We start from the raw sequence: 57,107 nt of genomic DNA on the forward strand, positions 1-57,107 counted from the left end.
ATGATGTTCGGATCGTTCCTGTTGGGTTCCCTCAGCGAGTAACCAGGCACCTCTTCTCTCGCGACGTTCCCCTCGAATACTGAAGGCGCGTTGTTTCTGCTGTCCTTACTCGAGCGCCAGGAGGTATCGCTCGACGTACGGGTGGAGATTTCCGTACGGCGGTTCGAAGACCTCCAGTTTGCTGTGTTGGGCGTCCATCTCGAGGTTGTCGTCGTCAAGTGTCACCTCGAACACAGTCGCAAGGTAGTGTTTCGAATCAACGCCATCGACCTCCGAAGTGTCGTAAAAGTGTTCGAACGTACCAAGCCGTGACTGGATAGTCACGTCAACGCCTAACTCCTTGTCGGCGACGCGGTGGACCGCATCCGTCAGCGTCTCATTTTTGAACACGGTCCCACCAGGAACGAACCACTCGCCGCGTGCGGGGTCATTTTCACGGAGGCCGAGGACGACGCCACCCTCATGGCGGATCACGAGGTCGACAGAGACGAGCGGGACATTCGCGACGATTGTCTCCCACTCGTCGTCGGGAATCCATGCGTCCGGGTCATCCGCCTGGTTGCGCTGGTCAGCCATCTATTCCTCGTCGCGGAGGTAGTAGTCGACGCAGGCGTCGAGGCCGTCTTCGAAGCACCACGTGGGTTCCCAGCCGAGAGCCTTCGTCTTCGTCGCGTCGATGGCGTAGCGCTGGTCATGCCCCGCGCGGTCTTCGACGAACTCGATTTGGTCTTCAGACCCGCCAACGGCTTCGAGAATCTTCTCCGTCGTTTCGAGGTTCGACAGTTCGACGCCGCTTCCGATGTTGTATACCTCTCCGATATCGCCCTCTCGGAGGACGACATCGAGTGCGGCGCAGTTGTCTTCGACGTAAATCCACTCGCGAACGTTCGAGCCGTCGCCGTAGACCGGAAGCGTCTCGCCGTTCGCGGCGCGCTGGATGAACTTCGGAATGAGTTTCTCCGGGTGCTGGCGCGGACCGAAGTTGTTGCAAGTCCGCGTGATGAGCGTCGGTAGGTCGTGGGTCTCCCGGTAGCTCTGGACGAGCAGGTCCGCACCGGCTTTCGTCGCCGAGTAGGGATTTCGAGGAGTAAGCGGGTCGTCCTCTGTGAACTTCCCCTCGTGGATCTCGCCGTACACCTCGTCGGTCGAAATCTGGAGGAAGCGGTCGATATCCGCGTCGAGGGCGGCGTCGAGGAGCGTCTGGGTTCCCTGAACGTTCGTCGAGACGAACGGCTCGGCCCCGCCGATGGAACGGTCGACGTGCGACTCCGCCGCAAAGTTCACGATGACGTCGACATCGGCGACGAGGTCAGCGATGAGATCGCGGTCGCGAATGTCGCCTTCGACGAATCGATGCTTCGGATGGTCGAGATAGCCAGCAAGATTGTCACGCGACCCGGCATAAGTGAGCGCGTCAAGCGTCGTGACGGAATCATCGCCGCGTTCGAGGAGATATCGGACGAAGTTAGACCCGATAAATCCGGCACCACCAGTAACGAGTACGTCCATATGTCACCCACAGAGGCGGCATATATTTACATTTTCATCGACACAACGAGCATATGTACGCATTCGTCACCGGCGCTAACGGCTTGCTCGGGAGTGTCGTCGTTCGGACGCTCCGCGAGCAGGGCCACGAGGTCGTCGGTGGGTATCATTCTGAAAGACCTGTGTTTGACTGTCCCCTCCACCAGGTCGATATCACAGATACCGAACGGGTCGTAGCGTTGCTCGATAGGTACGACGACGTTGATGTCGTCATCAACTGCGCCGCCTACACTGACGTGGACGGCTGTGAGTCGAATCCCGAGTTGGCGACTGCCGTGAACGGGACCGCGCCGGGTGACCTCGCCGCCGTGTGTGACGACCGCGAGATTCCGTTCGTTCACTACTCCACGGACTACGTCTTCGACGGCGAGACAGACGGGTTCTACGAGGAGGATGCCGAGACAGCGCCGATTCAGGAGTATGGCCGTTCGAAGCTCGCCGGCGAGCACGCGGTTCGCGACGTGAATACCGATGCGCTCGTTCTCCGCCTGTCGTTCGTCTACGGCGCACGTGGTGACACGGGCAACCTTGTCGGCTTCCCCCAGTGGGTCGCCTCGACGCTCGCCGCTGGTGACACGGTCCCGCTGTTTACCGACCAGACGATGACCCCCAGTCGGGCCGGCAACGTCGCCGCGACGACGCTGGAACTACTCGATGCCGGTGTGTCGGGAACGTACCACGTCGCCAGTCAGTCGGCCGTCACGCCCTACGAGTTCGGTGAGGAGATCTGTGAGGTAATTGGTGGCGACGCGACGCTCATCGAGTCGTCGGTCATGTCCGACCTCGAGCGCCCGGCGGCGAGGCCGCAGCGCTCGTGTCTCGATGTGGCGAAACTCGAACGAGAACTCGGTCGACCCCAGCCGACGTTGGACGCCGACCTCGCGGCGCTCGAGGCCGCGTTCAGCGACTACAACTACAGTTCGTAGCTGGCTTTGTTGTCGAGGAAGTGCTCCTGGTCGGCCTGGTCGAGGTCCGTGAAGCGGAGGACGTTCTCACAGCCCAGTCCGGGGCACTTCATCACGCGGTTCGATTCGAGTTCGTTCGCGGAGACGACGGTTCCGCACTGCGTGCAGGCGTGGGTGATGATGTGCATGGTTAGAGTTTCAGCTGGGAGTTTTCGCCAACGACGAGGCGACGACCCTCCGGGAGGAAGTCGTCCGCGCTCCCGATGTTTGCGCCCTTGCCGAGAAGGCTATCGACGATGCGGCCGGAGGTGTTGATGCTCGACTCACCGATGACGACCGAGTTCTCGATGTGGACGCCTTCGAGTGTCGAGTTCGGACCGACGGACGTGTACGGACCGACGTAGGTTCCTTCCTTGATGACCGCGCCATCCGCGATGGAGACCGGGCCACGGACGACTGCGCCGTCTTCGATGGTCGCCGACTCCGCGAGTTCGATACGGCCGTCGACGGTCGCATCGTCGCTGACGGTGCCCCGCTTTTTGAGCGACTTGTCTTCGAGGACGAGTTGGTTCGCCTCGAGGATGTCTTCGGGCTTACCGGTATCTTTCCACCAGCCCTCGACGACGTGCGAGTCGATGGCGTAGCCGTCTTCGAGAAGTGACTGAATCGCGTCCGTGATTTCGAGTTCGCCCCGCCACGAGGGTTCGAGTTGCTCGATGGCGTCGAAGACCGCGGGCGAAAAGACGTACATCCCGATGAGGGCCAGATTCGTCGGTGGCTCGTCCGGCTTCTCGATGAGTTGGGTGACGTTGCCCTGGTCGTCGACGTCCGCAATCCCGAACTGCTGTGGGTTCTCGACTTCCTGGAGCGCGATGCCGGCACCGAAGTCGCCCGACTCGAAGCTCTCGACGAGGTCGACGACGCCCTCTTTGAGGATGTTGTCGCCGAGGTACATCACGAAGTCGTCGTCGCCGACGAAGTCCTTCGCACAGCCTGCCGCGTGGGCGAGGCCGAGGGGGTTACCCTGGACGATGTAGGTAATTTCGACGCCGTAGTCCGAACCATCGCCAAGGAGGTCCTGGATTTCTTCGCGGCCCTTGTGGCCGAGAATGACGCCGATTTCGGTGATTCCCGCTTCTTTGAGGTCCTCGACCGCGTATTCGAGGACGGGTTTATTCGCGACCGGGACAAGTTGCTTCGGCCCGGTGTGGGTAATGGGTCGGAGACGGGAGCCCGTGCCTCCTGAGAGAAGTACGCCTTTCATGATTGTGTCTGTGATGTTATCATACTGACTCAAGTATGGTTCGCTTGCTCGAACTAATTGGTAAAATTAGCTGTAGCAAAATCTTATAAATCTTCCCCAGAAACGGGCTCTCAATGATTAAAGAGATTGGGAGCGTTGGTCTCGAAAAAGTTCGACAGTTACGAAGTCGAATGGCGTACGAGTTGCGAGGCGGTGGCAGTTCTTCGATGGTTGACGTGGATGATAAAAAGAACATCCTCGTCATCACGATTGACTGTCTTCGGGATGATAGACTCTCAGTGTCTGGATACCATCGCAAAACAACTCCATTTCTGGACTCACTAACATCCTACACACCAGCAATTGCTGCAGCACCGTGGACATTCAGCTCTGTTCCCTCTATTCTTACAGGACTTCACCCACACAACCATGGTGCAGCATACCCAGATGACTCCTCCAGAAACCAGGACCTGAGTAATCCACCGAACGGTATTCAAGATGATGTTCCTACACTTGCAGAGTTGCTTGATTCGGTGGGATACGAAACTCGATTTATTACTGCGGTCGGCACCGCAGCAATCCCCATGGAGGGTCGGTTTAAATCTGTAAAACGACGCCATGATGCAGATGCTGAAGATGTTCTTTCAGACATTCAGCAATGGTGGAATACCACATCTGGCCCAAAGTTTGGCTATGCACAATTGGGAGATCTCCATGAGCCCTTACACGACCCCCCAACCGAGTATTTCGAGGAGATACCGGAGGTTGACGGGATCGACCGTTGGCGCTTCACTTCTGGAGATATTCAGAACGATGAATTCGAACGCTACCGTTCAGCAAGAGGACTACTGTACGATACGCTTCTTCGCTACGTCGACGAAGAGGTTGAGCGTGTTCTTGATGAACTAGCTGAACTTGAGGATACAATTCTTGTCGTGACAAGCGACCACGGCGAAGAGTTCTGGGAATACAAATCATTCGAAGAAGAACATTTCGAGGACTCTCGTGGAATTAGCGGTGTAGGTCATGGTCATGCGCTTGTCCCTCCAGTTCTCGAAGTTCCAATCATAACCAACCTTGAATCGATTTCTGGATCTACGACACGTCGGAGTTCAACAGACATCGTCCCGACAATTCTCTCGGAGATGGATGCCACGGTAAACGTTGAGTTTGACGGAGAACCGTTGCAAGAATCTTCAACTGGAGAGACTGCGTTACTTTCTCAAGAGATCGCCTACGGACCAAACCAAATTAGCGTTACTGAGGGGACTGAGCATCTCATCTATGTCCCAACAACAGATAGCTCGGTTCTCATTGACTTTGAAACTGGTGAGCAAATTGATGACCCAGAGATTAAATCTCGTCTGATGAACTACGTCCCACGAGAACGCGCTACCGGTTCGTCTGTTGAGCTATCTGACGACGTGCAAAAGCAGTTGTCTGATCTTGGATACGCTGAGTAGCGTCAGCCGTGGATTTCCGCGTTCCAGTCGTATGGGATGCGGTCGTCGTCATAAGGAATTCGCTCTTCGTCAGGGTCTTCGTAGTCGTAGAGGTTCGTCGGGTAGTTGATGAGCAACGACGGCTCGTCGCCGATGGCCTTGAATCCGTGCCAGCAGTCACCGGGAATGCGGATGACTTGCTGGTTGTGTTCGCCGATGACGAACGTGTCGAGTTCGCCCTGCGTGGGCGAGTCCTCGCGGTCGTCGTAGATGCCCACCGTGATTCGACCCTTCGGACAGACGAAGTGGTCGATCTGGCCCTCAAGATGGCGATGCCAAGCTCGCACGACTCCGGGGTACGTCATCGAGTAGTAGGACATCTCCGGGTCGATTTCGTATTCGTCCCAGTCGCTACGGAACACTTCGACCAAATGGCCGCGCTGGTCGGCGTTGACTTGGAGGTCGCGAACTTCGACGTCGTGGATGTGAGCCATTTATTTTCAGATCTTCCCTTGTAGTCTTATCTCTGGCGGCTGATGTTCGGCACATGAGACTGCAAAGCTTCTATGCGTGACGGAAATCTCGATCATCACTAATAAATTCCGGCACCTAATCAATTTGCTTATAACGTTGAAAGGTAAATCCAGAAAGAGATGAAGAAATATGAATTTATTACGTTCAAGTCTTAAGATATTCTCGGGAAGTATTACTGGGTCAGCGCTACAATTCCTTGGAATTGCTTATTTCGCTCGAGTTCTAGGCCCGTCTTCAATGGGTGTGTTTTTTCTTTTTCAGGCTTTACTCGGGATGGTCGCGATTCCTGCTGACTTTGGTCTCCGTGGTGCAGTTGAAAAACGAATTAGTGAAGGTGAGTCACAAGGTAGGTATTTATCAAGCGCAATTCTTCTGAAGATACCCCCAGTTATGATCATTGTAGCTGGTATATTTGTATTTCGACCATGGATTAACAATTATCTTGGTGCTGAAGTTGCTGCTCTCCTTGCAATCGCTCTTATCCTCCAGGAAGCATCACAACTTACTATTGTTGTGTTAAAAGGTGAGCTTCGAGTCGGTGAAACAGCGGTTCTAGAAGTAGTACGTCAGGCAACTTGGTTGGGTGTCGGTGGAATGCTAGTCTCTCAAGGACTCGGGGCGCGAGCATTAATTTATGGATTATTAGCGGGGTTATTTTTAGTATTTTCTTGGGGATGTTTTAAAATCTCTGTCATACCTCAATACCCCTCCCGTGGTCATGCTAGCTCGCTGTTTAATTATGGTAAATACAATGCTATTTCGTCAGTAGGCGGGTATTTTTACAGTTGGATGGATGTAGCAATCATTGGGCTATTCCTCACACAAGCGCATGTCGGTGCTTATGAAGTTGCATGGCGGATTACAACCGTTGTGATCCTTCTGAGTCGTTCGATCGCAACTGCAGTTTTCCCTCAGTTTAGTGAATGGAGTGGTGAAGGTGCGAAGAACCGAATTAAGGATGTTATCCCACAAGTTCTCACTCCATCACTAATATTGGTGATCCCTTCATTTTTTGGAACTGTGTTGTTCTCGAAGGAGATTCTAGGTCTAGTCTTCGGAGTTGAATATGAGATAGCATGGCTCGCACTCATTATCTTAATGTTTGACCAAGTTACGGAAGCCGCACAAGTTGTCTTTGGGAGGTCACTCCAGGCGCTTGATAGACCAGACCTCGCAGCTCGTGCGACCGCATTTGGTGTGATTCTAAACCTCATCCTAAATATAATATTAGTTTCAAGCTTTGGAATTACTGGTGCTGCTATTGCAACTATGGTGGCCTCCCTTTTTAGTGGTCTAATACTTCACTTTCTGTATTTGTCAAAAATCATCTCGATAAAGATACCCTACGCGGAATTACTTTGGTGCGTTCTCGCTGCACTGTGCATGACATTTTTATTGGTTCCAATCCGATGGTTGGTTACTGTGAATTCAATTATTGAACTCCTGGTGGTTATTGCTCTTGGAACAGTTCTTTATATGGCGACTATTCTACTATCTCCGTCACTCCGATCGTCAATTTTCAAACATTATAATAATGTCGTTGGGGAGAATTGATGAAGATCAATTTTGTATTACCTGGGATAGGATTATCTGGTGGCAATAGAGTCGTCTTCGAATACGCAAACAGACTTACCAGCCGCGGGCACACAGTAACGATATTATATCCCACAGTCCCGTCAGCTATGTCTGAAACGTGGACGTCAGTACGTGCACGAATAAACCAGGCGTCCAAAACACTTCGACGGTGGTTAACGCCCAATGGCGTTGATTGGTTCGATATTGAGGCTGATGTACGGCAAATTCCGACATTATCCCCCGATATAATTAGATTTTTCCAACATAGAGTGCCAGATGCAGATATAACGATCGCGACGGCATGGCAAACGGCCTATACTGTCGCTGCCTTTGATGATTGTAAGGGCACAAAAATGCATTTTATTCAGCATTACGAGATATGGGATACCTGGAATAGCGACCAAACGTGGGAGGTCGTATCTTCGTTGACAGATGATGCATCATCTTATCCGATTGAGATGTACGAAGTTACGCCCCTAAATTCAAAGGCAAAAAAACAAAAAGAGTTAGTAGATCGTTCTTATCAACTCCCGTTAAGGAAGATAACGATATCCTCTTGGCTAGAAGAACTAATAGAAACAAAATTTGATCAGAACACAGCGGGAGTTATTACTAATAGCGTGAATCATTCGTTGTTTTATCCAGATAGTACTGGCGAAAGCTCAAAAACATCTATACTAATCCCATCAAGAAATATTCCTTGGAAAGGCGAGAGGGAGGCAAAAGAACTCATACAGGCCATTGGGGACTCGTATGACGTTGAAATTCACACGTATGGTGAAAAGATGAAAAATGAATCCTATTCGGAGCATGTTAACCAGCATCCAAACATTTCAGATGATGAGTTGCGGCATCTATACTCTAATTCGGATATCTTTGTGATTCCAAGTTGGGTTGAGGGTTGTCAACTGCCACCTTTGGAAGCGATGGCTTGTAAATGTGCGGTTGTAGCTACAAACGTCGGTGGAGTACCAGACTATGCTGAAGATGGAGTAACTGCATCTGTAGTCCCTCCTCGAGACAGTAGTGCGTTGATTAATGCAGTCTCTGAGTTAATAGAAAATGAGGAACAACGGAAAAGACTACAACAAGAGGGGCACAAAAAAGTGAAGAGCTACACGTGGGAGGACGCGACAGATGAGTTCGAACAAACACTAAAAAGAAACCTGACCTGACCTATACAACCCCCATGATGGGTCTATTCCAATAGTGGGACTCTCTAGTTACGCCGGTTTGAGAAGCGAGCTGGTCGTTGAGTTAATTGGAATGACGCTCGCAGACCTGCCCAGCGAGTGCTTTGGGGTGGATTTATTAGAAACTCGGTGTGAGCGGACGCGACACCCGTCATGGTGTTCGCCGTCCAGCCCCACGCAACCGGCTGTTCACTTAGAGAAACAAAACAGATTCTTCGCTTTCTCGGCGTTGAATGCTCTCATCAAACTCTGTTTGGAACTGGGTACGGCGGGGCTGACAGCGGCCTGCAACCTGCCTGAAGCGAAGCCGAAGCAGGTTGCAGGTCGATGGACTGCTGTCAAAACCATGGCGAGTGGTCTTGGTTGTACGCCGCAATGGGCTTTGAGACAAAATTGATTCTCGATATCGAGTTGTTTGGACAACATTAGGTTTGAGCGCCCGGTTTAACTACGTTGAGCGAAATCTTATCGAAAGGTGTTTCATACTCTCAAAATGGGGGTCGACCACTTCCATGATTTGTGGATGGGCAGTCACGGAAGTATCTGCGAATAGCTCATACAATTTGCGCAATACTATTATATCTACCGACCACATCAATCGCGTGATGGACAAACACCAGTTGAGGACACTAACTAGACCGAACCAATATAAAGATCTATCAAAAAACCCATGCGGAGAGTACTCTCTCCATCGTTGACGGATTCCAACAGATCAATATAGACAGAATTTATTAGACGTGCAGAATACTACATGGCTATGACTAGAGATGATATCGTTCTTATTACAGTAGATTGCTGGCGCCCGGATACATTAACACGGATGGACTCAGTACAGTCATCAACATTATCTCAAGACTTTGCGATTGCACAGGGGGCAGCGACTAATGGTGTTTTCCCTGCCATCTTTGCAAGTCAATACTATCCAGAAGTGTATGATGAGACTGGTGCAGTTAAAGGCAGTTGCCGCACACTCCCGTCCGTGCTAAGTGAACTAGGATATAATACAGGAGGATTTGTTGCATCTAATCCCTACCTCTCGAAGTGGAGAGATGAGTTTGATACCTTCTGGAATGATGGATTGTCTCCTACAGATGAGTTTAAGAGCGGAAATATAGTTGAGAATATAGTTCGGTTGTTTAGCATGAAAAGTCGGGTCCCTGCTCCAGATCTCCTAAACAGAGCGGGAACTTGGTGGAGAAATTCAGACTCTCCACGGTTCTTGTGGTTGCATTTTATGGATCTTCATTCTCCATACTTACCAGGTTTGAAGCGTGTCCTTCAAACAGGACCTATTAAAAGCTTACAAACGCTAAATCATGAGTGGTCTGATTCGCGTAAACCAGATGAAAAATACCAAGATTCGTACAAAGATCTATATTACCACTGTGTTGACTACTTTGACAACTTTTTGGAAAGTTTATTTGATTTTATTCCAAATGATGCGCATACAATTATGACGGGAGATCATGGTGAAGGGTTTGATCATGATGTCTGGGGACATGCTCAGCTCTATGATGAAGTGGTAAAGGTTCCATTTCTGTATCGTGGACCCACTAGAAGTGATCAGAAAAAGCTGATTCGACATGTAGATATTCCGATCATGTTTTTGGACGCAATCGATTCTGAACCACCAACACAGTGGAGAGGTTCGTTTGAGGACGATGAGCCGTTTATTATTAATCACGCTCCACGGATAGGTGAAACATATGTCGGATATAGAAACGAACGGTGGAAGTTCATCCGCCGGTATGGTTCTCATGGTAAATACGAAACGGAGTTATATGATCTCAAAGAGGATCCAGATGAGGTCGTTAATATATCTAACTCAGATCTGATTGAGGAGTTGGACGCGGCCGTAAATTCATTTATCTCGTCCGATTCGATAGATCAAGAAAGAATTGGTGAGCATTTGGTAGGGTTTAATCAAGATAATAGCGTCACGTCACGTCTTCAAGATTTGGGGTACGTTGAGTAGTATCGCATGGTTTCCTCAATTGGTTACTGCATTTGCGTTTGAAACTAACACAGAATCAGTTACTTTCAAAATAGATTTCTTTAACGACCTTCAGTTATAATATCCATCTGGGTTCGATGGTACTGTCTAGTTAACCTCCTGAGCTGGCGTTCGACCGTTGAGCGATTGATGCGGTCATTAAAAATCATAATATTGAACAAACTCTGCAAGTCATTGGTGGACGCTCAACCGACTGCCTACCCATGAATTGTGGAAACGGTCGACTCTCGTTTTGAACGTGTGAAACCACTTCGCAATTAGGTTTCGGTCTGTGTAGTCGACTCGGTCGTTCAGCCTTAATCGAGAGAAAGCAGTCCGATATCCGAAGGCATCTGCCAGAAACACTATCTCTGAACAGTCGTGTTTCTCACAGACTCCGTGAGAGATGCAGCGGCCGGATTAGTTCCATGACACTTGAACAGTACGACGTCGAGAATCACTTTTGTGTCGGGGTCTATTGCAGCGTACAGCCAAGACCGCTCGCAGTTGATTTGACAGCAATCTCGTCGACCGCGACCCGCCTCGGCTGCGCCTTCGGCGGGTCTGAGACGCTGTCAGCCAGTCGGTGTACCTACTGAAAGATTGCCTGGAACGAACGTTCTACGCCGAGGAGCCGGAGAATCGCTTCTGTCTCTGAGCGAAAGACCGACAGCATTGGAGTCGGACGGTGAACGCCCTAACGGGTGTCGCCGCCCGCTCCCGCTGCCACCATTCAAGCGCAGTGTCTAAACTCTCTGTGAGCCGGTCTGAGAGTAGCATAGGAAACTAGCTCTTCGACCTGTTCATGCCTTAACTAGACGGTGCCGGTTCAACCTTTCATTCAATTTGATATCGAATTGTTATACCTGTTCTGTAGTACTCCCACACCTCCTGATGCGTATATTTTGTCACTTTTTAGTTTGAGACTGTCCAAATATTCTTGAGAAATGACAAATCTGCTAAATAGTTTTGTGTTTGATTCTCTGTACGACACACGGTAATCTGACCAACTGTTTCGATATACGAGCGAACCTGACGCAAATGACACATTGCTTTCACTAACATTTATTCCACTATAGTCAAAGTCGTCTTGACGAAAGTGGTTCATTGTAACGCCAGTGAGCCAATCAGTATGAACATTTGAGTCAGCAACAAATTCTGTCGTGGCCTCTATTTGGCTGTACTCTGTAGCACTAAATTGGGACTGTGATTGAACTGGTCCCATCAAGGTAACAGTACTACTTGCCAGTGGTGCTGCCACAATTAGACAGACAATCAGTAGTGTGCCGGGAATGCGCAGCGAGCGACTCTTCGAACGGCTGAGTTGAATAAGCCCGAACAGGCCACATCCTATAAAAAATATTAGTGAAAGTATGAGAACCAGCCTTAATCGATCGATCGATTTGAGTGAAAGAGGTGTTGGAAGGATAAATGGGGATATAATGATTCCAGTCAGTATATATGGGAGGGAATCGGAAAAATCCCTGTATTTTATTAATAATACAACCCCCGATAGTGTTAATATGCTAACGAGTACAACAAAATAGACAAACGGAGGATAGACCGTTGTTGCGACAATACCTGATGAGAGTGTTGCTGAACCTACTTCTGTTAGGGCGCTACCTGCGGAACCACCATCAGAAAAGAATAATGACGCACCGCCAATCCCGAGTAGTAGGAAAGCGTAGTCAGATAGTGGAAACAAAAACCCTGACCCGGTAGTTGTCCACCTTGACAGCCCCATAATCAATAGCAAGGCTGCGTAACCCCATCCTAGAACTGTAGCACTTCGGTAGGTAGCTGCTGACCAAGCTGTAAGCAGATCTGTGATGAGGAGGAACGCTAAAAGAACGAGACTAACAAGAACACCAAGGTGGTGAATGTACATCACAGAGAGCAAAATGGCTACTAGCATAGAGCCAAATAGCTTAGACTGTATTTGGGAGTTAGACTGAAGAGCCAATTCTTTCTGGATTCTCGCAGCAGTAAAGAATAGTAGTATTAAAATTACAGCATATGCCTGGGGGAAGTGATAGTTTGCATACCAATAGAACTGTCGGATAGATAAAAACGCAAGCGCAACTGAAATTCCAAATAGTCGGTTTTGAGATAATCTAGTTGCTAATACATATGCAAGTAAAACACCAATACCATAAATAGTGGAACCCGTTAGTTGAAGAGCTGAATATCCAGTCACGCCCAGAATATGACCGACAGATGCCATCTCGAAGAAGTAACCAGGATACTGCTGATATAACACTAAATAAGGCCCTGTTGTTCCTGTTTGCATGACTCTCTGAATGTTTGGTGTATGAACCAGGAGATCTCCATTCCCGAAGAAGTATCCTGTGCTTAGGAATCGTGAAAGGGGGTTCACGATAAAGAAGAATACAATTTGTAGGAGAGACCAACTGATAGAGTTACCATTTCTAATCTGGAGAACAATAAGGAAGGAACTGAGTGGAAGTAATGTAAGTAAAAGAACGTCGCGAGAAACTCCAACTGTACTTCCAACAACAATCCCTGAGAGGAGTATGCCAGTAAGTTTTGGAAGTCTACTTGAGCTATTATCTTCAAAGGTGTCAATAGATATCGGGCTTTGCATTGAATAGCCTATTGAGAATATGAGTCCAACCAATAACCCGATAACGGTATATGAGCCATTGATTGCCAAGTTTGGTGAACTGCGACCAATAATGTATAGACTGATTGTTCCAATAACAAATATTAAAAAAACAAATGAAAGAAAAATACCTATACGTCGATTCCAGATTCTCCGCCATATGAAATCATCGACTGTTTTAGTCCAGTTTCGTTTCATAGAATCATTATCCGAATATTGTTGTCAGCAATTTGTCCCACTGTATATATAAATGAATGGGGTTCCCACATTTGTACATTCCACTTGGATTGACACGCCTGCCACACACTCACAAAAAGTCTGACTCATTATAAATCATCCAGAGATTCAAGTAGTAAGCTAGATAATTTTTTCCAGGTATACTCCTCTCGGACTTTTTTGCGACCGTTTTTACTAATTTTCTGAAGCTGCTTCTCTTCAAGAGAAAGAATTGTTTCATAAAACTGATCAAGATTCCTAATGAATACTTCATTACCATCACTCAATTCGAATCCTCTCGATCCAAATGGGGTAGTAACGGTTGGTACAGAGTTTGATAGATATTCAATCAGCTTAATATTAGATCCTGCCCCCTCTGTAATTGGGTTCAAAGCTATATCCCCTGCCGTATACAGTTCATCAATATCCTCAACAAATCCAGCCAATGTCAGATTCGAATGCTGTTCATCAAAGTGACTACAGACATTTCCTGCAACTAAAAAATGAAGAGGGTCGTTTTCATTTTTAGCCTTTTCCGAAAGTTGAATTATGAATTCAACCGCGCTAATATTCGGTCCGTAATCACTTCCAACAAAAACTACTAGACGATCATCCGAGTCAATTCCATAGTAATCTCGAAAGCGCTCAGTACCCTTCTGAATAAAATCACTATGTACATTTTCACTTGATGTTCCATTAGGTATTACGATGATTGGAGATGAAGGTGAGAAAAGTTCGTTGTAACGTTGCTTGTCTGCTTCAGACACACAAATAATTGCATCACAATTTTCAACCGCATCTCGCTCATTTTTCACAAGTCTCTCAAAGAAGTATTCACCCACAGACGAATCTGAGACGTCTCTCCATCGATCTATCTCGACATTGTGGCTTGAATATATTACAGGAGAGTCGCTAGTCAAATGGCTGATAGCTGATGAGAGATGTGGCCCCTCGGCAAGTATTATGTCTGACCATTTAATCAATGATTTTAATTCTGGAGCCTGATAAAACAGAAGAACCTGTTTAGCCAATGTTCCTGGAACATCGAATAAAGTTGCAGGGATACTCGGCAAGTCATATATCGGGTTTAGTGGGCGTATCTCTGTATACCTCTTATTGATATCCAATTCTCGCGTGACCCCCGACATTGAGTGGTTACTCAATAGGCCACCAACGCAGTATCGAATTGTTTGATGGTTTTCCTGCTGGAATGCGAGAGTCAAGCCGTGTGAGCGGTGTTCACCACCTTGTTCGGGTGGGTAGATCGTTGTTTGTGTGAGTTGTAATAAGTTCATTTTGGATACGGTCCGCGACCTTCTGAATTTTTAACTCCATCCGTTACTCCGAGAAACAATGGCGCGGCTGATTTAAACTCCCTGTTGTACAGTCTTCGTGTGATACCATATAGTATACTGACTAGATAATAAAGCCAAAACGCGGAACTCACTTTATCAGAGTATTTTCTAGCTAAGAGGATTCTATTTCGAAAGTTGTAGTACGTTGGTAGAGGACTAAGATCTCCATCTGAACTAGCAGACCCAATATGTGTGATTTTGGTGTTTGTTGAGGTATATAATTCATAACCTGCTTCTTTCACCTCTGTACAGAATTCCACATCCTCAAAGTACATGAAATATTCTTCTGGCAAAAGACCAACATCCTCAAAAACTTCAGATCTGATCAAAGAAGCACACATTGGAATGTATTGATTTGGAAGAAGGTCCGGTAAGGAATTAATTGCTCTATCAGGTCGGGAATGGTCAACACGACACAGGCCCCAGTCAACTACACCCTGTAAGAACCAAAGATCTGCCGAGTCTGTTTGAATTGTTGGTGATAATATTCCAATATTTGAATCTGATTCAAGTAATGGTATTAGGTTTTTTAGTGTATTTCTTGGGAGGTGGACGTCATTATTCAGCAACCATATATAGTCGGCTGAATCACTGATTGCAGTTTGAATACCGAAATTCATACCCCCGGCAAAACCCTGATTACTGTCAGAATATTTAATGGTTACATTCTCAAACTCACGTTCTAGACGTTCTCCTGAGTTATCCGTTGATGAATTATCGACGAGAATGACATCTAGATTCGAATAATTCTGTCCCAGCAAGGATTCTAAGCATCGGCGAGTATCTTCATAGTTATTCCAGTTTAATACCACCGCGACAACATGAGGGGCAGTTATCCTTGAGTTCATGTCTGTAGTCATTGTAGTAGCCTAATAAAGAAACAGGCAGCAATATAATCAACGATATTTGAGTAACTAAACCCACTCAGTATAACGGTTTTCAAAATAGAGGCTAATGTCCGGAAGCCTCTTTATAGTAGACAATGACTGCAATAGGTATGCATGTGTTGTTGATACACCTATCTGGTACGCCGCTATATGCAGCTGAAATCGCAAATTCACTACTCAAATTGGGAAATGAAGTTGATGCATTAGTAGCTGAGCGAAACGTTGACGAGAACTACTTTAACGAGGATATTAGTATCTCAACTGTAGGAATATCTTCTAACAAAGAAACATTATTAAGAAGTCTGAGTCCATTAACGTATTATAGATTATTAAAAGAAATTAAGACTATTGACCCCGACGTGATTCACATCACGCAGGGTTTCTTTTGGCTAAATCCTGTTCTTCCGTTTTTGACATCCTATTCACTAGTTTTCACAGACCATGAACCAGAAGAAACAAACGATGTTACATTTTATGATCGCACTCAGCTGTACACTTGGTCAAAACACCATATGCGATCAGTGGCCGACTCCATCATTGTGCACGGTGAATATCTAAAGTCTGTACTAATGTCAAAAAAGGTTCCTGAGGATAAACTCAAGGCTCTTGACCATGGGACATACCGATATTATAGACAATTTGACAGTAGACAAGATAAAGACAAAAATGAATTAAATATTTTGTTCTTTGGACTCATTGCAGACTATAAGGGAATTGATGTCTTTGGGGAAGCAATCCCAGCTATCATGGAGAATTGTCCACGAGCTACCGTAACAATCGCTGGAGGTGGTGACATTGAAAAATACCTCTCAGATGAGGTCGTTTCTTTAGACTCTGTTAGAATCTACGACGAATTTATCCCAGACAACCAAGTCGGACAGTTATTCCGTCAAGCTGATGTTGTGGTTTTGCCTTATAAGAGTGGATCTCAGAGTGGGGTTTTAACAATTGCTTACGAGTACAGAACTCCTGTTGTTGTGACAGATGTAGGAGGGCTCCCAGAAGTAGTAGATAACGGTGAGACAGGATATGTGGTTCCGCCAAATGATTCCGATGCACTAGCAAGTTCAATACTAGATGTGATTAAATACCCAGAGAAAAAACAACAAATGGAGCGGAAAATCAACGAAAAGGTAGAATCAGAGCTTTCATGGGACATTATTTGCGAAGAATTGGTGGAACACTATAATTCATTATTGCGAGGTTGATTTATACATAGATAAGTACTTCTCTGAAACAGACTCCCAACTGAATTTTTCTACTGCGAATGACCTGCTGACACTTCCCATTTCTTCTCGGAGGTCTGGATCATCAATTAACACCTGTAATTTCTCTGCGAGCTGTTCGCTATTATCTGGTTCAATAAGAAAGCCGTTTTCCCCATCGACTACCTGTTCAGGTATTCCAGAGACATTAGTGGCGATAATAGGAGACTCGGATGACATGGCCTCTGTGATCACCATTCCCCAACCCTCTTCATGTGAGGGTAACGCAAACAATTCGCAGTTAGCGTATAGCGCCTTTAATTCCTCTAACTCAATGAAACCTGGAAAGTGAACAGTTACATCTTGCGCTTCTGCTTGCTCCTTCAACTGAGCTGAGAAGTCCTCTTCGATATTTGGGTTCCCAGCGATGACAATGCTGAACTGATTGACGTTATATTTCTGATCAAGGATTGAAACAGCGTCAAGTAGAACGTCCGGTCCTTTGCGAGGTGTAAGAGTCCCAACAAAGAGGGCAAATGGTGATTCAATCCCAAATCGGTCATTCAAATCAACAAGGTCAGAATTCTCTGGAGAGTATTCTGAAATATCAACGCCATTGGGGATCGTTTCAATTTGCTCTAGAGGAAGCTGAGCTGCTAATCGTTTATTTAACACACTTGAGGCGGCGGTTCGTCTCATAAGATGAAGATCTGGCGAAAACATTGCAAGAGCTCGTGAAATGAGTCCTTGTTTAGAGAGTCCGAATCTAACATCTTCCTCACCAACGTGTGCTGTATAAACTATCTTATCTCGAAGTTGTGGACAAATATGAACAAGGATATTTGCTGTGAATGGAACGTGGAAATGAATTACATCATAATCTGTTCTCCCAAAGTGGCTTCTGAGTTTTAGAGCAAGTTCAAACCGATCCACCACTAATTTTGAAACGCCAATTGCGCTTTTTATTTGGTTATATGGAATCTCTTCACCCTCAGTATCTGATCCAATGGAAAGAGAGAACCTTTTAAATTTAACTCCTTCTCTTTGTTCATTCTTGGGAAGACCCGACCACTTCCGTTCAATTACAGTAACGTCATGACCAAGCTGAGACTGCGTAGTCGCTAAGTTGTAGATGACTTTTGCGACAGACCCTTTCTCTGGACTAACACGGTAGTGTTCATCGTAAACATGTACGATTTTCATACATTAACACCACTCGTTGAGTAGATGGAACATTGTAACCGTGGAGTCAATATTCGACTATTCATTACCAGATACCAGATCGTATACATTCATCACTCTTTTTGTCCGTTGTTCCCAGGTGAGGTTCTCTGAAACATACTTACGAGCAGTTTTCGAGAGACGTTCTCGACGTTTTGGACAGTTAAATAAGTCATTGATATTCTGTTCAATAGCCTTCGGTTCGCCTGGGTTTAAGAGAACACCTGTTTTGTTGTCTTCAACAACTTCTGGCACTCCTGCAATTCCCGTAACAACAGGAGGTACGCCAGATGCCATTGACTCGAGCATAGTCAATGGAAGACCTTCGGAATACGAAGGTCTACAGAACACGCTCGCACGATTATACATCTCAGAGATGTCCTCGACATAACCGTGGATGGTAACCGAATCAGAGATTCCATTCGACTCAATAAATTCGCGAACGTCTTCCTCTAGTGGGCCACTACCAACTATATGCACGACAGCGTCTGGGTGTGCATCAAGAATTCCTGGGAGAGCAGTCAGCAAGTCTTGAATACCATTGTTCCGTACCAGACGTCCAATATACAACAAAGACTTTTCGTTGGTGGGTGTTGGCGAAAAGTCCTCAACATCAACAGAATTACGAACGACTGCTGTCTGCTTTGCTCCCAACGACTGCGCAATTGACTCTGCAGCAGCGCTAACGCCGATTACCTGGTCGCTTTGCGAGATGACGAACCGACTAATTGTTTGCTCAAAGGTTTTTGCTGCAGCGCCACCAACACCAGAGATCATTCCAATATCACCGAGGTGGAGCGTGGTTACTAACTTGTAGTCTGAATATAGTGAGTGGAGAGCGGCTAGAACTGACGTGTAGAAGAACCGATTGTGTGCATGCACAACATCTGGCTGAAACTCCTGAATAACACGTCTAAACTTAGCCAATGCAGGAACCGAGAACATACTTTGAAGTCCAATGATATCCGTCAAATCGATGGCTGAGGATGTATAGAACGAGATTTCAGGACGACTCTGTAGATCGAATTCTCGGCTACCATCATCTAGCGTGAATATCCCTACCTCAAATCCTTCGTCAACGAGATGAGCTGCTAGTTTCTGTACTACTTGTTCGACACCACCATCACTTGGTGGAACATAATCTGAACAGAGAAGTATCCGTCTTCCCGACCGTTGCGTCATACCATTTGGTCTACTGTCGTCGTCAAAAGAGTATCCTATTGTAGAAGATTCGAACTGATGTTTGATTTACTCTCGCGGATCTTCTACCAACTCATACAACCCTCCTCGATTCAATTGCGTAATCCAGCCGGCACTCGTCAGATTTCGAAGCGCGTACTCGACCTGCCCTTTCTCCAAGTTAGAGTGCTCACGCAGATAGAGCGGATTAACACGACCCCACGGCGAACCGGAACGCCGACCCTGCTTGAATAACTCGAGGACGACTTCCTCCCGTTCGTTCGGTTCGTAGCGTTCGTTGACCATGTATGACGCGCAGTTCTGACTCCGGACGCATAATACTCAGCAATTCACCAAGCACGCAACCCAACTGTTTGCCAAGCATTTTGCTGAGCAAAACTCCTAAATAGCCGCCGTCCGTAGTATCTATCGAGAAGCACGGGTCGCCTCAACGGAGAGGACGGTGCTGGAGACACCGCCCCGTGCTTCGCCCAAGACGAAGCATGAGCAATTCAGATAGAGATCGACAAGAGTCTGTTGAACAGAATTACGACTACCAAACGTCTCCGGTGGAGGCCTGACGGATGCGGTACGAGTGGCTCGACGAGCGAGTTGACGAACTCATTGAGCGCTATGAAGCGGGACAGTCGCTCCGTGAGATTGCGGAGGTCTTCGATGTCTCTGCACCGACGATTCACCGCCGTCTACAGGACCACGATGTCACAATGCGAAATGGTGGTCCGGCGTACACGCAGTTAGCGAACCGAAGAGAGGAACTGGTCGAAGCGTACGAGCGTCGGAGTTCCCTCCAGACGCTTGCGGACCGATACGACACCTCCCCAGTCGCAATTCAATTCCACCTTGAAAAAGCGGGTGCCGGTCCCATCTCACTCCCGAAAACTACTGATATCGGACTGAGTCCATCTCAGGTGTCGGTTATCCAGGGGGAATTACTCGGTGACGGGTGCTTACACTCTCGATACGATGGTGCGTGTTTCTTCCAACTCTCGACGACCACGGAAGGGCACGCACGTCGGCTGATTGAGAAGCTTCCCGATGGATTCTTCCCAGAGTCACAGCCGAACTCGTTCACTCGGCTGAATCAGTTTACCGACGAAGACTACACTTCGTGGATAGTCACGTCACGACCGCAACCACGTCTCCAACGAATGTACGAGGAGTGGTACGAAGTCAGGGACGAAAAGAACAACCGAAAGATCGTCCCGGAGGACTTCCACCTCGACAAGACAGCACTCCTGCATTGGTACTGGGGTGACGGGAACTGCTCAATCCGTGACAGCGGCGCACCGCGCGTTTCCTTTGCGACCCACGGCTTTCCCGAATCGTGCGTCGAACACCTCCAGTCGGAGGTCGACCGACTGGGCTACGACAACTACGCAGTCAGACAGAAAGGCATCGAGGACGGTTCTGGTCTGTATATTCGTCTTCGTGACTACGATGCACGGACGTTCCTCGACGACCTCCGACGCTCGAATACGCTCATGGCGTACGACTACAAATTCCCCGTCCCCGTGGAAGACGAATAAGTACGGTACTTCGAGAGTAGTGTGTGACAACTACTGAGAGGCGATTCAGATGGCGTGGAAGCACCGCGAGTCCACAAAGACGCCGACCGCCTCGCCGATATCGGCCGCGACAGAGACACCATCGAGGTCGTCCCGAACGGCATCGACGTCGACCAGGTTCGGAACGCTCCACTCCCCGATGACGGCGACTCGTTCGACGTGCTGTTCGCCGGGCGACTCATCGCCGACAAGAACGTCTCCGTCCTCCTCGATGCGTTCGACCGCGTGGCCGACGACTACGACGACGTGACGCTCGGCGTCGTCGGTGACGGCCCGGAGTCCGACCGTCTCAAGCAACAGGCGAGTGAGTTGGACCACGCCGACCGCGTGAGCCTGCTGGGCTTCCTCGACGAGTACGAGGACGTGTTGGGCCAGATGCGCGCCGCGGACGTGTTCGCTTCGCCGTCCACACGAGAAGGGTTCGGCATCACCTACGCCGAAGCGATGGCCGCTGACTGTACGGTTATCGGCGTCCAGCATCCCGAATCCGCGGCGAGTGAAGTCATCGGCGACGCGGGCTATCTCGCCGAACCGACTGTGGATTCAGTCGCCGAGTCGTTAGACCGAGCACTCGCGGGAGAGACGCCACCGACTGAGCCGACGAAACGCGCCGAAAAATACGATTGGGATAGCGTCGCCGACCAAGCTGAGGCGGCGTACGAGCGCGCCATCGACGACCGGTGGTAACTGTTCTACTGCATGTTGTTTTGCGTCTGCTGACGCTCTTTTCGCTCCAGTATCGACATTTCGGTACGTAGACCTCACACGACACCGTCGAGTGTGAGAGTACATTTCGTATGCTTTCGTTCGTAGTTGGAAGCGCAAGACAGCATAGAGGAGAGCATACGAAATGTACTCTCTCACTCAGCCGTCGGTCAACTTATTACTCTTCGGGGGGCGGCGCAACACGGTCGCGGTTGTGCCTACCGGAGATACTGATGCAAGCGGAGATACAGATACATCCCGCCGAAGATGAGGCCGACGAGCACCACGAGTCCAGTCACGTCCGTTTCGGGTACACCAATACGGAAGGGAGGTGTTTGGAGGGCCACCCCAGACCACAGGAGAGAGATCGCGGACACGGCTAGCAGTATCGAGCGTCAATTGAGTTAGTGGTTGTGTCCATCGTATCGTCGCGCTCGGGTCGTCGAACGGACCACGCCGAGCAGTACGAGCGGGGCCGCGTCGCTAACTAGCCAGTGAACACCGCAGTCGAGAACTACAGTAGCGTTTGCAAGTCAATGCACACTCAATCGCATGCTGTCGTGCGATTGGATGTGTAACCAGTTGCAAACGCTACTATAATCGAGGAGGCCGAGCCCCCTCCCCCCATGACTTCATCTGTTCTTTCAATGTCGGCATGGGGTGACTCGTCGACCAATCGAAGCCAATGCAGTCAGGGAAAAACACACAAAGTACTGTCTTTCAGAGCAGATGGAACCCGCTGAGAGACCTGAGTCGAGCTGATACACAGTCGTGTGCTTCCGAGTCATAAACGTCCGTGGGACAGCTCACTCGGTGGGCTATGGGAGTCAGGCGTCGATCGCAGAAGCAGACGAGACGAACAAACACCGGTTTCGGGTATGAAGGCAGACGTCGCGTGAGACGGCAGTTGAGGACCGGGGCACGCCACCACTTCATCTGTTTTTTCGAGAGACAGAACAGAGCCATGACCACCCACACCCCGTCACTTCATCTGTTCTGTGGGTTACTGCTCCGAGCAGTTCTTGGCGAACGATTGAATCGAGCGGTGGACGCCGATTTCATCGATCGTGTCGGCGAGGGTTTCCGTAATTAACCCAAGGTCGTAGTTGAGTCCGTACAGCACCTTCTTTCCGCCGCGACGACCCAGATTCCGCTCTTTGCCCGTAATGACACCCATCATCTTCAGCTCGGAGAGATGACTTTGCATCTGCCGATGTGAAAGCGGGTCGATGCCACTCGAACTGCAGAGTGCGAGGTAGCGTTCGCGGATTGTCGGTGAAGTGACTGGAGTCTCACCGTCTGCGGCGAACGTCGTAAGTGCGTACAGCGTCAGTCGGGCGTGCTCTGTGAGCTTCGACACCCCAGTCGTGATTTGGTCGGATTCGAGCTTTCGTTTGGCTTGGTCGACGTGCGGTTTCGTTACCTGTGGTGCGTTCTCGTTCCGTGCGATATCCCCCGCCTCCAACAGGAGATTAATCGCCTGTCGAGCGTCACCCGAATCCTTCGCACCATAGGCGGCACAAAGCGGGATGACGTCCTCCGAGAGAGCGTCCTCACGGAAGGCGACTTGGGTTCGTTGTTCGAGCACTTTACGGAGTTCTCCCGCATCGTACGGTGGGAAATAGACCTCTTTTTCGCACAGACTCGATTGGACCTTTGCCGAAAGCCCTTCTCGGTACGACAGATCGTTCGAAATACCGATCAGCCCAATCTTCGCTGACGTGACGTAACCGTTGTCTCGTGCGCGCGGAATCTGATACAGAAGTGAGTCGTCGTTGACGTGGTCGACCTCGTCGAGGATGATGAGTATGGTCCCGTACTGATCGAGTTCTTCCCACAGGAACTGGTACACCTTCGACTGTGGATAGCCGGTCATGGGAATCTGATTTTCCGGACTACGCAGACGGTTAATGATCGTTACGGCGACTTGATAGCTCGTGTTGAGTCCGTCACAGTTGATCCGTACCGCGTGCAAGTCGAGGTCGTGAATCGATCGAGCGGCGTCTTGGAGCCGATCCAGTAAGAATCGTGTTGCGGCTGTTTTCCCGACACCAGACTTGCCGTACAGAAAGATGTTCGACGGGAGTTCGTTGTTGATTACCGGCTGGAGAGCGGAGTGATACTCACTCAGTTCTTCATCCCGGCCAACGAGTTCTTCGGGGGTATAATCCTCACGTAGCACATCCCGATTTTTGAAGATCTGATTTGATTGTGAGAACTCGAAGGATCCCATACGTGTTGCAGACCTGTATACCACATATATCCACCGGTTCATCTGTTTCATCTGTTCTCCGAATATATAAGTGATGAACCCCGTGGCTTCATCTGTTCTATGCTGTGTGATCTGTCTACGACTGACAATGATGGTTAAGAGCCAGCGACCACCCGAACTATTGAGCCCCAAACCACACAGAAACAGTGCAGATAATCAGAACAGATGAAGTGGTGGGGTGGGAGAGTCTCCAACATTGTTGGTCATGGCTGTTCAGGTAGCCGAGAGGAGTTGGTAATCGTTCTACCCCCACCACTTCATCTGTTTAGCAGCCATACAGGGGTTCAAGATGCCAATATCTTCGAGTCGAAGCCAGTTCGAGACGGAGATCCCGGTGGTAGTGCAGCGCTGCTGTGGATAGAGACGAACCACAAGAACACATGAAGCGATGGGGGGGGTGACAACCAAACTGTAAACTGAACCAGTTCGTATACCGGAGACGAAGGAAATAGACTGCAAAGAAATCGTTCTGAGAATCCGGGACGAAAATCTGACCCCCACGACTTCATCTGTTTAGATGCGTCTCAGGAAGTGGTACACACGAAATCGGCAACAGAGACTCCGAGGCCGATGCGAAGGACACGAGATCAGATACACTCGAAGTCGTGGAGATACACTCGAAACGGTACTCCCCGAGGAACCGTCATGTCGTCATCGCATCTGCGGTGACCTGTACAACGCGATACATTCAAAACTCCACACCCACCCCTCGTAGAACACTTCATATTGAGGAAAGCATACGAAATGTACTCTCTAACGTAGAACGCGATGGCCTAATCAGGACGGGATAGAGTGCATTTCGCATGCTTTCTTTCTTGGTTGAAACCGCAAGACGGTGCAGACGATAGCATACGAAATACACTCTCTTACTCGGGTTCCAGTTCGGCGACGGACAATATCTATACATAGTCGTCATCACGAGAAGAACGGAGTCCATTTCGTATGCTCACATCTGTGTCCAAAATCGGCAGACGCCGACGTGGAAAGCATACGAAATGTACTCTCTCACTCAGAACGCGATGGCCGAAGTGGGACCGGATAGAGTGCATTTCGCATGCTTTCGTTCGCCGTTGAAAGCGCAAGACAGCAGAGAGGAGAGCGTACGAACTGTACTCTCTGACTCGGCCGTCGGCTCAACGTGAGTATTGTTCGTCGAGAGGGTGCAACGCAGTCCGTGGCTGTGTCTACCGAAGAAACTGACGCCAGCGAGTGTACAGATACATCCCGCCGAAGATGAGGCCGACGAGCACCACGAGCCCGGTCACATGCGTTTCGCGCACACCGACGGGAAAGGGAGGTGTTTGGAGGGATACGCCGAACCACAGTGGAGGGACTGAGAACACAATTAGTGTCGAACGTCCATTTAGTTAGAGATTGTGTCCGTCGCATCGGTGTGACCGCGTCGTCGAACGGGTTACGCCGAACAGTAACGAGACAGCGTGGACAACAGCGGGGCCGAGAGGTATAACATCCATATGTCCGGTACACCACGAGTCGGACATAACCCAAGGTGCGCTTGTTCAAACGTCACCACCTACAGCGTCGCTTGTGGAACACTGGTGGCCACAATAACGTGTTGTGTGGATTTTCCGTGAGGACCAAAAGTGAGTGATTGCTGTCTAAAAATAGGAATGGTCAGATACAATACTAGTATATTTGTTGACTAAATATACGATTTGGGGTTTGAGTTGGAAGGATACAGATAGTGGTTTGGTGTGTCTTTCGACTCATTCGGCCGCTGTTCAGTGTCGGAGCCGGTTTTATCGTGACCCAGTCAAGCCAGTACTGAGCGTGAGCGTACTCACTAGCATCTGTTCTACCCTCTACCATTTACTTCGAGACGCTCGTTCGTGCGTCTATGAGCTTTGTCGATCTCAGCCATTCGTTCGAAGATGGGATGCCGGGCTTCCGTATGGAAGCCGAAGACGGAACAGTCACTGAGTATACCGCAGAGATAGAGCCGTTTTTACCCACGACGAATCCGAATCATTCTACAATGGAGAGTCTGCATTCGAGATCACAGAGATCAGGTTTCAAACCTCGATTGGCACGTACTTGGACTCGCCGTATCATCGCTACCCAAGCGGTCGTGACATTGGTGATCTGGATATTGACGAACTCGTGTTACCCGGCGTCGTCGTCGATGCCAGGGGACTGGAACCGTATGATGAACTCGGTGTTGAGGTGGTACCCAGCGATCGAGAGCTCACAAACCGAGCAGTCTTGTTCAATTTCGGGTGGGATGAGCATTGGGATACAGAGCAGTATCGGTCGTATCCGTATATTTCAGATGCACTGATCGACAGACTCATCGACGAAAACGTGGGTCTAGTCGGTGTTGATACGATCAATGTCGATGACCACCGCAATCCGTCACGGCCTGCTCATTCGCGCTTGCTCGACGAGGAGATCTTCATCGTAGAGAATCTGACCGGATTGGACGCACTCCACGGAGAGTCCTTCCGGTTGTTTGCGGTCCCAATTAAGGCATCACAGACGGCTGCAATGCCGATTCGTGCATTCGCAGAACTCGACTGATTGGCTGTTGATACGAGAGTCCGTCTGAAGAATATAGTAATCTCCAGAAGTATTTGCTCATCTTCCTTGACGCAAGGGTGAAAAGCGATGGATAGCAGCAGGTTACGTCGTCGTAGGGTGCAAAGACTTCCAGATTCTACTATAGGATTCCAACAGGTCCAACCAAACCATCATATTCAAAGAATAATCAAGAATATGGTAGCTTCGCGTTAAAATATAGGTTTGCTCTGATAACGTTTGAGACTCGATTTATCCACGTCGACAGTCGTGTATTTCAATCCGTTCTGGCAGCCCCACCGTGCCACACGCAGGACACGCCACGAGCGTCGTCGGCAACTCCTGACAGGACTCCAACGCGGCGTGCAGATGCGCTTGCACGTCGGGCTCGGTCGTCCGCGTCAGCGCCTGAGTGAGATGCATCTGTAGCTCTTCGTGGACACTCATGCGCGGGGAGTCTCCTTGCGCTCGGTATCTACTCGGAGCCCGAGGTGTGCAAGTTGGCCCATCGAATCCCACCCACGCTTCTGGGAGACGAATGCCTTCCACTCGCGAAGCGGCCGGCCATCAAGTGGTTCGTAGTGATCGAGGGTCCGACCATCGAAGACGACGACGGCGTCGGCAGGACGGAAGTAGTGGTGTGTGAATCCCTCGGTGTCGATACCAAGGGTGAACGAGCGTGCGAGGGCGTTGATGAGTTGGCCGGCTAGCGATACGGTATGCTCTTGTGTCGCGGTGTGCGTAGTTGACATTGGCTTTCTCTGACCTGAGAAGCCACCGGTCACGTGTTCTAGCACGTGGCCTTTCTGCGAAAGGCGAACCCGGTACTTCTCAGTTACAACTATGATCTTCACCGACTTAATACTATGCATAATGCCCAGTCAAATTGCATATTTGTAATGCCATGCTTTATAGCATATGCTGGTCGAGTAGAGACTATGAGTGGCTCAAATCTCACTGGGACAGACAAAGCAATTCTCGACGTGCTCAAGCAAGGACGCGATGGCGAGAGTCCGTGGGGAATCGCGACAAAGGGGTATCTTGTCGACGAGACTGGCTACTCACGCAACAGTGTGTATAATCGCCTCGAAGTGCTTGAGGCTCGCGGCTACGTGAAACTGGTCCACGAACCGACTCGGCTCTTTGAATTCGTGAGTGATCCGCGAGAAGAGTGAGCGGAGGTCCTGATTTTGAGACGAGACACACCTCACACCGAGTGACTAATACACGAACAGGATGATGTGAGCAACCAGCCAGACACACCTCGTAACGAGTGAGGATATAATTCGTTTAGGGAGACACACCTCACACCGAGTGACTAATACACGAACAAGGTGATATGAGCAATTAGCCAGACACACCTCGCAACGAGTGACCAACAGTGGTGTTACATAGCTATTGGAGAATCCTACTCAGACACACCTCACAACGAGTGAATCAGAAAAGAGGAGGCCAGGGGGTTACTCACTCAGCGCTTCAACAACCACTTCCGGATCTCCAAGCAGACGATGTTCAAGATAGCTTCCTTCGCCAGGTCCTCCGCCCGTGTGGTTTGACTCTGTAATTCCAAGGAAGGCTTGTTCTTTAAGCAGTCTGTATACTCGATCTTCAGAAAGCGGCGAACTTCCCTCTGTTGAAGCAAGCGAACAATAAGCATCGTAGATGTCATGTGTCCGGAATGCGCCCTTTCCAGGGTTCTTGGCGGTGAGCAGTGCCAACGCCCGAAGTATATGTTGTACATGAGGTGTCGATCCAGTAATCAGGCGTTCAAATCGGTTTACCTCTGCTTTGTGGACGGCCTCATCAACGTGAGCTGCCGTCACAGTCTCAAGATTTTGTTTCTCTGCGAGCCGACCTGCCTCGTATAGTGTGTCAACTGCCTTTCTCGCATCCCCGTGTTCTTTTGCTGCGATTGCTGCGACTTTTGGAACCACACCATCAGCCAATACACCGTCACCAAATGCGTCAATACGGTGTTCGAGTATCGCACGAATCTGTGTGGCGTCATACGGGTCGAAAACTAACTCGTTATCTTGGAGACTCGAATCAAGGCGCTCGTTCAGTCGGTCGCGATATTCGATCTTGTTACTGATACAGACTGCACCGATGTGAGACGCTGCCTTCCCACTCTCACGTGCACGTGTGAGGCTGCGAAGTAGTTCATCATCGTCGAGTTTGTCAATCTCATCGAGAATGACAACGAATGCGTCGACATCGTAGTCGTTCAAAATCTCCCACGTAATGTCCCGGTAGTCAGACGCAGAGATACCGATTCGTGGGACGTTGCGGTCAACTCCCAGCGTATCAACCAACTGTCGAGCCATCTCTCTACTTGCCTTCGTCTCTGACTGATAATCTGAACAGTCGACATACGCATACGCAAGTGTCGTGTCGTGCGACTTGGCTTCGATGCGTGCTTCTCGAGTAACGCACCGTGACACGAGTGACTTACCGGTTCCAGTCTTTCCGTAGATGATTGTTGTCTCTGGTGGGCCGCCACGTGTTGCTGGTGCAAGTGCCCCCCCGACAGCAGCAATCTCTTGATCTCGACCAACTACCCGGTCAAGCTCAGGAACGTGGCCAACCCGGAGAAGTTCACGATTTGAGAATATATCTCCGGTCTCAAAAAGCGACGACCGGTCATCAGTATCAACCATGCTTAGTTTCACCAATGCGGTAATGTCTCTTAATACTGCCGGGGCTCAAACCGAGTGAGTACCTTTAAATACCGATATTCAGACGTTAACGACGATTTCAAGAGTATTTAAGTATTAAATATTGTTCATGGACACACTACACACCGAGTGAGTGAGTGCGTCCGGATAGATGTAGGCCAAACCCAGATGTATCAGCCTCAGATGCAGCATAACAGGATATTCTTCAGGTGGTTTGTCACTCGGTGTGAGGTGTGTCTCCCCTCAGTAAGTGACGATGCCATCTACCCGCAGTTAGACATTGATGACACTGAATCGCGGGAAGCAAGAACCAAACTGACGAGGGACATCCTTTCCTACCACTACTCACTCGGTGTGAGGTGTGTCTCTGGTGTGTTTCACAGAGTACGCCACGAACGTCCCTGCAGGCTTCGCACTCGACGCAAGTACCATTCGCACGGTCCTCCACGCAAAGGAAGGCCGAACGCCCCACACCCAAACCGTCAGTCGTGTCATGGACTTTCTGGATGACCTCGGCAAAGAGGGCGTGAAGATCGTGAAACGCCGCGGGACCAAACGCGTCATCTTCACCGAGCACGCTGTCTCGGAACTCGCGGAGACGGCACCGAAGTCCGCGGGTGGAAGTGGGATCACGGACGTTGTGATGGGGTGGCGCTAGCGACCGTGTGATCACCGGTCGATAGTCGGACGCACGCCACAGGTCGTCGACACCCACCGCGGGTACAGACGCTCGTTCTAGCAGCGGCACTGAAGAAAGCTCCTCTGTGGACAACGGTAGTGTGAGTGAATAAAACGAGTTTGTGGTGGTGAGTCCATCGAGACAAATCACAACAGGTGTGATTAGTAGGCACTGTTGAATGCCGTAGAACCTGATAGAACCTGTGTGACACAGACAGAGGGTGAGTTCAGCAGACGGATGTCAGTCTTGATGTGACTGGTGGAACGAGTTCTCAGACAGAGAAAGCGATTTACACGCACGTCTGCAATTACCGATAATGGGTAGCTACGCAACACCACCGAATTGGACTGATGAGTCGTCGGACGACGACCAACCTCGGCCACGACTCGGAGATCTGCTTTCGGGCCGACTTGCGGACGTAGACGTTGACTCGGTCGAAGCAGTACGTGATGAACGAAAGAGAGAATGAAGGTCTTCGTCGATACAAACGTCTTCATCGCTAGTTTGACTGATGAACCTGGTCGCGGTGAGATTGCGACACAGTTACTCAACGAAGACCACGAGTTCTGTACCTCTATTCTAAATCTCATGGAGATTCGGTCAGTGATGACGAAGAAAAAGCGCGTTGAGCAAGACCGAGTCGAGGCGGTGTTATCGGATATCTACAGTAGCGTAGATATTTACGCGCCCGAAATCAGCGACCAAATTGCAGCATACGAATTACAGCGAGACAATCTCCTCTATACAATGGATTGTGTGCTGCTCGCATTAGCGAACGACGTTGATGCGACCATGGTTACCTTCGACGGAGAGCTGCTTGATCACGGTGGTGTTGCACCCGAAGAACTAATCGATTGAGCTGTACGGACGAATTCCTATTTCTACCTCTATCACTGTTGTCAGATATCGCGTGCTGAACTTAGAGGATGAGTTCAGCAAACGGTATCGTTTATTTGACTCCCTCAGTGGTGGAACAACCCTTGGGTAGGAACGCTGAACGGGACAGTCTGATCAATGTCTGTACAATGATTGGTCAATTCAGAAGAATTATTACCACTACCTCGGCCGAAGGTTATCTCAGGGGGTACTCATCAAAATGCTCGACTACTTACCGCACGTTGTTGACGTTGCGCTCAGTTCTGAGCTAGGCGCTATGACCTTAGAACTAGCCAGCGTTGGTGTCGTCTTCACTATACATACCATCGAGACCAGCAAGGTCAAGTGACCGACTCGCGCGCTGTATTCAGCACGGCCGCTGCAAGCTGTTAGTAGCTGAGGATTTCAACAGAGCCGAGTAGTATTGATTGGCCATTCTCTGGCAACGACGACTGCCTGCCGTAATAGCCAACTACGAGCCGCGAGTGGACCCGCTCACGATGTCGGTCGAATCGTACGGTCCCACTCATCCAGACCCGCTGACTCGATTCATGGCCGCCTGCCAGGGTGCTGGGATTGCCTCCATCGCATCTCCAACGGTCGGAAGTGCGTCAATCCTCGTCGTGAGTGCCGTCACCCACTGGACGCCGAGTGAACTCCTGCATTGGAGTGGACAAACGCTGTTGTTACTGTTCGTGTGTGCAATCGCCGTCGGCTTTGTCGCAGGGTCGTACTGGCCGGTGGTCGATGGCCTCCCACAGAAACGCGAACACGAACTGTACTGGGTTCGAAAGCGATTCACGATGTGTCTCTTTGGCGGGCTGGCGTGTTACGGCGTGTTCTCGCTCATGTTCGTCGTGACGGTCACAGACCTGCTGCAGAATATGGTCGGCCTTGGCGCGGCGATTCTCGTGTGTACCTATTTGTATGCATACTCCACGGACCGACGCGGGGTCAGAAAGTAGGCCGTGTGCGTAGCCAAAGTCACGCGTCAAGACGCCATAGTGAAGTACCACAGGGACAAGCCCGAGGCACTCTGCGTTGATACATAGTGCGATCGCATACCCGCGTGTTTTCTGTAGACGTATTGCTTAGGGATGAACGAGGTCGACTGACCAAATCGGATATACTTATTCCCACTCTTTGTAGGAGTATAGCCATGGTTGACTCGGAAGACGACCCCAAAGAAATTCTCGCCCGCATGGAGCAACTTATTGAGGAAACGTCTTCAAAGCGAGAAGAGACGACGCCGCGTATCGAAAAGGCCGACCCAATTGCCCAGAAGCACAGAGATGCGGTTCGAAAGGGTGCGGAGAAACACTGCGATAAGTGACGCTGGTGGACCCTATGCTCGGGTAGCGATTGACCAAGGTGTCATCAACCCACGACTGAAGTCGTGGGCTTGTCCGTGGACTCCCGGTCTGCCTCCGACGTGGAGTAGGCGGTGTACTCGCCGTTCCCGTTCAGCGTCCCAGACTTGAGGGCGAGATGACCGTCGCCCAACCCATCGGGACGTTTGCCCGATGGTAAAGTTAGCAACTTGAAACCGATGTTCTTGCTCGCGTTGTAGTCACCGTCAACCGAGTACCCACAGTCGTTACACTCGAACCAACCGTCCGAGTTACGGTTCGTGCTGGACTGATGCCCGCACCGAGAACAGGTTTGACTCGTAAACGCGGGCGGTATATCCTCAACGCGGATACCGTACTCGGCGGCCTTGTACGCGAGCATCTCTTGGAGTTCGCGGAACGCCCAGTTGTGCATCTGACGCTTCACTTGGTCGTCCCAATTACTCATCCGCTCGCGGATATGGGTCAGGCGTTCGACGGCGATGTACGAGCAGCCGTGGGCGTCTGCCTCCTCCACGATGCGTCGAGAAATCGTGTGCAGGCGATTCAGCACGAAGCGGTTTTCTCGCCCCGACAGTCGCCGGAGTTCCTGCTTGTCGGAGCGAGTGCCTTTGTGCTGAAGGCTACGACGCACGCGGAAGTAGTGGTTCTGACCCCACAACAGTTCGCCACCATCGTAGAACGACCCCGTGCTGGTCACGGCGACGTTCTTCAGGTTCAAGTCCACGCCCAGTATCTTGTCACCGTCACGTTCTTCTACCTCTTTCTTGATGACGATATGGAGGTAGAACGCGTCGTCGTCTTCGCGGTAGTGGAGCGTCCCCATCCGCCTCTCGTAGTCGTCATCATCGAGGTAGGACTTCTGGTAGTCCCCGAGTACATACTCAACGGCGACTCTGCCGTTGATGGTGGAGAGGGTGGCCGACCTGTCTTTGATGGTCAACGTCCGTTTGTCGTAGACGGCGGACGGCTCGTTGAATCGCGGGAGTGGTCGGCTGTTGCCCTTCTTCCAGTCGGCAACGGTGGACTTCATCGCTTCGACGGCTTTCGAGTACGCCCGAATACAGAGGTTCGCGGGGAGGTCTGTCTCGTCTCGCAAGTCGTGGTACACTTCGTCGTGTATCTTCGACTTGTTGAGGATGAGGTAGCCGTCGTCGTTCCTACCGTTCTGGACGGTGTAGTTGCAGGCGTGGTTGAACTGCTCGATGGTCTGATGGAGGTCGTCCACTCGGTCGTCGGGAACCGAGAGTTTGACCGGAACGGTTCGCTTAACCTCCATCTGTAACTTCACATACGGAGTGGTGTTTTATAATTTCTACGACCGGTGTGGGGGAGTCAGACTGCTATTGCTCGTGGTTGGTGGAGTGGTTTGTCGGATTCCTCCCACGGCTGAAGCCGTGGGCTTCCTCCTTGCATCTCTGTGAACCAAAACGCCCGGTTGAAACACAACCGCGAGTGTCGTCGTCAGTCGAGATACGGCTCACAAACCCGCTCGACACCCTCCTCGAACGAAACCTCGGGCTCCCACCCGGTCGCCTCGTGCATCTTCGAGTAGTCGGCTTTCGTGTCGTGGACGTACACCTCGAACGGATTCTCCACGTACTCAGGCTCCACATCTGTCCCGAGCACCTCGTTGATCATCTCGACCATCTCGTTGAACGAGTAGCTCTCGGCAGTCCCGAGATTGTAGATGCCCTGCAGACGCTCCTCTGCGGCGAGTTCGACCCCCGAACGATATCATCCACGTGGGTGAAGTCACGCGTCTGCGAGCCGTCGCCGAACAGCTCCGGCGACTCGCCGTTGGCGATTTTGTCGGTGAACTGCGCGACCGTATTCGCGAACTCGCCTTTGTGTTCCTCTGCGCCACCGAAGCCCTGGTACACCGAGAAGAAACGCATCCCCGCGAGCTGCATGTCATAGTGATGGTGGAAGTACTCCGCGTAGCGCTCACGGCCGAGTTTCGACGCTTCGTAGCCCGTCCGCGACTCGACCGGCATATCCTCGGGCGACGGTTCCGTCCGCGACCCGTAAATCGAAGAGGTCGTCGCGTACACGACGGTATCACAGCCGTCCTTTCGCGCCTGCTCGACTGTATTGACGAAGCCTTCGATGTTCACGCGCGAGCGCCCTTCGTCGGGTTCTCCTCGTGCATCTTGTACGACGACAGCGCCGCGAGGTGGAACACCACGTCGACGCCCTCGGTCGGGAGGTCGTCGTCGAGCACACTCATGTCGTGGAACTCCACAGAACTGTGTGACCCAGACAGCGGGTGGTAATCGTTCACCAGACGAGAGACGACCACGGTTTACCAGCTGGAACCAATTGGAACTAATTATCTCATAGATACTTTTCCAGTCCCGCCGACTGACTCGGTTCCATGCAACACTACACCCGCCGGAACACCCTCCATGCGTGCGGCATTGTCGCTCTCAGTTCTCTCGCTTGGTGTTCGGCCCTCCCAACGGACGCTTCGGACGCAGAGCGGCCGACCTACGAGCGGCTCGACGTGACGCCGGTGTACGTCGCCGATGGACTGGACCTCTCAATCCCTGCAGACATCGAGACGGTGAGCGAATCCCACAGCCGACCTGCTCGTTCTCCCCGATGAGACGGACACTGACGCCGAGCAGGCGGTCGAGTGGCTGGTCGATGACCGAGTGCTTGCACTCTTTGGAGAAAATGCTGAAACAACGTGGCTGTCGTGGGTTCGGAGCGACGCGTTCAACGACGTGTTCGACACGCAGGGGTACAGCGAGAGCGAACCAGACCCAACACTCGTCGTCGGTGCGAAAATCGGCCTCGATACGACGACGTCTCGGTACTCGTGGGGCGATGAATTTGAATGACAGTACGAGCTGCCGTATCTCACAGACACGTGAGCGAAGTGGTCGAGAAGGCAGAGGCCCTCGGTACCGATGGCGTCATCCAGACCCAGTAAACTCGCTCCAAATTTGACTAAGTGGCCCAGATCGCGCCACTATCTAAATCAGCTTAAGACCGGTTTGAGTAAGTCGGTACAACCGATGTCTCAGTCATCATCGAAAACGTCGTCGACAACTGATGTGCGTTCAGAACGACTGCCTGTTCACTCGACGACGGTCGTCTGTGGTTTGAAGTCGGTCGGCCGCTGTGTCTTGGCCCACCGTCGATAGCCCCAGAAGACGACGAGTGCCACCGGCAAGACGAGGAGCGTCAGGTCCTCGACTGGCGCACCCGTCTCGCTGACGACGAACAGCGGGTTGAGGTCGAACGTTCCGTGGAACAAGCCCACGAGCACAAGATTCCGAGTGAGTTCGTAGGTCACACCGAGCAGCAGCGCGTACACGGTCGTAAGCACAGGTGGGCGTTCCACCGCTTGTTCGAGTACGTCACGTACAAAGCCGAGTCTGCAGGACTTGTGGTGAAGCAGATTAATCCAACGTACACGAGCCAACGTTGCTCAAAGTGTGGGTTCACCCACGAGGATAACCGGCCACACACCAACGGTCAAGACGAAGTTGGTTGTCTGAAGTGTGGATACGATGTTCACGCAGATTACAACGCGGCGAAGAATATCGGCTTGAAGTATCTCCGCGACCAGCAAAAGTCTGGACGTGGAGGCGCACCCGTAGGCGTGCGCTTGAACAGCGGGATGTTGAACGTGAATGGCGAATATTCGCCTACTGCTCTCAGCAGTTAGAACGGGAGTCCACGCTGAATGCCACGCTCTTCGGGGCGTGGGAGCTTACTTCGATCACGGTGTGGGTCCCCCTCCGTGACACCGTCGTAGTCGAATGCCTTCGACTTCCCACGACGTGACGAGAACACTTGCAAACCGGTGTGAGAGAGGACATAAAGAGACAGAACACGGAACACATTGGAGGGTGTTCTTTGTATGCATCGTCAGGAGCTACAGTCACAGGCGTTCTTGCATGGCCAGCGATACGCTCTTCGTTGGTCCTGTTGTGTGTGCTGTTCTACGACTTCAGGCGTCACAACGCCGTCACTCACCAGTCTGTCACTCGGTACGAGGGGTGTGGGTTACCACGTTTGAATACGGTATCCCCGTGACCACAACCGAGACGCCGAGTCCACGACCGACTGTTCACTCGCGACCGACGCTATTGAGCGCGCTGTTCAGTTCAAAGAGTTCTCGGACGACGGTGCTGTCTGTGACCCGGTACCGGCGCGGTGACGTGTCCGGTACTTCTTCGATGAGTTCAACCTCAATCAAGAGGTCCGTGTAATTGCCGACAGTCTGGCGTGTGACGCCGGCGTGGTCTGCGAACTCTGTTTTGTTGAACTCACGGTTTGGCGGAAGATCGAGCAATGCGTCTACGAGAATCGGGATGGCGTCGTGTTGCGTGAGATAGAGCCATCCACTCGGGTGCTCCTTTCGGAGTTCCTTTTTGTCTCCTCGATCAGCCGCGTGCTCTATACTGCTCATACAGAGATTCACCCATTCTGCGTGTATAAACGTTTCCACTAGTGTTAACGGCCATTAACAGTATTTATATGCGGCCGACTTGATTCTTCGATCATGGAGAAGCCGTCGGTGAAATGCGCCCTCTTAGCAACAATGATCGCGAAACACAAGTGGGGGACACCGATTACCGAAGAAGACCTCCTCAGCCTCTCGGCTATCGGCAATGACTACCCAGTCGCACGTGAGGTCTACGCCGATCTTCGGAGCGAGCCCTATATCACTCACCGTGGAAATCGTGGTATCGAACTCGACGAAAGTAATTTCGACAAGCTTGCTGATGTCCTTTACCATGAATGTCGCTGGGAAACGTGGGAGATTGAGACTCGTCTGAAACACTACGAAGGGATCAAAGATCACGACTGGGGGTGAGCCGACTGTAGAATCTCGAAAGTTAGATATTCACGCCTGCCCCCTGGGAACGGGATTGAGGAAGGGTCTGCACGGGACTCTTCACCGTCCGAACGCTTATCGTCTGAGATTGATTCGAGTTCAGTATGGCAAGTGCGACCCGGGACGGTGACCCCAACGGAGTTGAGTTCGTCCGCGAAGATGATGGGAGCATCACCGCCTACGACACCGAGACCAATCTCGCACGTGATGGCGACACCCGGGCGGAAGCACTCTCGCAACTTGCGGAGGTTCTTGTTCTCCACGAGGGAGGTGGTGAACCCCTCACCGACGATGACCTCGAAGAACTTGGCCTCAACTCCGATGAGTTCGAGAACCGCGGCCTGCCCGACTTCACGCAATAACGCGGCGTACTCAGGGTGCTCGATGAGTCCCTTGTTGCCTTTGAGCAGATGACGCAGACAGGATGATGCGGCTGTCTCCCACCCCTCGAACCGAGTGATAGACTGACGAATACAGGCGTCTCCCGCCAGACAACTGCATCGCATCGAACGAGTATCCATGCACCCAAATCTTGCTCATCACCATGCGAAACCCCCTATTACAGGCCTTAGACGACTGAGAACACGAGAACGTTTGCCAATCCCTCTCAGACCTCGGTGAGGCCGAGACTGTATTCGAGTGCGGTATCGACCTCGTCCATCCGCTCTTGCGGAATCGAGCCGATGTTCTCGGTGATACGGTGCTCTACGGAGACGGTTCGAACCTGGCTACAGAGCGCGACAGAATCCTCTCGAAGCGCACACTCTTCGGCTGGGACGAGCACTTCGAACGGGTAGAGCTGCTCTCCGAATGAGGTAGTGAACGGAACAACGATCGTTGTCGGTGCGTTTGCATTCCCGACGTTATTCTGCACGACAAGACACGGACGCGTTCCCCGTTGTTCGGATCCCTGCGTCGGATTGAGTTCAACAATAACGACGTCTCCTCGACGGACAGACGTGGCCATTCGCTACCACTCTGGGGCATCGCCCAGGTGTTCATCAGCCTCCGTCGAGACACCCTCCAGTTCGTTAGCGAGTTCGCGGGTCCGTTGGGCACGCTGGCGGTACCCTGCGGCCAACTCTTCACGAGTGATTGACCGCTCGATAACGAGCTTGCCCGCCTCTTCGTGGATCACGACGTCATCTCCTCCCTTTATTCCGAAGCGTTCGCGGAGCTCTTTGGGGATCGTTACCTGGCCCCGCTCCCCGACTTTCCGGCGTTCACCCTTACTCATACATATTCGTATCATATTCATACTGATAAGCGCTTCGGGCGGAAGGCAGTCAGTACGGACCGATGTGGGAATCTGTCGAAAGGGCTCTGTTGAAATCCTCAGAAAATGAGATATTCTGACCCAGTCGTGGTCAATACAGGAGTTACACCGAGCAGGGGAGTTGCGACTGAAAGATGTATTCAGAGCTGGCAGGGTCGCCCGAGTTCTCGTTCGTACTGCGATTTAATTTGCTCGAACAAGTCCTGGCCGACTTCTGTCTGGAAACGAGGCGCGGCGGTAGCAAAGAACTCGTCCAGATTCTCGAACTCGGCAAAGTGGTCGTTCGCTTCAGCGTCGTCGTACCGACCTTGGCGCTCGTACTTGAGCGCCTGGAGGCAATTATCAATCAGATCCATGTCCTTGACGAACTGTGCTGTCGGGGTGTCACGAGCTTCGTACTCTTCCCAAAGCGACAGCAGTTCGGTGTCCGCGAACGGTCCGACGAGATCGGTTACTGCGCTCCGTTCAGCCGACTCCTTCTCGGACGTGGGGATGGTCTGGCGTCCGTCCTCCGCGCGGGTTGCGATATCACCCGTTCGAGCTTCGCCGAGGTCGTGAATGAGTGCCATCGTCACTGCTTTCTGACGGTCAACCTCTTGCTGGTCGGCATAGAGCAGACAAAGCGACGCTGTCCCCCACGTGTGGGCTGCGACCGATTCAGGCGAGTCGATATTCCGAAGCACCCATCCCGTCCGAAGTTCGTCCTTCAACTCGAACCATTCAAGCAAGGAGTCGAGTTCGTTGGTCATCATATCGTGGAGAAGGGAAGTGGCCAGTTCAACTCATCGAGACTAGTCCGCCGGGTTGCCGACATTCAATCTGAAGTTGCGGGTTTCCGTCTTGAAGACCAATCAATTAGTCAATTGCCGACGAGATAGTCTGCGCCGTCCTCCTGCTCGAATTCGTATTCCGACGGAAAAACCAGATCTGTTGACGCCCAGATATCGTTGATTCGCTTCTCGATACTCTCAAGAACCATCCGAAGCACGTCATTCGGATCATCTGGATAGACTGCATCAATCACACGCTCTTCTCCTGGCTGGGGTGGTATGTGGTAGTGGTCGCGTGTGTTGTGTATTCGCCTTTCGTTCTCGAAAGAAGACACACCGCACACCGAGTGAGCAATGCAGCGACAGTACTGGCAGGGCCCCCCACACTGAGTGGCAGTGAACGCACGTTCGGCCACTCACGCACAAACAGCAGGCTCGTTCGTGGTGTGACCTTGGGTTGAAATCTGCAGTAAACTCCTCGTATACAAGATAGTCGTGAAATGATGAACTACCATTTAAATCTAGATACTTAACAGATAGTAGCACCTAAACCACACATTTCACAATCAAAAGAGCTTAATTATCGCCTGAAAGTTGAAAGTACAGGAATTGTAGCCAACAGGCACAATTCACAAGCAACCCACATGTCGAACGAAAAAGACAGTCCACCCAATACAGTAGTCAATCCAGCTCACGATTCAATTCAAGTTGTTCCGTCCGGCCGTATCTTCGTGATAACTGCCCTCTTTGGACTCGTCGTCCTCACACAGCCTGTTGCAGCCCAAGATGGAGTCATCTGCAGTACAAGCAAACTGCCCCAGATGCTCGAAGGCTTCTTCCAATTAACCACCGCGCTCGGGCTGATCGGTCTCATCGTTGTCTGGCAAGGCGATTCGCTCTTCCAGATGTTCACGACGAATCACGAGCAGAAAGCCAAACTGAAAGAGCATATGCGTGCAGCCCTGAAGTCTGCAGTCACCCTCCTCGTACTCGGCCCCCTCTACACCGTTGCAGGGTCGTTGATGGGACTGCCACTTGCGCAGTGTGTTGATCTCGCCCCCTGGTAGGCTGGTCGAGAGACTCACATCACATTGCCTTCCCGTATGCGCACTCCCGCGTGGTCTGTCGTCTTCGTTTGCCTCCTTCTCACGAGTGGTCTCGCCAGTCTCGTCACAGCCACGCCACCACGCTCGGGGACAGAAGACAATGGCTTGACCGAAAACGAGACCGCAACCTTGTGGTCTCGTGACGCAGATGCGTACCTAAACGAGACGGCGTATCGCCAGCGCTACGGCGAAAGCCGAACCCCGATCCAACAACTCGCCAATGGGACAGACATCACGTTCACCCGCCCACCGGCGACCGCGGCAACATGGACACGCAATGACTTCCGTGACCTGAGCGCAGGCAATTCACAGACATCGCTGTATCCCGACCACGCGTCTCTCACAAGTGGACGCTTCATCGACGATGCACACGCGACAGTCTTCGCCGTCCATCCATCGACGCGAGGCCATCTCGAAGCAGGTGACACGCCACTGTACGTCGCACCCAATGGGAGCGTTCGTGGATTTGTCGATTACCGTGTTCGGATTCCAGATGGCCATCACTCCAATCGGTCGTCTATCACGTGGGCACTCGTCGACGACGAGATCTCAGCGGTCCGCCTAAAGTCTGATGACGACGTTATCGTCCGCACAGGAGGGAGCCATACACCACTCCTTGCGTACCAACTCGACGAGACGTGGCGTACGACGCTCACCCTCGAAGCCGACATTCACGTCCGACTCAAGCAGACGACAACAACCACAATCGGGAATCGCACCCAGACGGACGTCACGTATCGAACCGAGACGATCACCGTCGCGGATTCACTCGATGTCGAGGTGTACAACCTCCACGCGTCTGCCTACGACGCGGCGTATCCCAATGGCGACACCGGGGTTGCGATCTTCCAGTCTCGGCCGTGGCAAGGCTACACGCTCACCGAGGATGGCGATTCACGCGTTCGCGGTGTCTGGCGGTTCTACACGGCTCGTGACCCTCGCTGGGACCGGCTCACCCAAGCAACGGCGACAGCCGAGACCGAGATTCACTCCGAGGCACTTCCGGTGTACGTTCATGCCTACCCATCACGCATCGGGCCGCGAGCCGAACCAATTCGTGATGGCCCGACGATACTCGACTCGTGGGGGAGAGAACGTACCTCACCACACGCGACACTCCCAGAGACGGTTTCTGTCGAGGTCGTAGACCGAGCGTATACGCCCACCTACGGACTTGCAGTCCGCACAGACAACCTCGACCGTGATGCACTCAGTGTGAGCGGTATCGTCCGCGGCGTCGACGCGACACCCATCACGTCAACGGTGAGCAGTGGGCCTGATCGCGAACTTCGCGAGAGTCGACTCACCGCCGAAGTGGTCTCGCAGACGAACGAGCAGGCGACTGTCCACATCGAACTTCGCGATACCGCGACTGGCTCTCCGATCGACCTCACTGCCGACGAACGCCACGTCTCGCTCAATGGCGAATCCGGTGGAGGGTATATCGCCATCGCCGACCAGCGTGTTCGGACGAACGAGTCCGGCGTCGCGGTCGTCACTATCGACCAACCCGGGGTCTACACGGCACGCTATCATCCGGGAACGTGGCTGGTCGCAACACCAGCCTATGTTTCGGACACGGCGACTGTCCGATGGCATCCACTCGGAACCCTCGATGGGTGGGTTGGGTTACTCATTGAGGTTGGCTGGCAATTCATTCCATTTGTTGTAGTGTTCTATGCAGGGAGGCAGATTCTCCGATTTTTCGGGCCACGCGATGATTCTGAACGATATCCATGACACACGATCAATCAAATTTCGATAGACGGACCGTTCTCCGAACAGCAGCAGGGCTCTCACTCGCTGGCATTGCTGGCTGTCTCACCGGCAGTCGCTCCAGTGACGAGACGACCAGCACGAATGGCGACTCCGACGACCAAGGACTCTTGCGTCAGGTCGCTGTGGAGGGAACCACGCTTGTCGTCAGACTCGGCTCTGGGAGTGCTGTCGAACAGATCAACCTCATCCAGCCAAATGGTGAGCTATTTGGGACGCGCGAGGTCGTGACCGGCGTTCAGCAGGTCGCATTCGAGATTGGGACTGCGTACGACCCCGGAGACTATCGGGTGATCGCAGTTCACGGCGACGAGACAGTAGCCGAGACGAGGTTGGAGATCCGACCACAACTCGAAATCGTTGACGTCGGTCTCTTCAGGAACAACCCAGACAAGCCGTGGGATGAGATCTACGGGGAGAGTGAGACTAATCGAACGAGAAATAGCGAAGCGTATGTCGAAGTTCGAAATACAGGGTCAGGCCCCGATGCCGTGGTCGGACTTCGATTTAGAGGAGATGTTCCTCATTTAGCGGAGACTTACGAGGGAAGTGGCTTGTACGGGACTGAACGAACCATTGTCCTACCAGACAGTCAGATCAACCTTTTCAGTAGCACATTACCTTTCGGTCCACAACTTGGCGACGACGGGATGGGCTGTTCAATCGACGGGAATCGGGGTGAGTTTACTGTGGTTATTGAGTCCATGGTTTCCGGCCGTGAGATTACAGAAACGTTCGGTGTCACGTACTCTGGCTCAGAAGAGATGCGCGACTGCGAGATCAACATTTCTGCCCCATAATCATGGTTGAACTCATAGACGTCGTTCTTGAGGGATTCAAAGATGTCGTCGATTGGATTATGAGCCTCTTCGAGAGCGGACTCAAGGAAGGATACAGAGCCATCTCTGAATCAATGTTTGGAACACCAACCCCGAATACAGACGGTGGGTTCGTATTTGGGACTCCAACGAATGCTCCGTGGCCTACAATTCAGGATGCACTCGTTGGGGGTGAAATCATGCTGATTTCATTCTTACTTCTCATCGTTAGTGTGCAAGGTCGCCACACGATGCGAATCTTCAATATCGGAAGCGGGTACAAAGCCCGGAAAACACAGAAAACAGCTTGGACCGGAGGGATTCTAATTGTCGGTTGGTACTGGGTTGGTGCCCTCTCCCTGTACTTAGTGGACGGCATTACTGTCGCCTTACTCCCGAGCCTGGGGTCTCTGTCAGATGTAATGCTTCAATTGCTGAGCGCAACACTCACCAACCCCATCTTAGGCCTCCTTCTCGCCGCACTCGGGGGCATCTCGATGTGGGCGATTCAAGCCCTCTTTTTCATCCGCGAGATCTTGCTGTACGTCTACGTCTATGGGATGCCGATTGCCATCGCACTCGGCTATGGAAACATTCCCGTCCTCTCAGACATCGCAACTGGATTCGCAAAGCGATTCGTTCCCTTAGTCGTCCTCCCACTCCCCGCAGCAGTCGTGTTCAAAGGCTACGACCTGCTCTTCGCCAGCGGGACGTTCTCCCCACCAACTGCCTTCCTCCAATATCTCGTCGCCGTCTCACTGCCCGTCATCGCACTCTATCTGACGTGGAAGACCTTCGCCTACGCAACCCCACTCACTGCGAGGGCCATCGGGTCGGCCAGCAAAGGCGCAGTCATCGTTGGAAGCGTCGCAGCAGGCGCGTCCATGGGTGGTGCGGGCGTCGCTACGACCGCTGCCCGCTGGGGACCCAAAGCCGCTGCTGGCCAAGTAATCGCCCAGAAAGCCGCCGCCCGAGCTGAAAACCCCAGTACGCACGACACTGCCTCGTATCGCCGTACCGAAAACGACCCACACAACGCCAATCGCTAATTCATCATGTCGACTGATTCAGACGCTGCAGAACGCCGTATCATGGACGAATTCGGAGAAGAAAGCCGTATCCCAGGACTCAATATCGAAGAAGGGGACGTTGGTGTCCTCATTGCGTTCCCACTTCTCGGATTGTTCATCGCCGGACTCACTGGAATCGACTCACTCGCAGTCCCACTCATCGCAGGGGGTGTCGGACTGGGTGCGGCCGTGGTCTATGTCGCACCGGACCACCGCACTGCATGGGCATGGGCCAAAGACGTGTCTCGCTTTGCAATGCGACCGCGTCGAACGTTCAGCGCTCCCACCGCAACAGCCACCCAAGGGGCAGTCCGAAACGAGGGTGGCCTTGCGAACTACACACCGTTCAAGCCTGATGAACGAACACAGGATCTCACCAACATCGAGCGTGCGTGGCCCGGCGTGGGTGCGATCCAGCGGTCGGACGGGGTGATGGAGGCGTTCATCGAAGTCAACCCAGGGAATATGGACTTCGCCATGTCAGATGAGTGGGCGAGTCTCCACGCGGCCGGCGCTGAATTCGCAAACACGGAACTCGATTCGAAGCTGACGTTCCACGCGACGACGCGGTCGTTCCCAGTCGAACAACTCACAGAAAACATCGAACGGCGTCTGTCGGATGAAGACGTCACCCAAAACCCAGTTTTCCGTGAACTCCTCGAAGAGTACCGCGAGAGACGCCCACGGGCGATGCGAAACCGCGGAACACAACAGATTCGCTTTTTCATCGGCGTCGAGGTCTCGCCACTGGAAGTCTATGACCGCTTCCACGATGAGCGAACACCCGCAGAGAAGTTGACTGAACTTCCTGGGATTGGCTTCCTATTCACGCCATTCGTCACACGCCGAGAAGACCTCTCGAAGCCCGAAGAGCGTGCCCGAATGTTCGAGCGATTAGCGACCCGAATCACGAACATCGACTCTGGGTTCATCCAACAGGCGTCGGGGTGGTCGGCTCGCCGAGTGAGTACAGCCGAGTTGTTCATACTGACAATGGAGTTTTGGAACGGCCATGAACACGACTACGACAATCCACAACGAGTGATCCGCGACCATCCGATTATCGGACGGTCTCGTCGAGAGGATTCATTCGATGCGTAACCTCACCCTCCAAACAGTGAGCGACCTCGGACACCAGCTTTTCGAGTGGTTACAACAACCAACGTCACCCGAAGGTGCTGCCGTGTACGCTATCGGAGCGCTCGGTATTGCGCTCGGGGCCATCACTGTGTGGAGATACCGTTCTTCCGACGACGTACCCGAAGTCGAGTTCTCGGACGTCCTTGACGAAGACGCGATTCACACAGGACACACGGAGGGGCAACTCTTCGATGATATCGCAGAGTCACACAAAACCACGATTGCACCCACAGCCATCGAATGGGAGACGCGAACTGCTCGTGTGGGCGAACAGTGGACCTCGACACTCATGATTACGGACTACCCTGATTACCCAAATGATGGCTACCTCAGTGATCTGTTCCAGCTAACAGACGTTGAGTTCGATCTCACAGCCCACATTCGGCCAAAAAACCAGCTGCGTGCCCGAAGCGAACTCCAAGAGATTGCTGATGATCTCCAAGTTGATGCCGACCTCGAACAGAGCGTTCGAAGTGGGTATCTCCAACAGCGAGCACACCAAGCTGCGGCGACATACAATGCGGTCGAGAGTGGGACTCGTGTCTTCGACCAAGCACTGTTCGTCACTGTCCGAGCCGACACACGCGATGAACTTCACGATGCTGTCCAACGCGTGAAAAGTACGCTTCGCGATGAGCCGGCCAGTCTCACACCGAAGACTGCGATTTGCAAACAAGACCTCGCACTCCAATCTGCCGCACCGATTGGAAAGAACATCGTTGGTCGCAACTCAATCGCGCTTGGTGGGGCCGTTGGCGCGCTCCTTGCGTCACCACACAACGCGACCATCCTCGAAGAAGGAGGCGTCGAATTCGGCATCCACAAAGACACCCACAGCCCGGTCGTCATCGACCCGTTCGCTCGCGAGAACGGCTATGCGATGTTCACCGTCGGTGATACTGGCTCTGGGAAGTCATTTGGTTCGAAACAGAACTTCATCCGGTCGATCGAACAAAGCACAGACCGGATTGGGATCATCCTCGAACCCCTCAACAATTGGGCTGGCGTCGCCGAAGCCTTGGACGCCAAGCGCATCACTGTTGGTGGGACACTCGGGTTGAACCCCTTAGAGATTCGCCAGACTCCCGAGCACGTCCAGCGGGCGATGGGTGAGGATGCAAGCCCGTTCAACGAGAAACTCGACGACGCAATGAGCTTTCTCACGAACTACTTCGCGCTTCGTGGGATCTCACTTGGCGACCGTCGCATCACGCTTGAGCTTGGGCTTCAACAGGCGTACGAACGCCGAGGGATCACCGACGAGATCGATACGCATGGAAATCCGAGTCCGACGATCCGAGATATGATGGACGTCTTCGAAGACATGGTTGGGTCACCAAGTGAGTTTGTCGTGCGGACGAACGCCGAGGCGGACAAACTCCACGAGGATGCGACGTGGCTCCTTGGACAACTTCGGCTGTTCGAAGAGGGAGAACGGTATGCAAACCTCGGAAGGCAATCTGAATTCAACATCCGCGACGAGAAGGTCATCTACCTTGACCTCGCGCAGCAAGAAGGCAGCGTCAGCAGTAGTACCGCCCTGACGATGCAACTGCTCATCTCGTTGGTGTACGAACGAGCCAAGGAAACAGACAAAGAAGTCGTGTTCGTCATCGACGAAGCACGGTATATTATGCAGGATGCCGCGAGTTTGGCGTTCTTGGAGACGGTGTTCCGTCATCACCGCCACCACGATCTCTCGATTCGACTCGTCACACAGACCGTCGACGAGTTCTTTGAACACACAGAATCGGAAGCGATCCTCGATCAGTGTGCAGTCAAGCAATTCCATCATCTCGATGGCATGGACGAAACGTGGGCCAAAGAGTTCGGGCTGAACTACGCCCAGATGCGGTTCGTCCAAGATGCGATTCCGGGGAATGAGGATGCGGGGTACTCCGAAGCGCTCGTTGGCGTCGACGGTGAGTGGCGTGGGATTCGCGTTGAGGCGATGCCCAAGGAGAAAGAAGTCATTGACTTCGACCCAACGGAATCGGCTGCTGGGTCGTTACCCGGTGGTGAGAGCACTCGTCGAGCGCACAGGCGTTCATAGTTGGCACGGACGGCATGATACCCCACCGAGAGGAAAACATCGTCTCCGCCGATCCGACTGCGAGAACGTCGGGCCAGTTAACCTCTGAACCAGATTTATTCAAATTGAAAGGGAACGGGTGGTGCTATCTGGGGACTGCCGGGATGTCAGTAATCTCCGATAGCTGGTCGCCGTAGATACTACGTCCCTTATCGGGATTTGTCCACCACAAGCCTGTTAATTATCTTGTGTAATTCTAATCCGTACTGTTCCCATGTCGGCACAATAGATGGGTCAATTGAAGTTGGATCTATTTTCAATAATTTGGGTATCATTTCCACCCATTCATCTATATTTGGTTGAACAACCTCTACGCCTGGTTTCCCTGTTAAAACCTCGTTAACAAATGCGTCAGATGAAACTCCAACCGGGGTACGCATTGCATACGCCTCCAACGGCGTGATGCCATAAGACATCCACCCCGGACAAGCAAAAACATCCGCAGATTTATAATATGATGGTAATTCAGTCTCTGGAACAAACCCGGCGAATATAACCGAGTCCCGAATTCCCAATTTTTCAGAGAGATTCTCAAGATGTTCACGACGTTCGCCAGTCCCCGCAACAACTAATCCCACGTCATATCCGTCCTGTCGAAGAGAACCAACGGCCTTGATTAATAAAGAAACTCTTTTGCGTTTATCAAGTCGACTAACACTTAGTATTGTATAGTCATGATTCGTGAGACTAAGATGTTCAGTCTCCTCGTATTGTGAAATCCAAGCCTTGGATACACCAGGGCGCGCTATTAATGAATCAACTGTGTAAAGGGTTTCTAACTCTCTTTGAACTTGATGGGAGCCAGTGATAACTGTCGAACTGGACTGAAGTGCGCGCTTTTCCAGCCATTCATTTACGTATGAATGTAATGTATCTTGAAACGAAGGAGAGAGTTCATCATAGAATTCCCCATGACCTGGCACGGAAGAGATTAGTTCTTGATAGCTCCGTGAATTTGCATGAGGAAGACGATCCGGTTCATCAACAAACCATAGAACTGTACCGTGAACGTGGGGGATATAGGGGGTGTCATCGCCAAAAGGCCTTGTCGCTAAGTAAACTCGTTTGGTAAATGAATGTGTGAGAATGATGTCAATATCTTCTTCATTAAGGATTTTTCTAACTGTGAGTGTATCATCTATCAATCCCCCACTTGTGACAACTATATTAACGCTATGAGGCACGCCATAATCGTCTAAAATTGCTTGGTCATAATCGGCGACAAGGAGAGTAACTCCCCAACCTTCAGAAGATAGATACTGAATTTGTTCACAGACTACTCGTTCAGCACCACCGTGTGTCGAGAGGGAAGGAATAGCGATACACGCTCTCATATACTTAAAGAGATGGTAGTTCGTTAGATAACTTTGGATGTCCTGTGTTCAAACATCACCGAGTACGTGGGGCGATATTGAAGACGGACACTTACCCGCACCCCAACGAACGGAGAGCGCTTCGCAGTCGTTGATATCCCGCCCGTGCGGACACTCGCCGAAAGACTGACATGAACGCATCCACTTGTAGATGGTATCTCGAACGGTGTTCTTGCTCGGGCATCTGTTCTCGGTCATAACAGAGAGTCACGTCCGTACTTGTCGGTAACGTCGTGCCAATTTACCTCGGTATAGTCTTCAATCACGATGCATACGCCGGGATTTAGTGCCGCCAGTCGCTTACCCTGTCGCTTGTTCTCGAGTGTCGTGTCGGTGGGATCGACATCCGAACAGTCACAACGACGGCGAGCATTTCTATCCGTCGCCAGATGTCGCGACGCTTGGAGAGAATATGCGTTTGGAAGTGATTTGAGTACGGCAGCCGACGCGATGTCAGAAGAGCTTACAACTCGATCGAGAATCGACTTCCCCGAGATGCTGACGCTCTCCAACTGATTCAAACAAGAGGCTGAGGATATGTCATCCGTCTCCTGGGACTGGGAAACGTGAGAAATTACGGAAAGGTGACCACGACATGACGAAGCTCAAAGTAACAGTTTGTGAGGGGAACGACCTCGACGAAACCACAAAAAAGCGGCTCAAGGCGGCACAGGCAGGCGAAGAATTCGAAGACGCGCAGCCAGTGCTGAACTTCGACTCGTTCGCAGAGCTCAGTCGACTGCTCAGCCCGAAGAACCTCGAACTGTTAGAGGCGATCGCTGCGGCCGAACCGGACAGCATCCGCGAAGCCGCAGAGTTGGTTGACCGTGATTACAAGCAGGCCCACCGAAACCTGACTGAACTGACCGATCTCGGTGTCATCGACTTTGAAGGCGGTGGCCCTGGACTCCCGAAGAAACCCGTACTCGCCTACGACGGTCTCGAAATCGACCTTTCGTTCAACAACTCGAACAACCTCGGTGCCACCCCGCGCTGAGGCGCGAGGATTCCTACCGCGGGATTGGGTTCTTTAATAGATTGTCAGAAGCCGTATCGCTTGTGGGCATCGTCGATTGGTGATATTTCGAGGATGCGAACCTCTCTTTCCGCTTCCAAGACGGTGTAAATCGCTGTGTAGGTCCGCGAGACGTGCATTCGGAACCTATCGCGTCGTCCGTCGATGGGCAACTTCTCTTTATCCCCGCGTCCGCGTCCCGGATATGGGTTCTCACTCAGGTACCCCAGCTTCTCCTTGCAAATCCGTGCCGTCTTCTCATCGGCGACACTCAAGAACTCGCGTGGTTGATCAGCAAGAAGAACAGCGTAGTCGTCCTCAGACATCCTCAAGCGAGGTTAGATCATCACTATCTGCGTCCTCCAACTCTTGGAAACGCTTTTCGAGGTCCTCACGACGACGACTTTGGGCAAGTTCCTTGAGGAGATCGTCGTAGGTCTGTCCCGGCTTTTTCAGTTCGTGAAGTTCCTCCCGAGTCTCTTCGGTCACCGGGATTCGTTTGTCAGCGGACATGCGTTGTAAGGACGTATCGTCCTGATAGTATTAACCGTTTTGTCACCCCGCGGCTCGATGAGCCGAGACCGGATCCCCCGCGTCGCACCTTCTTGCTTGATGAGTCAGTCCCCAAGCGCACCGAGATACTGTATTCCTCAGCGGTACACACCAGTCGATTCACGAACGCTCGGAACACCCAGAAATTGTGCGTTTTCGCGTTCGTCTCGACCGACCAGTGTGTTTCCAACACGTCCGTCAACGCCCAGACATACACCGATCCAAACACAAGTCTTACCCCTAGCAATCGGGTATGATGTCGCAGCGGGATGGGATAGCCAGGAGATTCCGCCGGGCTCATAACCCGGAGATCGGTAGTTCAAATCTACCTCCCGCTATTGCTCTTGAAAGCTCCACTCCGAAATTGTGGAGTACGTCTCTCGAATGGAATGCTGAAAAGGCGAACTCCAGTTTCGGCGTCGGAAGGTGGTGACTGACGGTTCAATTATCGGCCAACTCACCGAAACTCTCGGCGACAACCGACCCGACTGCAGACCGTAACGTCTTCCAATCGATGTTGCCGTGCTCAAGTCAGGTGTACTCCTCTCGAACAATCATCTCGAATACACGTTCGTGAATTTCGGTAGTCGTGGCTGTCTTTCCGTGCGTTTCGATGGCTTTGATAGCCCGGTTGACTCGTGGCTTGGTTACAAGGCTGTGAGAGACTCCTGTTGGCTCACCGTTGAGTGGCTCGTGACCGGCGCTTTCGTTGACTCGGGTTTCTTGGATGAGTGCGCGTCCACCACCGCGGTTCTCGATTACGACACCCGCTGCGGGTCCGTCGTACCATGCAGACTCGGGAATCTCGAAGCAATCAGGATGGAAGTCTCGGACGCTCACCTCCTTCTGGAAGGTGTTCACTGGCGCAGACGCTCGAACACTCGTTCGGCTTTGTCGATGGGGTGGAGTTGTTCTTTGGCTTCGTTCCAGACAGCACAGCCAAGAAATGATGGAATTCGATCCCAGTCATAGTCGATACCGACGTTACACGGAGCCACACCGAAAAAGACGTACGCTGACGGGTCGTCGACAGCGTCGTAGAACGCGTCACGGTCGAACTGCTCTCGGACATGCCGAACAGCATGTTCGTACGGCGGTGGCACGTCGTCGAAGACTCGTTGTCGGTCTCCGAAGACCAGAAGCCCCGACGGTTTCATCTGAAACCGCAATCGAAGTCCAGCGACGTACTCACGGATCCACAGGTGCCCGCTCGACAGCAACCCTTCGGGGGCATCTGCGAGTTGAGGCGTCGATGGATACGGTTGCATGAATAGATACGGCCACCTTCCACCGCGAGACAGATAGTCTTGGCCGTGTCCTGATTCATCTCGTCGATATTCTGGACACGTGGCTGAGTGGTATCTACAGTGAAGTTGGAGACGCTGAAGGGAGTCTAACGGGGATGTTCTACGACGAATCAGTAAACACGGGCCACCCGTCATCTACGCTGGCACCGCGGGGCGTCCCATCTACTTCGACGAAGGGAACAATCTTGCCCGTGTTGACGGGGGGGCGAGACTGGCAGCTCGAGGTGGGGATCTGGATTTACTCAGTATTGGTGTGATAAAGGACCCGCGAAATTCAACGACAGCCGATAGTATGACTGCGGACCCTGAAAGCGCGTCAGAGGACGGATATATTGAAATCGAGGTTAATGGGTCAACGAGGCAAATCCCGTTCTACAACTCATAACCAAAAATAATGAACTGGGGGATTTATCTCAATTGCAGGTCCCAGATGTTTCAATGCAACGTATTATCGACCCCCTCGTGTCCTTGGCCCTATCGCTTAACTATCGGCGTAAACAGGGCAACGAGCTCCCGTTCGATTTTCTCGTGCTTGGACTTCTCTATCGCCTCATCGCGTGTCTCCCTGCTACGGTACGCACATCAATAGGTGAGCAATCAGTCTCGTATCGCTTCCCAACCAGATCCGCTGCTGAGGCAGGACTGCACATCCTTGCGACCGAAAAGCCACTGATTCGGGACGTGGTTCAGTTCATTGGAGAGGATGATGTGTTTTACGACATCGGAGCAAACGTCGGCGTCTTCGCTGCGGCAGTACAGGGGAAGACATACGCCTTCGAGCCTGTTCCCGCCAATATTATAGCGTTGACTCAGAACCTCCGATCGGGACATGGGCAGCTTATCGGTACTGCCCTTTCCGATACGGCCAGTCTATTGTGGATGAATATGGAGGATATTCGCAACGGTTCACCGACGGCATCCCCTGGCGAAGTCAACGAAGGAGTCGCGCTTGCAGGACTGGCACTAGACGATTTGGATCTTCCTGCGCCGTCGGTGGCGAAGATCGATGTTGAGGGGGCGGAATTGTCCGTCCTTCAAGGTGGTAAGGAGACGTTTTCCGGCGATACCTGCCAGCGGCTCTATATCGAGGTTCACGAAGGTAAGGGGATAAAATATGACGATATTGAAGCTCTCCTCACCGATTATGGCTTTACGGCCTTTGAGATACTGGACGAACGCGGCGAGGAGCTGTTTGTCCGGGCCGAGAAACAATCGCAATGATGGCGTCATATCTTAGGCGATATTGGAATAACCGTGGGAGCCTCCACTGGTACACGCGCACGCGTTAACGATCGGCTGATTCAGTTCCAACTATTCCGTAAATAAGCCACGAATCAAAATCATCCTCCGAACTTGTGGGTGACCCACATTCGCAATCAAGTCCGCGAGTCCTGCAAGAACTCGCTGAAGCGTTCAACTGCTGGTACGGCAAGCGGCGCAACGGGGACACGAGAGCCAACCCACCGAGGTACCGCAAACAAAGAGACGACCACCCCTGAAGCACGGTCACGTTCAAAGCCGCAGGACTCAAACTGGACACCAAGTGAGAGAGAGTCCGACTCTCAAAGGCTCAAATCTCAAAGAACACTGGTCGGACTTCATCCTCTGCGAGTACCAGACTCGCCCTGACGTTGACCTCTCCACCGTGGAGAACGTTCAACAGGTTCGGGCGGTCTGGACTGGTGACGAGTGGGAACTTCACTTCGTGTGCAAAGTCGAACTCGAGCTTTCTGACGCACCAAGTGAGAAAACCGTGGGTGTTGACCTCGGTATCAACAGCTTCACCGCTCTCGCCTACGAAGACGATCACAGCGAACTGACCCGTTGAACTGCTTGAAGCAGGATGACTACTACCTCAGCAATGAAATTGCTCGCTGTGACGACTCCGGCTCCGAACAGGCTACACGGTTGAGCCAGAAGAAGTCGGCTCGTCGCACCCATTACTTCCACACCCTCTCGAAACACATCGTCCAGCGGTGCGTGGACGAAGGAGTTGGAATCATCGTGGTGGGCGACCTCTCAGGCATCCGTGAGGACGAGGAGAACGGCAAGTCGAAGAACGGGGGCAAACACGGCAACCTTGACCTTTGCTCATGGGCGTCGACTGTTTTACCTCGATGCTTGAGTACAAAGCAGAGATGGAGGGCATCACGGTTGAACAGGTGTCTGAGCGTGAGACGTCGAAGTCGTGTTCGTGCTGTGCTCGCAAACGGAAATCGAACCGCGTTGAGCGCGGGTTATACGTCTGCGATGAGTGCGGTGCGGGGGGGAACGCAGATGTGAACGGTGCTGAGAACATTCGGCAGAAAGTACTCCGAGTTTACTGGGTTTGTCGGTGAATAGGAGTAACGGCTGGTTGGCACAGCCATCGACGTTCTTGTTTGACAAGGAAACTGGTGCGTTCGCACCTCAAAAACAGGTAACGTCGGCCTTGTTGAAACCCTTCATTGATGATAGATTTCAGCAATTTTGCTGAATACACAGCGATTTCCCGAGGTAATTGACTGCTGATGGAATAACACTAAGATAATACAGCCGAGTTTTCTTCCCATATGAGGCGTCTTACACAGGAAGAGATGGACGAGGCACTCGTTCGACAGGGGATTGGTGTCCTCGCAATGGCTGAAAGTGGGCACCCATATGCGATTCCAATGTCTTTTGGATACGATTCCGAGAAACCAGTGTTCCCAATGCAATGGGGTGGTGGATACGAAAGTCGGAAGAATCGAGTTATTGAATCGAATCCGAATGTCTGTCTCACTGTGTACGAACAGGATGCTCAAGACGAGTCGATCTGGCGAAGCATTATCATCACGGGAGAATTATACGAGATTCCGGAAGAGGAGGAACAGCGAGCATACGCAAGTATAGCGTCAAATGCTCAGTTCCCACCTGACCTTGGAGTGTGGGGAATTCCGTTTGAAGACGTTGAATTCCGCCTGTTTGGATTGGAGAACACGGATTGTACAGGGCGTGAATTTTCCACGGAATACGAGGAGTGGAATGTTGAGACACCCGAGTAGATTTCACCGCGAGTAGGAGTGACTTCCGTTCCGCAGTACATTCATCTGGCGGTAGTGCTGTGCTATACCTTCTCTCAATATTTAGCAGTCTGTTTCTCTCGGAATCATGGACATTCGCCCCTTTCGTGTGAAATGGCGAGGCTTCGCTCCAGATTGTGGACGATACACTTTATAATGAGTTCGCGGAACTGCTTCCACCAAAGGCGTGACCGGACGAATGCACCGAATTTTCTGTTTGATCGCCGCGTTGACTGTCTCGTTCATGTTCCGCTTGTGGTAGAGATCGCTGTCCAGTCGCGCATTCCACGCCTTGTGGCGAGGTGTAAACCCCCGATGCTTGATGAGTGGTCTAATATTGTGGTCATGGGCGAGCCGCCGGAGTTTCTGGTCGTCGTATCCCTTGTCACCGGTCAACACCGCGATGGACTGTGCGTTCCGTTTCACTACCTGTGGCGCAATCTGCGTATCATGCTTCCGCGTTGTCGTCACGTGAACATCGAGAATGGCGTTGTTAGCTGTATCGACCAATAGTGTTGTCTTCAACTGCTGAATTGTGAGATTTGTTCGCTTCGTGTAGTGAGTTGATGCATGCGCCCGCTCAAAGCCGGACGCATCGATACCGGTGACACCGTTCAGTGGCAAGTCCGCGAGCGAGACGTTCAGTAAAACCCGCCACACGGCCATTTCCAAGCGGTCAAACGCCTTGCAGAGTGTCGAGGGTGCGGGGATCGAATCGAGATTGAGGGCATCACGGATACGAGGCATCTCGATAATTTCGTCAACGAGGTCGCGGTACGTGGTCGTCTTCTTCACTTTGGCCCTGTTGAAACCCTCATCACGTCTGGCGGTTTGCTGAGGAGCGAGTTTGCAACAGCATCCGCGAAAATCTGTGTGGAGAACGACCCACCTCAATGTCAACGCTGAAGGATTTCAACAGAGCCTTCACTTTGAGACAGAGCAAGACGACGTGCTGGCGGAGCGTGAGCCGCTTCCGTGAATAGCGTGTCGAGAATCGTGCCACAGCACGGCGGGCCAGCATCATAGCCCGTTCAACGAATCGAAGGAGTCGTGACTTCGGGAGAGCATTGATTCACCTCCCACTACTCACCAGTTATGTTTGTCAGCAAGGGTTTCAACAAGGCCGTAACGTCGTAATCCACAATATTCCAACGCAGTCGGGAATCCTTGCGCTTTAGCGCGGGGAGGATATCAATGGCTCTCCACGATATCGTTGGGCGTGAACAGAGACACATCCGAGCGCTCGTCAGCAACCGCTCGCAGGCCGTCAGAGAATCCTGACCGAGCGAAGCAACAGTAGTGGTACACCGGATCACCACCCTCCGGTGGCGTCCAGTCGACCTGCGCAGCACTCCGCTCTAGGTCGGCAAGGTCGCCTTCGTTCATTTCTCGCTGCGTGTACTTGCATTCCCCAGCGACGAGTGTGCCGTCACTCGCAAGGCCGACAACGTCCAGTTCATGATGCTTGTGCCACCAATAGCCAATCCCGTGGTAGGTATTGGGAACTAACGACGGGAGCGCATTCTGACAGACGAGTTCGAACATCGAGCCCATGTACTCCGAGAACGAAGGTGTGACCAACTCCTCGAAAGCATTGTCACCGAGCTGGGCGAGCTTCCCTTCTTGACCGTACACATAACGGAACCAGAACCGAAACAGCGGTTCATTCAGTCGGTATCGGCTCTTTCGCGTCGCATTGGGATTCGCCGTGACCGGGATATCCCGTGTGACCAGTCGCAGTCGACGGAGCTTCGCGAGATACGATCCGAGTGCGTTCGAATCGATACCGGCGAAGTTAGCAATCTCACTCGCCTCGCGCTTTCCTGTCGCAATCGCGCGGAGGACTGTGTAGTAGGTCTGTGGCTCTCGAATCCCAAACTCTGTCCGGAGGAGGAACTCTGGCTCGTTGTGGAGCACACCGTGTTCGGAGAGGACGTGTGTCTGGATGTTCTCCGCGAGCGATGCCGTTGGGGTGAGCGCCTGAAGGTAGTACGGCGTCCCACCGAAGACGCTCCACGTCTCAATCGTTGTCTCTGGGTCGTCTGTGGGGTACAGCTGTCGTGCGTCGGCCAACGCAAGTGGTGGGAGGTCGATAGTTCCGGTCCGACGTCCGTACAGCGGGCTCCCGCCTCCGAGCACTTTCTCTTCCATCACGCTGATTGACGACCCGACGAGTACCAACGACGCCGCCGTCTGTTCGAGATGGAGGTCCCAGACCCGCTGTATCTTCGAGGGAACTGCATCGTCGGATTCGATCAAGTACGGAAACTCGTCGATAACAACGACTGCGTCCTGCCGTCCAAGCGTCTTGAGAATCGTCTCCCAGTCACGCTTGATATCGTCAACGACTGGGTACGTGTCGCGAGCGGTCTCAACGAAGCTTGCGAGCTGTACGTCCGGAGTCTCTTCGGTCGCCTGCCAGTACACCGCATCGTCTCGGTCACGAATTGCTTCACGGACGAGCGCACTCTTTCCAAGCCGCCGCCGGCCATAGATGACGAGCAACTCCGCCGTATCACGGTCGAACCGGGATCGAAGAAACGAGAGTTCGTCGTCGCGGTTGACGAAGGAAGGCCGAGACATAGTCTGTGTTTGGCTTGGTAGATGATAGTCGTTCTGATTATCTTAATCGTGGTTTTACTAACCGTGATTTTACTAACTAGATTCGGGCGCAAGCAGCTAAAATTACTAATTTCCAGCAAATCTATTTTACTTACTGCGCTCGTACGACGACCAGTGACCGGAGCAGGCTCCCCCACAACACCGTGGCAAGGTGACGTCAACGAGACAGTCATGACTGGAAAGCAGATACCACGACGTTCGAACGTATTCGGCAGGTAATCGACGTTACAACGAATCCACAAACTGCCAGCGAAATTGCTGAACGTGCCCATGTGAGTGAACCAACTGCACGGAAGCACCCCTCAGCGCTCGCTGAGACCGGTCGTGTCAAAAGAATTTCAGCCGGTGATGCCACTCGCTACATGCGCGCACCACAGATGCTGGCGATGCGGCGGATCGCCGACATTCACCGCGAGCACACGAAAGACGAGATTCGACAGGGAATCCGAGAACTGAAAGATGAACGTCAAGCGATCCAAGAACAGTACGACGCGACGA

General features: G+C 51.9%; 55 protein-coding genes, 1 tRNA gene and 7 pseudogenes (2 of these 63 running past the window's edge). 31 read left to right on the forward strand and 32 right to left on the reverse strand.

Annotation, left to right across the window (positions count from 1 at the left end):
• A protein-coding gene (locus tag IEV64_RS03980) for a glycosyltransferase family 2 protein (RefSeq protein ID WP_188423206.1) crosses the window boundary here: on the forward strand, positions 1-42 show its final stretch. It extends 1,200 nt beyond the left edge of the window; the window shows 42 of its 1,242 coding nt (coding positions 1,201-1,242); its start codon lies off the left edge, out of view; it ends in the stop codon at positions 40-42.
• A 63-nt stretch (positions 43-105) separates the two neighbouring features.
• On the opposite strand, the gene IEV64_RS03985 is transcribed toward IEV64_RS03980, so the two are convergent.
• Together IEV64_RS03985 and rfbB are read right to left on the reverse strand one after the other, a co-directional pair.
• Positions 106-576 carry a GDP-mannose mannosyl hydrolase gene (locus IEV64_RS03985; RefSeq protein WP_188423207.1) on the reverse strand — a complete coding sequence of 157 codons (471 nt, stop codon included), beginning with the start codon at positions 574-576 and terminating at the stop codon, positions 106-108.
• Positions 577-1,509 (reverse strand): dTDP-glucose 4,6-dehydratase, encoded by a 933-nt coding sequence (gene rfbB, locus IEV64_RS03990; protein ID WP_188423208.1) that lies wholly within the window; start codon positions 1,507-1,509, stop codon positions 577-579.
• 53 nt (positions 1,510-1,562) lie between these two features.
• Here rfbB and rfbD point away from each other — a divergent pair, with 53 nt between their 5' ends.
• On the forward strand, positions 1,563-2,474 hold the full coding sequence (gene rfbD, locus IEV64_RS03995; protein WP_188423209.1) for a dTDP-4-dehydrorhamnose reductase: 912 nt from the start codon (positions 1,563-1,565) through the stop codon (positions 2,472-2,474).
• Here rfbD and IEV64_RS04000 read toward each other — a convergent pair.
• Positions 2,462-2,641, reverse strand: a complete 180-nt coding sequence (locus tag IEV64_RS04000; RefSeq protein ID WP_004041942.1) for a hypothetical protein — start codon at positions 2,639-2,641, stop codon at positions 2,462-2,464. The two genes, rfbD and IEV64_RS04000, sit on opposite strands and share 13 nt — an antisense overlap.
• 2 nt (positions 2,642-2,643) lie before the next feature.
• Entirely contained in the window at positions 2,644-3,717 is a 1,074-nt protein-coding gene (locus IEV64_RS04005; RefSeq protein WP_188423210.1) for a glucose-1-phosphate thymidylyltransferase, read from the reverse strand.
• A gap of 206 nt (positions 3,718-3,923) precedes the next feature.
• Here IEV64_RS04005 and IEV64_RS04010 point away from each other — a divergent pair, with 206 nt between their 5' ends.
• Positions 3,924-5,159 carry a sulfatase-like hydrolase/transferase gene (locus IEV64_RS04010; protein ID WP_229722461.1) on the forward strand — a complete coding sequence of 412 codons (1,236 nt, stop codon included), beginning with the start codon at positions 3,924-3,926 and terminating at the stop codon, positions 5,157-5,159.
• A 2-nt stretch (positions 5,160-5,161) separates the two neighbouring features.
• On the opposite strand, the gene IEV64_RS04015 is transcribed toward IEV64_RS04010, so the two are convergent.
• Entirely contained in the window at positions 5,162-5,632 is a 471-nt protein-coding gene (locus IEV64_RS04015) for a dTDP-4-dehydrorhamnose 3,5-epimerase family protein (RefSeq protein ID WP_004975884.1), read from the reverse strand.
• A 169-nt stretch (positions 5,633-5,801) separates the two neighbouring features.
• Here IEV64_RS04015 and IEV64_RS04020 point away from each other — a divergent pair, with 169 nt between their 5' ends.
• The 4 genes and pseudogenes from IEV64_RS04020 (at position 5,802) to IEV64_RS04035 (ending at position 10,415) form a co-directional block, all read left to right on the forward strand.
• Positions 5,802-7,226 carry an oligosaccharide flippase family protein gene (locus IEV64_RS04020; RefSeq protein ID WP_004975883.1) on the forward strand — a complete coding sequence of 475 codons (1,425 nt, stop codon included), beginning with the start codon at positions 5,802-5,804 and terminating at the stop codon, positions 7,224-7,226.
• 290 nt (positions 7,227-7,516) lie between these two features.
• Positions 7,517-8,422, forward strand: a complete 906-nt coding sequence (locus IEV64_RS04025; RefSeq protein WP_160163084.1) for a glycosyltransferase family 4 protein — start codon at positions 7,517-7,519, stop codon at positions 8,420-8,422.
• A gap of 91 nt (positions 8,423-8,513) precedes the next feature.
• A pseudogene (locus IEV64_RS04030) lies at positions 8,514-9,077 on the forward strand (transposase domain-containing protein).
• A 120-nt stretch (positions 9,078-9,197) separates the two neighbouring features.
• A complete protein-coding gene (locus IEV64_RS04035) occupies positions 9,198-10,415 on the forward strand; it encodes a sulfatase-like hydrolase/transferase (protein ID WP_160163083.1) in 1,218 nt (405 codons plus the stop codon).
• Between the two features lie 126 nt (positions 10,416-10,541).
• Here IEV64_RS04035 and IEV64_RS04040 read toward each other — a convergent pair.
• From IEV64_RS04040 to IEV64_RS04055, 4 genes and pseudogenes are all read right to left on the reverse strand, one after another.
• A pseudogene (locus tag IEV64_RS04040) lies at positions 10,542-11,213 on the reverse strand (IS6 family transposase).
• A gap of 61 nt (positions 11,214-11,274) precedes the next feature.
• Positions 11,275-13,254 carry a hypothetical protein gene (locus IEV64_RS04045; protein WP_188423211.1) on the reverse strand — a complete coding sequence of 660 codons (1,980 nt, stop codon included), beginning with the start codon at positions 13,252-13,254 and terminating at the stop codon, positions 11,275-11,277.
• A gap of 128 nt (positions 13,255-13,382) precedes the next feature.
• Entirely contained in the window at positions 13,383-14,420 is a 1,038-nt protein-coding gene (locus IEV64_RS04050; protein ID WP_188423212.1) for a glycosyltransferase family 4 protein, read from the reverse strand.
• A gap of 143 nt (positions 14,421-14,563) precedes the next feature.
• The gene (locus IEV64_RS04055) at positions 14,564-15,487 is read right to left on the reverse strand and encodes a glycosyltransferase family 2 protein (protein ID WP_188423213.1); all 924 of its coding nucleotides are present in this window, start codon (positions 15,485-15,487) and stop codon (positions 14,564-14,566) included.
• A gap of 122 nt (positions 15,488-15,609) precedes the next feature.
• Between IEV64_RS04055 and IEV64_RS04060 the strand changes: the two genes are divergently transcribed.
• On the forward strand, positions 15,610-16,722 hold the full coding sequence (locus IEV64_RS04060; protein ID WP_188423214.1) for a glycosyltransferase family 4 protein: 1,113 nt from the start codon (positions 15,610-15,612) through the stop codon (positions 16,720-16,722).
• Here IEV64_RS04060 and IEV64_RS04065 read toward each other — a convergent pair.
• The 3 genes from IEV64_RS04065 to IEV64_RS20075 all read right to left on the reverse strand — a co-directional run bounded on the left by IEV64_RS04065 (position 16,708) and on the right by IEV64_RS20075 (position 19,425).
• On the reverse strand, positions 16,708-17,922 hold the full coding sequence (locus IEV64_RS04065; RefSeq protein ID WP_188423215.1) for a glycosyltransferase family 4 protein: 1,215 nt from the start codon (positions 17,920-17,922) through the stop codon (positions 16,708-16,710). The two genes, IEV64_RS04060 and IEV64_RS04065, sit on opposite strands and share 15 nt — an antisense overlap.
• 57 nt (positions 17,923-17,979) lie before the next feature.
• A complete protein-coding gene (locus IEV64_RS04070) occupies positions 17,980-19,122 on the reverse strand; it encodes a glycosyltransferase family 4 protein (protein ID WP_188423216.1) in 1,143 nt (380 codons plus the stop codon).
• Positions 19,123-19,188: 66 nt separating this feature from the next.
• Positions 19,189-19,425: a MarR family transcriptional regulator gene (locus tag IEV64_RS20075; RefSeq protein ID WP_425433183.1), complete on the reverse strand. Its 237-nt coding sequence runs from the start codon at positions 19,423-19,425 to the stop codon at positions 19,189-19,191.
• A gap of 278 nt (positions 19,426-19,703) precedes the next feature.
• On the opposite strand from IEV64_RS20075, the gene IEV64_RS04075 reads away from it, so the two are divergent.
• Together IEV64_RS04075 and IEV64_RS04080 are read left to right on the forward strand one after the other, a co-directional pair.
• On the forward strand, positions 19,704-20,666 hold the full coding sequence (locus tag IEV64_RS04075) for a helix-turn-helix domain-containing protein (protein ID WP_188423217.1): 963 nt from the start codon (positions 19,704-19,706) through the stop codon (positions 20,664-20,666).
• A gap of 33 nt (positions 20,667-20,699) precedes the next feature.
• Positions 20,700-21,392: a glycosyltransferase gene (locus IEV64_RS04080; protein WP_342765419.1), complete on the forward strand. Its 693-nt coding sequence runs from the start codon at positions 20,700-20,702 to the stop codon at positions 21,390-21,392.
• Positions 21,393-21,628: 236 nt separating this feature from the next.
• On the opposite strand, the gene IEV64_RS04085 is transcribed toward IEV64_RS04080, so the two are convergent.
• Positions 21,629-21,787 (reverse strand): hypothetical protein, encoded by a 159-nt coding sequence (locus tag IEV64_RS04085; protein WP_188423219.1) that lies wholly within the window; start codon positions 21,785-21,787, stop codon positions 21,629-21,631.
• 626 nt (positions 21,788-22,413) lie between these two features.
• Positions 22,414-23,643 carry an orc1/cdc6 family replication initiation protein gene (locus IEV64_RS04090; RefSeq protein WP_115891417.1) on the reverse strand — a complete coding sequence of 410 codons (1,230 nt, stop codon included), beginning with the start codon at positions 23,641-23,643 and terminating at the stop codon, positions 22,414-22,416.
• A gap of 2,094 nt (positions 23,644-25,737) precedes the next feature.
• Here IEV64_RS04090 and IEV64_RS04095 point away from each other — a divergent pair.
• Positions 25,738-26,220, forward strand: a complete 483-nt coding sequence (locus IEV64_RS04095) for a cyclase family protein (protein WP_342765418.1) — start codon at positions 25,738-25,740, stop codon at positions 26,218-26,220.
• Between the two features lie 440 nt (positions 26,221-26,660).
• Here IEV64_RS04095 and IEV64_RS04100 read toward each other — a convergent pair whose 3' ends face one another.
• Positions 26,661-27,089: a hypothetical protein gene (locus tag IEV64_RS04100; RefSeq protein ID WP_229722462.1), complete on the reverse strand. Its 429-nt coding sequence runs from the start codon at positions 27,087-27,089 to the stop codon at positions 26,661-26,663.
• 66 nt (positions 27,090-27,155) lie between these two features.
• On the opposite strand from IEV64_RS04100, the gene IEV64_RS04105 reads away from it, so the two are divergent.
• Positions 27,156-27,392: a helix-turn-helix domain-containing protein gene (locus tag IEV64_RS04105; protein WP_089776776.1), complete on the forward strand. Its 237-nt coding sequence runs from the start codon at positions 27,156-27,158 to the stop codon at positions 27,390-27,392.
• Positions 27,393-27,677: 285 nt separating this feature from the next.
• On the opposite strand, the gene IEV64_RS04110 is transcribed toward IEV64_RS04105, so the two are convergent.
• Entirely contained in the window at positions 27,678-28,874 is a 1,197-nt protein-coding gene (locus IEV64_RS04110) for a Cdc6/Cdc18 family protein (protein WP_188423220.1), read from the reverse strand.
• Between the two features lie 511 nt (positions 28,875-29,385).
• Here IEV64_RS04110 and IEV64_RS20080 point away from each other — a divergent pair.
• The 4 genes from IEV64_RS20080 to IEV64_RS04130 all read left to right on the forward strand — a co-directional run bounded on the left by IEV64_RS20080 (position 29,386) and on the right by IEV64_RS04130 (position 31,780).
• Complete coding sequence (locus IEV64_RS20080) at positions 29,386-29,550, forward strand: hypothetical protein (protein ID WP_425433184.1); 165 nt, start codon at positions 29,386-29,388, stop codon at positions 29,548-29,550.
• A gap of 486 nt (positions 29,551-30,036) precedes the next feature.
• Positions 30,037-30,429: a putative toxin-antitoxin system toxin component, PIN family gene (locus IEV64_RS04120; protein WP_004062835.1), complete on the forward strand. Its 393-nt coding sequence runs from the start codon at positions 30,037-30,039 to the stop codon at positions 30,427-30,429.
• Positions 30,430-30,932: 503 nt separating this feature from the next.
• Entirely contained in the window at positions 30,933-31,412 is a 480-nt protein-coding gene (locus IEV64_RS04125) for a hypothetical protein (protein ID WP_229722463.1), read from the forward strand.
• 194 nt (positions 31,413-31,606) lie between these two features.
• The gene (locus IEV64_RS04130; protein WP_158547224.1) at positions 31,607-31,780 is read left to right on the forward strand and encodes a transcriptional regulator; all 174 of its coding nucleotides are present in this window, start codon (positions 31,607-31,609) and stop codon (positions 31,778-31,780) included.
• A gap of 44 nt (positions 31,781-31,824) precedes the next feature.
• On the opposite strand, the gene IEV64_RS04135 is transcribed toward IEV64_RS04130, so the two are convergent.
• From IEV64_RS04135 to IEV64_RS04145, 3 genes and pseudogenes are all read right to left on the reverse strand, one after another.
• A complete protein-coding gene (locus IEV64_RS04135) occupies positions 31,825-33,075 on the reverse strand; it encodes an RNA-guided endonuclease InsQ/TnpB family protein (RefSeq protein ID WP_188423221.1) in 1,251 nt (416 codons plus the stop codon).
• A 185-nt stretch (positions 33,076-33,260) separates the two neighbouring features.
• A pseudogene (locus IEV64_RS04140) lies at positions 33,261-34,044 on the reverse strand (NAD-dependent epimerase/dehydratase family protein); the annotation flags it as partial.
• 837 nt (positions 34,045-34,881) lie between these two features.
• Entirely contained in the window at positions 34,882-35,100 is a 219-nt protein-coding gene (locus IEV64_RS04145; protein ID WP_229722464.1) for a hypothetical protein, read from the reverse strand.
• A 30-nt stretch (positions 35,101-35,130) separates the two neighbouring features.
• Here IEV64_RS04145 and IEV64_RS04150 point away from each other — a divergent pair.
• Positions 35,131-35,475, forward strand: a pseudogene (locus tag IEV64_RS04150) (zinc ribbon domain-containing protein); the annotation flags it as partial.
• A 405-nt stretch (positions 35,476-35,880) separates the two neighbouring features.
• Here IEV64_RS04150 and IEV64_RS04155 read toward each other — a convergent pair.
• Positions 35,881-36,222, reverse strand: a complete 342-nt coding sequence (locus IEV64_RS04155) for a hypothetical protein (protein ID WP_004062843.1) — start codon at positions 36,220-36,222, stop codon at positions 35,881-35,883.
• A gap of 93 nt (positions 36,223-36,315) precedes the next feature.
• Here IEV64_RS04155 and IEV64_RS04160 point away from each other — a divergent pair, with 93 nt between their 5' ends.
• Both IEV64_RS04160 and IEV64_RS04165 read left to right on the forward strand, forming a co-directional pair.
• Entirely contained in the window at positions 36,316-36,630 is a 315-nt protein-coding gene (locus tag IEV64_RS04160; RefSeq protein WP_188423222.1) for a hypothetical protein, read from the forward strand.
• A gap of 125 nt (positions 36,631-36,755) precedes the next feature.
• Positions 36,756-37,013, forward strand: coding sequence for a type II toxin-antitoxin system HicB family antitoxin (locus IEV64_RS04165; RefSeq protein WP_004062845.1), 258 nt, complete (start codon positions 36,756-36,758; stop codon positions 37,011-37,013).
• A 245-nt stretch (positions 37,014-37,258) separates the two neighbouring features.
• Here IEV64_RS04165 and IEV64_RS04170 read toward each other — a convergent pair whose 3' ends face one another.
• From IEV64_RS04170 to IEV64_RS04185, 4 genes are all read right to left on the reverse strand, one after another.
• Positions 37,259-37,618: a type II toxin-antitoxin system PemK/MazF family toxin gene (locus IEV64_RS04170; protein ID WP_115803140.1), complete on the reverse strand. Its 360-nt coding sequence runs from the start codon at positions 37,616-37,618 to the stop codon at positions 37,259-37,261.
• Between the two features lie 3 nt (positions 37,619-37,621).
• Positions 37,622-37,888, reverse strand: coding sequence for an AbrB/MazE/SpoVT family DNA-binding domain-containing protein (locus IEV64_RS04175; RefSeq protein ID WP_006601197.1), 267 nt, complete (start codon positions 37,886-37,888; stop codon positions 37,622-37,624).
• A gap of 179 nt (positions 37,889-38,067) precedes the next feature.
• On the reverse strand, positions 38,068-38,679 hold the full coding sequence (locus tag IEV64_RS04180; protein WP_115891412.1) for an HD domain-containing protein: 612 nt from the start codon (positions 38,677-38,679) through the stop codon (positions 38,068-38,070).
• A 107-nt stretch (positions 38,680-38,786) separates the two neighbouring features.
• Entirely contained in the window at positions 38,787-38,951 is a 165-nt protein-coding gene (locus IEV64_RS04185; protein WP_229722465.1) for a hypothetical protein, read from the reverse strand.
• Positions 38,952-39,341: 390 nt separating this feature from the next.
• On the opposite strand from IEV64_RS04185, the gene IEV64_RS19790 reads away from it, so the two are divergent.
• The 6 genes from IEV64_RS19790 to IEV64_RS04215 all read left to right on the forward strand — a co-directional run bounded on the left by IEV64_RS19790 (position 39,342) and on the right by IEV64_RS04215 (position 46,660).
• Complete coding sequence (locus IEV64_RS19790) at positions 39,342-39,764, forward strand: DUF7985 family protein (RefSeq protein ID WP_229722467.1); 423 nt, start codon at positions 39,342-39,344, stop codon at positions 39,762-39,764.
• 36 nt (positions 39,765-39,800) lie between these two features.
• Positions 39,801-41,543, forward strand: a complete 1,743-nt coding sequence (locus IEV64_RS04195) for a DUF8186 domain-containing protein (protein WP_188423223.1) — start codon at positions 39,801-39,803, stop codon at positions 41,541-41,543.
• Positions 41,544-41,704: 161 nt separating this feature from the next.
• The gene (locus IEV64_RS04200; protein WP_306452309.1) at positions 41,705-42,379 is read left to right on the forward strand and encodes a hypothetical protein; all 675 of its coding nucleotides are present in this window, start codon (positions 41,705-41,707) and stop codon (positions 42,377-42,379) included.
• A 2-nt stretch (positions 42,380-42,381) separates the two neighbouring features.
• Positions 42,382-43,446 (forward strand): TrbL/VirB6 family protein, encoded by a 1,065-nt coding sequence (locus IEV64_RS04205; RefSeq protein WP_115803146.1) that lies wholly within the window; start codon positions 42,382-42,384, stop codon positions 43,444-43,446.
• A gap of 6 nt (positions 43,447-43,452) precedes the next feature.
• Entirely contained in the window at positions 43,453-44,568 is a 1,116-nt protein-coding gene (locus IEV64_RS04210) for a TraC-like domain-containing protein (protein ID WP_188423224.1), read from the forward strand.
• Positions 44,561-46,660: a VirB4 family type IV secretion system protein gene (locus IEV64_RS04215; RefSeq protein ID WP_188423225.1), complete on the forward strand. Its 2,100-nt coding sequence runs from the start codon at positions 44,561-44,563 to the stop codon at positions 46,658-46,660. Before IEV64_RS04210 ends, IEV64_RS04215 begins: the two co-directional genes overlap by 8 nt.
• Positions 46,661-46,848: 188 nt before the next feature.
• Here IEV64_RS04215 and IEV64_RS04220 read toward each other — a convergent pair whose 3' ends face one another.
• Positions 46,849-48,033, reverse strand: coding sequence for a glycosyltransferase (locus IEV64_RS04220; RefSeq protein WP_188423226.1), 1,185 nt, complete (start codon positions 48,031-48,033; stop codon positions 46,849-46,851).
• Positions 48,034-48,667: 634 nt separating this feature from the next.
• On the opposite strand from IEV64_RS04220, the gene IEV64_RS04225 reads away from it, so the two are divergent.
• A complete protein-coding gene (locus IEV64_RS04225; protein WP_188423227.1) occupies positions 48,668-49,069 on the forward strand; it encodes an HVO_A0114 family putative DNA-binding protein in 402 nt (133 codons plus the stop codon).
• Positions 49,070-49,113: 44 nt separating this feature from the next.
• On the opposite strand, the gene IEV64_RS04230 is transcribed toward IEV64_RS04225, so the two are convergent.
• The 3 genes and pseudogenes from IEV64_RS04230 to IEV64_RS19795 all read right to left on the reverse strand — a co-directional run.
• On the reverse strand, positions 49,114-49,413 hold the full coding sequence (locus IEV64_RS04230) for a type II toxin-antitoxin system RelE/ParE family toxin (RefSeq protein WP_188423228.1): 300 nt from the start codon (positions 49,411-49,413) through the stop codon (positions 49,114-49,116).
• Positions 49,406-49,600 (reverse strand): DUF7557 family protein, encoded by a 195-nt coding sequence (locus IEV64_RS04235; protein WP_042663455.1) that lies wholly within the window; start codon positions 49,598-49,600, stop codon positions 49,406-49,408. The genes IEV64_RS04230 and IEV64_RS04235 overlap by 8 nt, the downstream gene beginning before the upstream one ends.
• Positions 49,601-49,700: 100 nt before the next feature.
• Positions 49,701-49,859, reverse strand: a pseudogene (locus IEV64_RS19795) (IS200/IS605 family transposon protein TnpB); the annotation flags it as partial.
• Between the two features lie 43 nt (positions 49,860-49,902).
• Between IEV64_RS19795 and IEV64_RS04240 the strand changes: the two are divergent.
• Positions 49,903-49,977 (forward strand) — tRNA-Met (locus tag IEV64_RS04240).
• A gap of 193 nt (positions 49,978-50,170) precedes the next feature.
• Here the strand turns inward: IEV64_RS04240 and IEV64_RS20085 are convergent.
• Both IEV64_RS20085 and IEV64_RS20090 read right to left on the reverse strand, forming a co-directional pair.
• Positions 50,171-50,500 (reverse strand): hypothetical protein, encoded by a 330-nt coding sequence (locus tag IEV64_RS20085; RefSeq protein WP_394295373.1) that lies wholly within the window; start codon positions 50,498-50,500, stop codon positions 50,171-50,173.
• A complete protein-coding gene (locus IEV64_RS20090) occupies positions 50,497-50,907 on the reverse strand; it encodes a hypothetical protein (RefSeq protein WP_394295374.1) in 411 nt (136 codons plus the stop codon). Before IEV64_RS20090 ends, IEV64_RS20085 begins: the two co-directional genes overlap by 4 nt.
• A gap of 477 nt (positions 50,908-51,384) precedes the next feature.
• Here IEV64_RS20090 and IEV64_RS04250 point away from each other — a divergent pair, with 477 nt between their 5' ends.
• The 3 genes and pseudogenes from IEV64_RS04250 (at position 51,385) to IEV64_RS04260 (ending at position 53,969) form a co-directional block, all read left to right on the forward strand.
• Positions 51,385-52,167 (forward strand): FkbM family methyltransferase, encoded by a 783-nt coding sequence (locus IEV64_RS04250; RefSeq protein ID WP_188423229.1) that lies wholly within the window; start codon positions 51,385-51,387, stop codon positions 52,165-52,167.
• Positions 52,168-52,304: 137 nt separating this feature from the next.
• Positions 52,305-53,422 (forward strand): annotated as a pseudogene (locus IEV64_RS04255) (RNA-guided endonuclease InsQ/TnpB family protein); the annotation flags it as partial.
• 100 nt (positions 53,423-53,522) lie between these two features.
• Entirely contained in the window at positions 53,523-53,969 is a 447-nt protein-coding gene (locus IEV64_RS04260) for a pyridoxamine 5'-phosphate oxidase family protein (RefSeq protein WP_229722469.1), read from the forward strand.
• A gap of 104 nt (positions 53,970-54,073) precedes the next feature.
• Here the strand turns inward: IEV64_RS04260 and IEV64_RS04265 are convergent.
• Both IEV64_RS04265 and IEV64_RS04275 read right to left on the reverse strand, forming a co-directional pair.
• Positions 54,074-55,059, reverse strand: a pseudogene (locus tag IEV64_RS04265) (IS5 family transposase).
• Positions 55,060-55,178: 119 nt separating this feature from the next.
• On the reverse strand, positions 55,179-56,570 hold the full coding sequence (locus tag IEV64_RS04275) for an ATP-binding protein (RefSeq protein WP_188423231.1): 1,392 nt from the start codon (positions 56,568-56,570) through the stop codon (positions 55,179-55,181).
• 257 nt (positions 56,571-56,827) lie between these two features.
• Between IEV64_RS04275 and IEV64_RS04280 the strand changes: the two genes are divergently transcribed.
• Positions 56,828-57,107 carry the 5' portion of a DUF7342 family protein gene (locus IEV64_RS04280; RefSeq protein ID WP_425433185.1) on the forward strand. It continues 227 nt past the right edge of the window, so only the first 280 of its 507 coding nucleotides appear in the window; it begins with the start codon at positions 56,828-56,830; the stop codon falls past the right edge of the window.

The sequence above is a fragment of the Haloferax sulfurifontis genome (genome assembly GCF_014635105.1).
In the GTDB taxonomy this organism is placed as follows: domain Archaea; phylum Halobacteriota; class Halobacteria; order Halobacteriales; family Haloferacaceae; genus Haloferax; species Haloferax denitrificans.

Excerpts from the sequence above, each read along its gene's own strand:
- IEV64_RS03985 (WP_188423207.1), bottom strand. The coding sequence starts at position 576 with ATGGCTGACCAGCGCAACCAGGCGGATGACCCGGACGCATGGATTCCC.
- rfbB (WP_188423208.1), bottom strand. The coding sequence starts at position 1,509 with ATGGACGTACTCGTTACTGGTGGTGCCGGATTTATCGGGTCTAACTTC.
- rfbD (WP_188423209.1), top strand. The coding sequence starts at position 1,563 with ATGTACGCATTCGTCACCGGCGCTAACGGCTTGCTCGGGAGTGTCGTC.
- IEV64_RS04000 (WP_004041942.1), bottom strand. The coding sequence starts at position 2,641 with ATGCACATCATCACCCACGCCTGCACGCAGTGCGGAACCGTCGTCTCC.
- IEV64_RS04005 (WP_188423210.1), bottom strand. The coding sequence starts at position 3,717 with ATGAAAGGCGTACTTCTCTCAGGAGGCACGGGCTCCCGTCTCCGACCC.
- IEV64_RS04010 (WP_229722461.1), top strand. The coding sequence starts at position 3,924 with ATGGTTGACGTGGATGATAAAAAGAACATCCTCGTCATCACGATTGAC.
- IEV64_RS04015 (WP_004975884.1), bottom strand. The coding sequence starts at position 5,632 with ATGGCTCACATCCACGACGTCGAAGTTCGCGACCTCCAAGTCAACGCC.
- IEV64_RS04020 (WP_004975883.1), top strand. The coding sequence starts at position 5,802 with ATGAATTTATTACGTTCAAGTCTTAAGATATTCTCGGGAAGTATTACT.
- IEV64_RS04035 (WP_160163083.1), top strand. The coding sequence starts at position 9,198 with ATGACTAGAGATGATATCGTTCTTATTACAGTAGATTGCTGGCGCCCG.
- IEV64_RS04045 (WP_188423211.1), bottom strand. The coding sequence starts at position 13,254 with ATGAAACGAAACTGGACTAAAACAGTCGATGATTTCATATGGCGGAGA.
- IEV64_RS04050 (WP_188423212.1), bottom strand. The coding sequence starts at position 14,420 with ATGTCGGGGGTCACGCGAGAATTGGATATCAATAAGAGGTATACAGAG.
- IEV64_RS04055 (WP_188423213.1), bottom strand. The coding sequence starts at position 15,487 with ATGACTACAGACATGAACTCAAGGATAACTGCCCCTCATGTTGTCGCG.
- IEV64_RS04060 (WP_188423214.1), top strand. The coding sequence starts at position 15,610 with ATGACTGCAATAGGTATGCATGTGTTGTTGATACACCTATCTGGTACG.
- IEV64_RS04065 (WP_188423215.1), bottom strand. The coding sequence starts at position 17,922 with ATGAAAATCGTACATGTTTACGATGAACACTACCGTGTTAGTCCAGAG.
- IEV64_RS04070 (WP_188423216.1), bottom strand. The coding sequence starts at position 19,122 with ATGACGCAACGGTCGGGAAGACGGATACTTCTCTGTTCAGATTATGTT.
- IEV64_RS20075 (WP_425433183.1), bottom strand. The coding sequence starts at position 19,425 with ATGGTCAACGAACGCTACGAACCGAACGAACGGGAGGAAGTCGTCCTC.
- IEV64_RS04075 (WP_188423217.1), top strand. The coding sequence starts at position 19,704 with ATGCGGTACGAGTGGCTCGACGAGCGAGTTGACGAACTCATTGAGCGC.
- IEV64_RS04090 (WP_115891417.1), bottom strand. The coding sequence starts at position 23,643 with ATGGGATCCTTCGAGTTCTCACAATCAAATCAGATCTTCAAAAATCGG.
- IEV64_RS04100 (WP_229722462.1), bottom strand. The coding sequence starts at position 27,089 with ATGCATAGTATTAAGTCGGTGAAGATCATAGTTGTAACTGAGAAGTAC.
- IEV64_RS04105 (WP_089776776.1), top strand. The coding sequence starts at position 27,156 with ATGAGTGGCTCAAATCTCACTGGGACAGACAAAGCAATTCTCGACGTG.
- IEV64_RS04110 (WP_188423220.1), bottom strand. The coding sequence starts at position 28,874 with ATGGTTGATACTGATGACCGGTCGTCGCTTTTTGAGACCGGAGATATA.
- IEV64_RS20080 (WP_425433184.1), top strand. The coding sequence starts at position 29,386 with ATGGACTTTCTGGATGACCTCGGCAAAGAGGGCGTGAAGATCGTGAAA.
- IEV64_RS04120 (WP_004062835.1), top strand. The coding sequence starts at position 30,037 with ATGAAGGTCTTCGTCGATACAAACGTCTTCATCGCTAGTTTGACTGAT.
- IEV64_RS04130 (WP_158547224.1), top strand. The coding sequence starts at position 31,607 with ATGGTTGACTCGGAAGACGACCCCAAAGAAATTCTCGCCCGCATGGAG.
- IEV64_RS04135 (WP_188423221.1), bottom strand. The coding sequence starts at position 33,075 with ATGGAGGTTAAGCGAACCGTTCCGGTCAAACTCTCGGTTCCCGACGAC.
- IEV64_RS04155 (WP_004062843.1), bottom strand. The coding sequence starts at position 36,222 with ATGAGCAGTATAGAGCACGCGGCTGATCGAGGAGACAAAAAGGAACTC.
- IEV64_RS04160 (WP_188423222.1), top strand. The coding sequence starts at position 36,316 with ATGGAGAAGCCGTCGGTGAAATGCGCCCTCTTAGCAACAATGATCGCG.
- IEV64_RS04165 (WP_004062845.1), top strand. The coding sequence starts at position 36,756 with ATGGCAAGTGCGACCCGGGACGGTGACCCCAACGGAGTTGAGTTCGTC.
- IEV64_RS04170 (WP_115803140.1), bottom strand. The coding sequence starts at position 37,618 with ATGGCCACGTCTGTCCGTCGAGGAGACGTCGTTATTGTTGAACTCAAT.
- IEV64_RS04175 (WP_006601197.1), bottom strand. The coding sequence starts at position 37,888 with ATGAGTAAGGGTGAACGCCGGAAAGTCGGGGAGCGGGGCCAGGTAACG.
- IEV64_RS04180 (WP_115891412.1), bottom strand. The coding sequence starts at position 38,679 with ATGATGACCAACGAACTCGACTCCTTGCTTGAATGGTTCGAGTTGAAG.
- IEV64_RS19790 (WP_229722467.1), top strand. The coding sequence starts at position 39,342 with ATGTCGAACGAAAAAGACAGTCCACCCAATACAGTAGTCAATCCAGCT.
- IEV64_RS04195 (WP_188423223.1), top strand. The coding sequence starts at position 39,801 with ATGCGCACTCCCGCGTGGTCTGTCGTCTTCGTTTGCCTCCTTCTCACG.
- IEV64_RS04205 (WP_115803146.1), top strand. The coding sequence starts at position 42,382 with ATGGTTGAACTCATAGACGTCGTTCTTGAGGGATTCAAAGATGTCGTC.
- IEV64_RS04210 (WP_188423224.1), top strand. The coding sequence starts at position 43,453 with ATGTCGACTGATTCAGACGCTGCAGAACGCCGTATCATGGACGAATTC.
- IEV64_RS04215 (WP_188423225.1), top strand. The coding sequence starts at position 44,561 with ATGCGTAACCTCACCCTCCAAACAGTGAGCGACCTCGGACACCAGCTT.
- IEV64_RS04220 (WP_188423226.1), bottom strand. The coding sequence starts at position 48,033 with ATGAGAGCGTGTATCGCTATTCCTTCCCTCTCGACACACGGTGGTGCT.
- IEV64_RS04225 (WP_188423227.1), top strand. The coding sequence starts at position 48,668 with ATGACGAAGCTCAAAGTAACAGTTTGTGAGGGGAACGACCTCGACGAA.
- IEV64_RS04230 (WP_188423228.1), bottom strand. The coding sequence starts at position 49,413 with ATGTCTGAGGACGACTACGCTGTTCTTCTTGCTGATCAACCACGCGAG.
- IEV64_RS04235 (WP_042663455.1), bottom strand. The coding sequence starts at position 49,600 with ATGTCCGCTGACAAACGAATCCCGGTGACCGAAGAGACTCGGGAGGAA.
- IEV64_RS20090 (WP_394295374.1), bottom strand. The coding sequence starts at position 50,907 with ATGCAACCGTATCCATCGACGCCTCAACTCGCAGATGCCCCCGAAGGG.
- IEV64_RS04250 (WP_188423229.1), top strand. The coding sequence starts at position 51,385 with ATGCAACGTATTATCGACCCCCTCGTGTCCTTGGCCCTATCGCTTAAC.
- IEV64_RS04260 (WP_229722469.1), top strand. The coding sequence starts at position 53,523 with ATGGACGAGGCACTCGTTCGACAGGGGATTGGTGTCCTCGCAATGGCT.
- IEV64_RS04275 (WP_188423231.1), bottom strand. The coding sequence starts at position 56,570 with ATGTCTCGGCCTTCCTTCGTCAACCGCGACGACGAACTCTCGTTTCTT.